At 41.7% G+C, this 47,724-nt stretch carries 42 protein-coding genes and 1 pseudogene (1 of these 43 running past the window's edge); 15 read left to right on the top strand and 28 right to left on the bottom strand.

Going from position 1 to position 47,724, the window contains the following annotated elements:
* Positions 1 to 7: 7 nt before the first annotated feature.
* Positions 8 to 55: pseudogene (locus B6K83_RS18705) on the top strand (hypothetical protein); the annotation flags it as partial.
* Positions 56 to 67: 12 nt separating this feature from the next.
* On the opposite strand, the gene B6K83_RS08645 reads toward B6K83_RS18705, so the two are convergent.
* The 6 genes from B6K83_RS08645 to B6K83_RS08620 form a co-directional block, all read right to left on the bottom strand.
* Positions 68 to 610 carry an SIR2 family protein gene (locus B6K83_RS08645; RefSeq protein ID WP_085284518.1) on the bottom strand — a complete coding sequence of 181 codons (543 nt, stop codon included), beginning with the start codon at positions 608 to 610 and terminating at the stop codon, positions 68 to 70.
* Positions 611 to 744: 134 nt separating this feature from the next.
* The gene (locus tag B6K83_RS08640) at positions 745 to 1,701 is read right to left on the bottom strand and encodes a tyrosine-type recombinase/integrase (protein ID WP_085284517.1); all 957 of its coding nucleotides are present in this window, start codon (positions 1,699 to 1,701) and stop codon (positions 745 to 747) included.
* A complete protein-coding gene (locus B6K83_RS08635) occupies positions 1,682 to 2,170 on the bottom strand; it encodes a hypothetical protein (protein ID WP_085284516.1) in 489 nt (162 codons plus the stop codon). The genes B6K83_RS08640 and B6K83_RS08635 overlap by 20 nt, the downstream gene beginning before the upstream one ends.
* A complete protein-coding gene (gene istB / locus B6K83_RS08630) occupies positions 2,167 to 2,919 on the bottom strand; it encodes an IS21-like element helper ATPase IstB (RefSeq protein WP_085284515.1) in 753 nt (250 codons plus the stop codon). Before istB ends, B6K83_RS08635 begins: the two co-directional genes overlap by 4 nt.
* Complete coding sequence (gene istA / locus B6K83_RS08625; protein WP_085284514.1) at positions 2,909 to 4,528, bottom strand: IS21 family transposase; 1,620 nt, start codon at positions 4,526 to 4,528, stop codon at positions 2,909 to 2,911. Before istA ends, istB begins: the two co-directional genes overlap by 11 nt.
* Positions 4,529 to 4,690: 162 nt before the next feature.
* Entirely contained in the window at positions 4,691 to 4,948 is a 258-nt protein-coding gene (locus tag B6K83_RS08620; RefSeq protein ID WP_198951671.1) for a hypothetical protein, read from the bottom strand.
* Between the two features lie 106 nt (positions 4,949 to 5,054).
* On the opposite strand from B6K83_RS08620, the gene B6K83_RS08615 reads away from it, so the two are divergent.
* Positions 5,055 to 5,867, top strand: a complete 813-nt coding sequence (locus B6K83_RS08615; protein WP_085284513.1) for a hypothetical protein — start codon at positions 5,055 to 5,057, stop codon at positions 5,865 to 5,867.
* A gap of 308 nt (positions 5,868 to 6,175) precedes the next feature.
* Here B6K83_RS08615 and B6K83_RS08610 read toward each other — a convergent pair whose 3' ends face one another.
* From B6K83_RS08610 to B6K83_RS08595, 4 genes are all read right to left on the bottom strand, one after another.
* On the bottom strand, positions 6,176 to 6,409 hold the full coding sequence (locus B6K83_RS08610; protein ID WP_085284512.1) for a hypothetical protein: 234 nt from the start codon (positions 6,407 to 6,409) through the stop codon (positions 6,176 to 6,178).
* Between the two features lie 55 nt (positions 6,410 to 6,464).
* The gene (locus tag B6K83_RS08605; RefSeq protein ID WP_085284511.1) at positions 6,465 to 6,815 is read right to left on the bottom strand and encodes a helix-turn-helix transcriptional regulator; all 351 of its coding nucleotides are present in this window, start codon (positions 6,813 to 6,815) and stop codon (positions 6,465 to 6,467) included.
* Positions 6,816 to 7,010: 195 nt separating this feature from the next.
* The gene (locus tag B6K83_RS08600; RefSeq protein WP_158088330.1) at positions 7,011 to 8,426 is read right to left on the bottom strand and encodes a UvrD-helicase domain-containing protein; all 1,416 of its coding nucleotides are present in this window, start codon (positions 8,424 to 8,426) and stop codon (positions 7,011 to 7,013) included.
* 9 nt (positions 8,427 to 8,435) lie between these two features.
* Entirely contained in the window at positions 8,436 to 10,145 is a 1,710-nt protein-coding gene (locus tag B6K83_RS08595) for an ATP-dependent nuclease (protein ID WP_085284509.1), read from the bottom strand.
* Positions 10,146 to 10,342: 197 nt separating this feature from the next.
* Here B6K83_RS08595 and B6K83_RS08590 point away from each other — a divergent pair, with 197 nt between their 5' ends.
* Both B6K83_RS08590 and B6K83_RS08585 read left to right on the top strand, forming a co-directional pair.
* Positions 10,343 to 10,567 carry a hypothetical protein gene (locus tag B6K83_RS08590; protein ID WP_085284508.1) on the top strand — a complete coding sequence of 75 codons (225 nt, stop codon included), beginning with the start codon at positions 10,343 to 10,345 and terminating at the stop codon, positions 10,565 to 10,567.
* A gap of 73 nt (positions 10,568 to 10,640) precedes the next feature.
* Entirely contained in the window at positions 10,641 to 11,243 is a 603-nt protein-coding gene (locus tag B6K83_RS08585) for a 3'-5' exonuclease (protein WP_085284507.1), read from the top strand.
* A gap of 147 nt (positions 11,244 to 11,390) precedes the next feature.
* Here the strand turns inward: B6K83_RS08585 and B6K83_RS08580 are convergent, their stop codons facing one another.
* From B6K83_RS08580 to ampD, 9 genes are all read right to left on the bottom strand, one after another.
* The gene (locus B6K83_RS08580) at positions 11,391 to 12,269 is read right to left on the bottom strand and encodes a hypothetical protein (protein WP_085284506.1); all 879 of its coding nucleotides are present in this window, start codon (positions 12,267 to 12,269) and stop codon (positions 11,391 to 11,393) included.
* A gap of 230 nt (positions 12,270 to 12,499) precedes the next feature.
* A complete protein-coding gene (locus tag B6K83_RS08575; protein WP_092251255.1) occupies positions 12,500 to 12,991 on the bottom strand; it encodes a hypothetical protein in 492 nt (163 codons plus the stop codon).
* Complete coding sequence (locus B6K83_RS08570; RefSeq protein ID WP_085284504.1) at positions 12,988 to 17,793, bottom strand: RHS repeat domain-containing protein; 4,806 nt, start codon at positions 17,791 to 17,793, stop codon at positions 12,988 to 12,990. The genes B6K83_RS08575 and B6K83_RS08570 overlap by 4 nt, the downstream gene beginning before the upstream one ends.
* A gap of 516 nt (positions 17,794 to 18,309) precedes the next feature.
* The gene (gene lpdA / locus B6K83_RS08565) at positions 18,310 to 19,740 is read right to left on the bottom strand and encodes a dihydrolipoyl dehydrogenase (protein WP_085284503.1); all 1,431 of its coding nucleotides are present in this window, start codon (positions 19,738 to 19,740) and stop codon (positions 18,310 to 18,312) included.
* A 245-nt stretch (positions 19,741 to 19,985) separates the two neighbouring features.
* On the bottom strand, positions 19,986 to 21,674 hold the full coding sequence (gene aceF / locus B6K83_RS08560) for a dihydrolipoyllysine-residue acetyltransferase (RefSeq protein WP_085284502.1): 1,689 nt from the start codon (positions 21,672 to 21,674) through the stop codon (positions 19,986 to 19,988).
* A gap of 25 nt (positions 21,675 to 21,699) precedes the next feature.
* The gene (aceE, locus tag B6K83_RS08555; RefSeq protein WP_085284501.1) at positions 21,700 to 24,375 is read right to left on the bottom strand and encodes a pyruvate dehydrogenase (acetyl-transferring), homodimeric type; all 2,676 of its coding nucleotides are present in this window, start codon (positions 24,373 to 24,375) and stop codon (positions 21,700 to 21,702) included.
* 142 nt (positions 24,376 to 24,517) lie between these two features.
* On the bottom strand, positions 24,518 to 25,288 hold the full coding sequence (gene pdhR, locus B6K83_RS08550; RefSeq protein WP_092251263.1) for a pyruvate dehydrogenase complex transcriptional repressor PdhR: 771 nt from the start codon (positions 25,286 to 25,288) through the stop codon (positions 24,518 to 24,520).
* Between the two features lie 291 nt (positions 25,289 to 25,579).
* Complete coding sequence (gene ampE / locus B6K83_RS08545) at positions 25,580 to 26,458, bottom strand: beta-lactamase regulator AmpE (protein WP_085284499.1); 879 nt, start codon at positions 26,456 to 26,458, stop codon at positions 25,580 to 25,582.
* Between the two features lie 130 nt (positions 26,459 to 26,588).
* A complete protein-coding gene (gene ampD / locus B6K83_RS08540; protein WP_085284498.1) occupies positions 26,589 to 27,176 on the bottom strand; it encodes a 1,6-anhydro-N-acetylmuramyl-L-alanine amidase AmpD in 588 nt (195 codons plus the stop codon).
* A gap of 145 nt (positions 27,177 to 27,321) precedes the next feature.
* Here ampD and B6K83_RS08535 point away from each other — a divergent pair, with 145 nt between their 5' ends.
* The 10 genes from B6K83_RS08535 (at position 27,322) to yacG (ending at position 36,070) form a co-directional block, all read left to right on the top strand.
* Complete coding sequence (locus B6K83_RS08535; RefSeq protein ID WP_085284497.1) at positions 27,322 to 27,843, top strand: retropepsin-like aspartic protease family protein; 522 nt, start codon at positions 27,322 to 27,324, stop codon at positions 27,841 to 27,843.
* The gene (nadC, locus tag B6K83_RS08530; protein WP_085284496.1) at positions 27,844 to 28,731 is read left to right on the top strand and encodes a carboxylating nicotinate-nucleotide diphosphorylase; all 888 of its coding nucleotides are present in this window, start codon (positions 27,844 to 27,846) and stop codon (positions 28,729 to 28,731) included.
* A 326-nt stretch (positions 28,732 to 29,057) separates the two neighbouring features.
* Positions 29,058 to 29,498, top strand: a complete 441-nt coding sequence (locus tag B6K83_RS08525; protein WP_085284495.1) for a pilin — start codon at positions 29,058 to 29,060, stop codon at positions 29,496 to 29,498.
* A 69-nt stretch (positions 29,499 to 29,567) separates the two neighbouring features.
* Entirely contained in the window at positions 29,568 to 29,978 is a 411-nt protein-coding gene (locus B6K83_RS18650) for a pilin (RefSeq protein WP_085284494.1), read from the top strand.
* A gap of 73 nt (positions 29,979 to 30,051) precedes the next feature.
* Entirely contained in the window at positions 30,052 to 31,755 is a 1,704-nt protein-coding gene (gene pilB / locus B6K83_RS08515; RefSeq protein ID WP_085284493.1) for a type IV-A pilus assembly ATPase PilB, read from the top strand.
* Between the two features lie 157 nt (positions 31,756 to 31,912).
* Positions 31,913 to 33,163: a type II secretion system F family protein gene (locus B6K83_RS08510; protein WP_085284492.1), complete on the top strand. Its 1,251-nt coding sequence runs from the start codon at positions 31,913 to 31,915 to the stop codon at positions 33,161 to 33,163.
* A 142-nt stretch (positions 33,164 to 33,305) separates the two neighbouring features.
* Complete coding sequence (locus tag B6K83_RS08505) at positions 33,306 to 34,190, top strand: prepilin peptidase (RefSeq protein ID WP_233143868.1); 885 nt, start codon at positions 33,306 to 33,308, stop codon at positions 34,188 to 34,190.
* 50 nt (positions 34,191 to 34,240) lie between these two features.
* A complete protein-coding gene (gene coaE, locus B6K83_RS08500; RefSeq protein WP_085284491.1) occupies positions 34,241 to 34,852 on the top strand; it encodes a dephospho-CoA kinase in 612 nt (203 codons plus the stop codon).
* Between the two features lie 93 nt (positions 34,853 to 34,945).
* Positions 34,946 to 35,692: a cell division protein ZapD gene (zapD, locus tag B6K83_RS08495; protein WP_085284490.1), complete on the top strand. Its 747-nt coding sequence runs from the start codon at positions 34,946 to 34,948 to the stop codon at positions 35,690 to 35,692.
* 141 nt (positions 35,693 to 35,833) lie between these two features.
* Positions 35,834 to 36,070 carry a DNA gyrase inhibitor YacG gene (gene yacG / locus B6K83_RS08490; protein ID WP_085284489.1) on the top strand — a complete coding sequence of 79 codons (237 nt, stop codon included), beginning with the start codon at positions 35,834 to 35,836 and terminating at the stop codon, positions 36,068 to 36,070.
* A 19-nt stretch (positions 36,071 to 36,089) separates the two neighbouring features.
* On the opposite strand, the gene mutT is transcribed toward yacG, so the two are convergent.
* From mutT to B6K83_RS08475, 3 genes are all read right to left on the bottom strand, one after another.
* Positions 36,090 to 36,488 carry an 8-oxo-dGTP diphosphatase MutT gene (gene mutT / locus B6K83_RS08485; protein WP_085284488.1) on the bottom strand — a complete coding sequence of 133 codons (399 nt, stop codon included), beginning with the start codon at positions 36,486 to 36,488 and terminating at the stop codon, positions 36,090 to 36,092.
* 249 nt (positions 36,489 to 36,737) lie between these two features.
* Positions 36,738 to 39,413 (bottom strand): preprotein translocase subunit SecA, encoded by a 2,676-nt coding sequence (gene secA / locus B6K83_RS08480; RefSeq protein ID WP_085284487.1) that lies wholly within the window; start codon positions 39,411 to 39,413, stop codon positions 36,738 to 36,740.
* A gap of 125 nt (positions 39,414 to 39,538) precedes the next feature.
* On the bottom strand, positions 39,539 to 40,387 hold the full coding sequence (locus tag B6K83_RS08475) for a M23 family metallopeptidase (RefSeq protein WP_233143867.1): 849 nt from the start codon (positions 40,385 to 40,387) through the stop codon (positions 39,539 to 39,541).
* Positions 40,388 to 40,465: 78 nt separating this feature from the next.
* Between B6K83_RS08475 and B6K83_RS08470 the strand changes: the two genes are divergently transcribed.
* Complete coding sequence (locus tag B6K83_RS08470; RefSeq protein ID WP_085284485.1) at positions 40,466 to 40,930, top strand: DUF721 domain-containing protein; 465 nt, start codon at positions 40,466 to 40,468, stop codon at positions 40,928 to 40,930.
* 76 nt (positions 40,931 to 41,006) lie between these two features.
* Here the strand turns inward: B6K83_RS08470 and lpxC are convergent, their stop codons facing one another.
* The 6 genes from lpxC to murC all read right to left on the bottom strand — a co-directional run.
* The gene (gene lpxC / locus B6K83_RS08465; RefSeq protein ID WP_085284484.1) at positions 41,007 to 41,924 is read right to left on the bottom strand and encodes a UDP-3-O-acyl-N-acetylglucosamine deacetylase; all 918 of its coding nucleotides are present in this window, start codon (positions 41,922 to 41,924) and stop codon (positions 41,007 to 41,009) included.
* A gap of 138 nt (positions 41,925 to 42,062) precedes the next feature.
* Positions 42,063 to 43,232: a cell division protein FtsZ gene (gene ftsZ, locus B6K83_RS08460; RefSeq protein WP_085284483.1), complete on the bottom strand. Its 1,170-nt coding sequence runs from the start codon at positions 43,230 to 43,232 to the stop codon at positions 42,063 to 42,065.
* Between the two features lie 75 nt (positions 43,233 to 43,307).
* Positions 43,308 to 44,543 carry a cell division protein FtsA gene (gene ftsA / locus B6K83_RS08455; protein ID WP_085284482.1) on the bottom strand — a complete coding sequence of 412 codons (1,236 nt, stop codon included), beginning with the start codon at positions 44,541 to 44,543 and terminating at the stop codon, positions 43,308 to 43,310.
* Between the two features lie 5 nt (positions 44,544 to 44,548).
* Positions 44,549 to 45,328, bottom strand: coding sequence for a cell division protein FtsQ/DivIB (locus B6K83_RS08450; RefSeq protein ID WP_085284481.1), 780 nt, complete (start codon positions 45,326 to 45,328; stop codon positions 44,549 to 44,551).
* Positions 45,329 to 45,331: 3 nt separating this feature from the next.
* Positions 45,332 to 46,267: a D-alanine--D-alanine ligase gene (locus B6K83_RS08445; RefSeq protein ID WP_085284480.1), complete on the bottom strand. Its 936-nt coding sequence runs from the start codon at positions 46,265 to 46,267 to the stop codon at positions 45,332 to 45,334.
* Positions 46,264 to 47,724, bottom strand: the 3' portion of a protein-coding gene (gene murC, locus B6K83_RS08440) for a UDP-N-acetylmuramate--L-alanine ligase (protein WP_085284479.1). Its footprint extends 12 nt past the window's final position; 1,461 of the gene's 1,473 nt are visible here — the last part of the coding sequence; its start codon lies off the right edge, out of view — the gene reads right to left on this strand; its stop codon occupies positions 46,264 to 46,266. Before murC ends, B6K83_RS08445 begins: the two co-directional genes overlap by 4 nt.

The following is a 47,724-nucleotide window of genomic DNA, read 5'->3' as shown; positions in this document are numbered from 1 at the left end:
AGAAAGCATGAAATTCGATGTTGAAGAATACATCAAATACTATAACTCAGTTAGGTTACATACGAGCTTAAACGATATGTCGCCAATTGAATTTGAAAGTGTAAGGAAAAAGTGTGCGGCCTAGCTTGACCAGATCAGAAGGGTGTTCAACATCTCCATGCATTTTGTAAACAATAAGATCTCTTTTAGGGCGATTGTTTAGAAGTTGTTTACAGTTATGTTTTGTATCAGGAACCTTGCCTTCATTTAAAAATGCTTGTTCGATAAGAGGATCATAGTTAGTTGTCCAAATAGAAGAAATTGGTAATCTGGCAATAACTCTATGATTTTCAGATTCCTCAGTGTCTTCTACGAACTCTTCCAATATTTTTTGACTAATTTTAGATCTAGTTCGATTTTCATTTACGTGATATTGAGCAATAGAAACTAAGTCAGTTTCTTTTTCAATGTTTAAACCTAATTCTTGGGCTATGTCGCTCAATAACTCAGACCAATTAACAAAACCTGTTGGAATAGATAATCCCGCTCCAGCAAATACTGATGCTGAACCATCATGAAGGTGCTTTACATAGTCTTTAATAAATACTTCAATTTCGTTGCTAAATTCCATCTTATTGTTATTTTTCCTAAATAGAAGTCGTATAAGTAATTTATGGATTATTTATTCAATTTCAAGAGATTACACAAAATAATATTATAGTGACCTAATTTACTAAAATTGATATTGAACGAGGTCAAAAAAATTTAATTAAACAACCCACTTCCACCTTCAGCAGAAGGATGAGTTGCTTCATAAACTTCAGATAACTTCTTACGACTAACATGTGTGTAAAGTTGCGTAGTAAGGATGCTAGCATGGCCCAGCATTTCTTGGATGTGACGAAGGTCAGCGCCATTGTCTAACATTGTTGTCGCTGTATTGTGTCGGTATAGGTGGCACGCGCCACTACGATCAAATCCGGCTAATTTCACGTACTGTGATGCCATGTCAGACAACTTACCCGGCACATAGCGTTTGCCATTGTTAGCCAGAAATAATGCTTTTCCTGAACCGATGAAAGCAAACATTGGTCTGATCTTACCAATGTAGAATGCTAGCCACTCACACCCTCGCAAACTAATTGGCACTAAACGATCCTTTTTACCTTTGCCGTGGACTCGAACCAACTTGCTGTTGAAATCAATGTCATCAATATTTAGCTTAACTAATTCACCTCGTCTGATGCCCGTAGCAAAAAAGGTTTCAAGGATAGCGCGGTCACGTAAACCTTTAACCCCGAACAGCAGAGGCTGTTCTAGAATAGTTTCTATTTCTTCTACACTATAAAGTGCCTTGGGTATCTGCTCACCTTTTGATGGGAGTTCGATATTTTCAAGCGTATTTGTTGGCAGCAACTTTTTGATGTGCATGTACTTTACGAATGTTTTAACAAACGTAAGCAAGTTTCGTTTTTGTGCAGGGCATAGCGGCTGGTCATCAAGTGGCTTGCGGTACGCATTCAAATAGGCTGCGTAGTCATCCATTAGATCCAGATCTATTTGATCGATGCGAGTAACATTGCGGCCTATACACCACAGAAAAAACTTCTTAAGACCTCCACGCTTTCCACGAACCGTATCTGAGCTTTGTCCCCTGGCAAGACAAAGCTCAAAGTAGTACTTGGCACATCGCCAAATGCGATTAGTGGTAGGTTTGTCCATGTATCAACTCTTTTGCATATGACATACCTGTTTTCACATACGTTTTTGGTTCAGGTTTATGCCAATAAACAACAGGCTTGTCGCCATTTCGGATGCGGCCTACGCGATAACCAAGAGCAGAAATGATACTGCCATTGCTATCTACAGTGGGTATTACAATGCAACCTCTAAATAATTCATGCCCAGTAGAGCGAACTAATCCAGCGCGTTGTAAGCTACCGCGAATAGCGGCTCCCTCTGGTGTTCGAGCCTTAGGGATGTTTGTGCCCATCGTGCGATCACAGAAACCGATGTTCAAATCACATTTAAATTCATCGTCAATTCGACAACTACTAGCAACAAATTGTTGAGCTAAAGAGCTTGCCTGATATCGCTGCTGGTAATATTCAAAAGCTTGTTGAATATGGAAGTCATCTAGGTTGATTTGCCCTAAAACATCAAGGTATGTATTTTCAAGAAATGTGTTCATGATGCACCTCCCTCCAGCCCCATCGCCTTGCGTATAGACTCTCCTTTTAAAACAACGTTGTGTGCCTGATGAACGATTCGATCCAATGAAGCATCCGCAATCGTCGGGTCCTGGAATGCGTCATACCACTCATTTGTAGGGTACTGAGATGTAATGAGCCAAGAACCTTTTCTATCTCGGCTTTCTATCAGTTCAAACAATAAGTTTCTTTCAACTGCATTTAACGGTGTTATACCCCAATCATCTATTACCACGATCGGAGCTTTATTTAACCGCCGTTTAAAAGCGACTAACTTTTCATTCTTGTTCGCTGCAACCAACTGCAATACCAGCTCACTGTATCGAAAATAAAGCACAGGGGTTAATTCGTATATTGCGGCTCGCGCCAGCGCACAGGCAATATAGGTTTTACCTGTGCCTGTAGCACCGGTGATAATGATATGGTTTGCATTGTCCACCCAGGTTAGCTGCGCCAATTCATTTATCGTCGCTGGCTTCAGTGAAGGGTGAAGTTCATACTTGATATCTTCGATTAGGGCATTAGGCCAACGCAGCTTTGCTTGTTTTAGCAAATAAGCAATCTTGCGTTGACGAGTTTCACTTTCCTCTTGGCAGAGTAAATCATATAGCCTGTCGAGAAATCCCATTTCTTCAAATTCAGGTGATGCCAATTGTCGATTTAAAGCTTCTTTAACACCGGATAGCTTCAGTGTCGAAATAGCATTGAATACCTTATCTCTAAGCTTCATGATGACCTCCAAAATAATCAGCGCCACGAATGTTTTGGTGGGCTACATTTATCGAAGGAAGATCATCAAAGCCGTCGGCATCGTTACGCGCAGTAATGATTAGTGCGATATCGCTAGGAGTCGTAAGGCCATGTAGATTAGCGTACTCACACGCGTCAGCGAGAACGTCCTCACCGTTTTTTGTGGAGAGTTTCATCAAAGCCATACAACGCTTGCCTATGGCACGAGATTTAGCATTAGCCGTTTTGCTATACCACTTGGCAACCAATTTTTCGACGGATTCACCAGTATTTTTAGCCCACTTCAAATTGGCATCTTTATCCATACTTTTATAGTCAGCAAGGTGCTCTGCGGGCATATGCTCAAGCAATGTTGTTGCCCCCATCGGCTCGTCCTTTACAACGTGCGTAGCAATGAGTTTGCTCTCAAAAAAGACTCGGAGCTTGGACTGATCAACCACAATATTAACGATTTCACCGCGATGTTGATAAGGCACGGAATACTCATGTTTGAAGTACTTCACATGGTAATTTGCAGGCACTTTTTGCTTTAGGTTATCCACAATCATCAAATATGGTTCTACTGGCAGTAGCTGTAGAGCCTGTTTCTCATTGCGTTCAAACAGGTCATTGCGTGAGATATCCAAGCCTTGAAATGGCAAGTTGTTTAAAACCTCAACTTGGCGAACTAAATATTGATTAATTTCTTCCAAACTGAAAAACGTATGGTCCTGCGTCATAGGCCTTAAAATACGCTGTGTAACGAATTTTACGCCTAGTTCTGCATGCGCTTTATCTTGTGGTTTCCCAACCCGACACGTATCCATGATGCAGTTATAGTGATCACCAAACGCTGCAACATTATGAGTGAGATTGGCAATCAAACCAGGCTTAGCAACAAGTGCAGTCGCATTATCCATGGAGACAACTTCCGTCACCCCTCCGAAGTAATTAAACATTCGGGTCATGCCATCAATCCAATGCAATGTTTTTTCGCCATAGGTGGCATGAGCAAAGACTTTTTTACTTGCACCCAACACAGCAACAAAGACTTTGACCCACACTTTTTTACCACCAGAATGATAATAAATTTTATGCCCCGCATAATCGATATAAACCACCTCACCAGCAGGGTGGAGTTGCTTCATCGCTAATTTTGTTCGCTTCAATGCTTTATTGACGATGCGAAAAAAATGAGATCGACTCATTGCGGTGCTTGGATCTTTCGCAACATACTCCAAATACAACACTGAAGCCGTTTTGCCTTTACCTCTTGGCTTAGTTAACTCAACCACTATGTACTCGACGTCGGGTTGGCGCTTATAGCTATTGTTTTCTGTGATAGTCGGATAAAGTTTCTGCTTGAGTTCAGTGTCAGTTAGTTGCTGAGCTTCTTCATGAGTAACCTCTGCACGTTTACATCGTTTCTTTAACCTCATCATGGTTTGATGAGATACACCTACCAACTGCCCCAACTTACGAATACTGCTCGTAGGGAATACATCTATTGCTCGTATAGCCGAGCGGGTTTGAATTACAGTAATCATTTTAAATGCCTTCATTTCGTTAAAATAAAGGCGCAGACCAGCACTGTCTTTCAGAATAAACACTGAAAAACTTGACAGATACCGGTCGTTAAACGATAGTTAACGCATCGAGAGAACTATTTCGATACCAACTGTCAAAAGCCCATGAGTTGCCGCTCCGGGCTTTTGTCGTTTCTGCGCCAGTAAAAATTTACAACTACTACCTACAAGTTACTGTTTCACTTTTTACTCCTTCTTATTAAATGCCTGCTTTGCCAAAAATGCTGCCACGTCTTTTGCAAGTGCAAATCGGTTTCGACGATTTGGCATCACCAATGTTGGCACGGGAAAAGTATTTCGATTAATAGCCTGCTTTACCGCCGCAACGCTTCGATAATTCAATGCCCGTTTTAATTGCTCCAAATTTAGAATTGGTGAGTCATAAAGCTTGAGTAAGTCTGCTTCTAACTGCTTTGCCAATTCTTGCTTTTCTTTTTCGGTCAATGTCACCTCCAGTTTGATACCAATGGTGACTTCTTAGACTAGAATTAAACTCACCATCTCGTTAGTGCTTTGTTTTTATTAATAAAACAAAGTTAAAGACAAAGGTATGGATCGATTTTTAACAACGTATGCAGAACGAAGCAGCCTAGACAAATTTATTAATGCATTTAAATCAGTTGCTTGGCTTAGTTATGTCATCAACAAAAGAAATGGTTCGACTGTGTATAGCTTTACTCAGGCACAGGGGGCAACCGATCCAAAAATTCAACAAGCGTTAAATTCGGCAAACGAAATTCGCTTTTTATACAGAAAACAGAGTGGTGAAAGGCTCCGTGTTAATTCAAAAATTGAGATGTATGAAACATTAGTGCCAGGCTCGGCAAACATACTTGAGCATCCTTTATTTTGTTTTTTGAACAACCATTACCCTGAATATTGGCTTTACAACCCGCAATCGGTAGAAGCACAGGCTAGCAAGTTTCCCCACCAGCAAAGTAAATTGCTTTTGAGGTTAAATGCTCGTTTGTCACAAAAGTTAATCTCTCCCTTAAAGCATTCAATCATTGAACAGTTAGCTGAAGGTAATGAAATAGATGGACTAGCTGCTTTGCTGTTTTTATATCTGCTATGTCAAAGACAGTACGTTCGACCATCATTTTTCTGGAAACTCGAAAAACTTATGTTCCGGATAGTCATCAAAATGTTTTGCTTTAATTTCGATGCAAAGTGGGCATTTCAATTAATAAGAGCCATTCGACTCAAGCTTGATGATATTGACGATATGGCTTCAAATATCAAAATGGAAATTAAATCCAGTAAACATAAGTGTCGCTTCAGGCATATCTTCTTTCATCGCGTTACAAAGACAGGTTATTTATCAGATCTAATTAAACGCTCAAAAAACATTTATAACGCTTAGCTTTATTAGTATGGTCCATTTTGCTCGCATCAAGTGGTCCAAAGAAAAAGCACTGAGTGTACCGTTTACAAAACAACAACTGTTCCATTAAATGAGATTGTACAATTGGAAAATCCCATGTCCCGGGACCATTCAACATTTAAAATTGGAACAATGAATGACAAATTAATGGACCACTTCATGCTTATGAAATGGACCACCATAGAAAATTTAGCTTTATTTAAAAGGGTTCTGCGTTGTTAAGATAGTCGTTGTGTGAATCAGCAGATTTGTACTGAGCTCGTAATATTTGATGGAAGATCATTCACCTAGTTTAATTGCTTGGAGTTTGGAAAAATTTCGCTCACCTGGCGCATTACTGCTTTAATTAGAAAATCTTCTGATGAGGCACTCCTTCGAAGCTCAATCTGAATTAGCCTTGTACCTGAATGACTGATCAATGCATCATCAAAGCCGCCTTCGAACAGGAGGTCATCGATTGCATCCAAAGATAAATCGTTTTCTCCAGTATCAAATGTCATCGTAACGTCGAATTCTTTCATGTATTTAATATCACCTAATTAACTTTACGCTCATTAGACTAATGGCCCCTGAAATCTATTCAACGCGAGTATGAAAATCATCAAATCTAGATTGTGCACGCAACCAAAAAGCAGCCGGCATATCTGTGACTACACAAAGACGCTGAGCTAACAATGAGGTGACCATTGCCTTTTCATTCAGGAATTCCTCAAAGTTCTGGTCTGAGAGATCTAGCTCGGCAACGATATCTTCGTCGCTAACTCCGTCTTTTATGAGCTCTGACATAAATAATTCTTTGAAATACCTTGCTGGATGCAGTGCGCTCTTATCTGTGGGGATATTTACAAAACCGTCATTGGAATAATTATCGATACAGGTAAGCCCATCAACTAGCAAATCAATATCTAGCTTCTTGTTTTTCGACATGGCTTAGCTCCTATCTCTAAAATTTACTTTGGCATCAGTATTCTATCTAACTTCTAGTGCTTCTATTGGTAGCAAATATAAACAAGTATGAGCATAGTTAATGCTGATGTTTACGTTTTAATAATTTACCACTAATTATAATATTCTAGTTGTAATACGACCTTATGGAAATTCGTTAACCCAAATTACACTGCATTATGGAAGTGTTGTAACAGAGCTTGCGACAGTGATTGTTTTAGCGCCTCTTGATAAGGCGACATACAAATTTTGACTATTCATGTTGCTAACATCGATTATCAAACTGTGATCTGCTTCCAAGCCCTTAAGCAACAAAGTACTACCTATAGCCAAGTTTGGAATACGGGTATCACCTCGTTGGCGTAGACTTTCTCTGGCTCTTTCCATACCCTCTTTGAAGCTCAAGGATGGATCACAAACAACGCTATTAATAGCACTATTTAATGCTCTGAATGCCGCACGTCGATAGATTCTAATATTATTGTCAGCTTCAACAGCATTCATTATTGCCAGAAAGTTAGCTGCTGATTTTGATCGAATAAATGCGACTATTGTAGCTTCGGTTGGGCTTGGTGCACTCCTGTTTCTGCCAGCTAATACCGTCCTTATTCTTGGAGTCCAAGTTGAAGCCCCCATTCCGGTAGCCAATGCTCCAAAAATATTGATTACGCAAGTCGCTAATTGTTCACCCTGTTCAACGTCTAGTTGCCCAGTGAAAGTAACTAAATCTCTTAAATCAACGGGTTCAACCACATCAATCCCGTTGTTTTGACTCGCATATAAATGTCTTGAGTTCGCGTTGATTGAGTCACCAATAACTAGCAAAGAATCTTGGGGGTAAGCGTTTCTAAGCTGATATTGTGCTGTACTCTTCAGACGCATATTTTCTTGATGATTTTGGTTTAGTTGAATATGCGAGACCGAATTAGGACTATGTGTTAAGTCTATATTGTTGCCGGATATCAATCTCCTTCGGCATTCCAGCACCCACTCACCCAGCTCTTGGTTTTGCGCATTGATCCAGCGCCAAGGTGTATTCAACTCGGTTAGCAGGGGGAAATGATTTAAGACCTGACCTTGCCAATTAGGAATCTGCGTGCCTCGAAAATTAAAAATTAACTGCATGGGATCCCCTAGAACTGTAGTTGGGATGCTCTGTGCTATAGAGCAAACAATATCGTGTTGTTCCTGGTTACAGTCTTGGTATTCATCAACAATAAGTCGAGAGTATGATGCTCTGATTACGTCATGCAGACTTCCAGTAGCTAAGTAACGACTCACCACATTTCTTAATTCAGGGTAATACGTTCGAGAGTTTTCAACGGGTGAGGCTATTTGACAATTGTGGCTAAAACTACTCGCGATTCTCACCGACCAGCCATCAATAGTCGACAATACATAATTCTTTGCTGGTACATTTGCCCTAGTAAGTCTCTTTCGAAGAGCAGCAACACCAGCAGTAGTATGTGTTAATACTAGATATGGCTTAACTGGGGGAATAGCCAAAGCTTCAACTATTAGTTGAGTTTTTCCACATCCCGCAGGAGCCTCGATAGCCCCAATCTCATTTTCTAATATAATATCTGCCGACACTATCAGTCCTTATTGTCGCGCCCACGTAAGAAGATTATCTAACACTTGAGTGAAAACTGGTTGAATCCATTGTTTGTTAGGCCAAAGAATTGTTTCCGCGACATTTTCCATAGGCTCAATATCTTTGTACCACCCTTTATTCTTTGCGGTTAACCCAAGACATTGACGATGAGCATCGATGGGGGCTTGAATACAGTTTGGCAGATTAAATTGATTTTGTGATGCGTTAGTAATGTGTGCATTTACCGCGTCATTTGTTTTTCTCTCAGCCGCAATATTTAATAGTTGTGGAATGAGATTAAGGTGGCAATTGTTAAATATTGCCTGCTCAGTAGCTTGGTTATCTCCCCATTCAAACATTGGTATTCCCAATTGCATTACTTCGTTGATAGACGCTTGCTGCTGGTCATTGATATCTGAGTCTTTAAATATCGCAACAGGATAACCCAATTGGTTGAAGACTTTGGCTCGCTTAAACATATGACTTCCGTCGCCATCTGCGTGCATAACACCAAGCGATTGAATACTGTGCTGCCCCTGTATTTGCTCAACGGCATCAACACCTTTTAAAAGTCCAATTTCTGTTTTCCCTTCGCAGACTATTACTTTATTACTCAAAAATGCCTCTGCGCATACTCGCAAAGTTGATTGATGCTCATCACTATCATTCATTGAATACATGAGGTGATTTATTTGAGGTTGCCCAGTTACTGAAGATTTCCTCAAAATATGTAGCTGTGACGACTTTAATTCTCGGAGAACATATGGAGAATGAGTAGTGATAAATACTTGCTGTGTTGGTTGCTGCTCTTTTGCACCGATTTCTTTTAACAAACGACTAATTCTAAATGGTTCTAAGCCGAATTCTACTTCATCAATTATCAACAATTTCGAAGTGGAAACTAGCTTTTGAAGCCCCGCTAAAAGCAATCTGGTAGAGCCGGTACCCATTTGCCTAATTGGCGTCGCATTAGCATCATGCAAGCTCACTGCGCCATGCGAGACTGAAACACTCGCCACATCTAGTAAAGCTTGAAGCTCACCTACATTTACGCCGAGCGCATTTGCTACACCTTGAACACTTGCGAGGGCATTGTTAATTCCATCCACATCTTGTTGTGCAAAGGCTTGTCTGGCATTGCGAGAAACTTCGGTAAGCACTTCACTTACATCAAATCTATCTTCTAATAGCTTGTTCAGAAGTGAGTTCCTCCCCCATGTGAAATGACGCGAAGACCCTTCTCCTAGTCGGGTAGGCGATATCTGTTCCCTATGATTCCAAGGTAGCCTTTTCTCTAATCCTTCCTGAGCAGCGCGATCTGAATATAAGCCCCAGTCAGGATCCAACCCCTTATCAACGATTATTTTAACAGTGACAACAGTTTCAGCGCCTGCTTGAGGCTCATCATAGAACTCCCGGGTGGTAAGGTTGTAGGAGCGGAGAAAATTGCCATAGCGCTCAATGCTAAGGAATTCATCACTTAAGCGCCCTAAAGTGACATATATTGCAATTGGGTTATCAACATTGGAGTTATAGAAGTCAGCGTCTGTAAAACTAATATTGCGTCTTGCGCCAAGACAAAAGTCAATTGCATCAAGGATGGAAGACTTTCCTGAGTCACCTGGGCCAATGATGCAATTGACACCTTCTGTTGGATACCAGTCTAGAGACTGAATACCTCTAAAATTACGTATAGCGATGTGACGAATAATCGACATAAAACGTCCTGATTCAAGTTTCCTTTCTAATCACAGAAACATAACGAAATCTGCATAAAAAAGCAAAAGCCCCGCAAGTTGCTCGGCTTTAAATTCAAAGGTCAAATTAGTTGACTAAGTCTAAACTTGGTCTGTCAATCAGTTGCCTCCCGAGCAATGGTCATTTACCATAAATTTGGCAATATAGGGAGTTTGAATTGAAAAACCTAAATGCGCTACCTCGCATTCGTAATAACACTTCACGATTCATGGTTTTATTTGTCCCAAGTATTGCGTTCGGCATTGCTAAGCAATCAGAATTGGCCGGTTATTGGTCAGTTGTACTTGTTGAACGACGCGATGAATATATGCAGACATTGGAAGCTGCCGGCGTTAACCAGGATATTGTGCCTTTTACTAAGTACTTAGCGTCATTACTTTAAGTGATAGGCAGTTAGTTATTAGAACTGCACGAAGTACTGATTTATTGAGGCTTAAATTATTAGGATTAATACAATGAACACTAAATATACCGAAAACACTCTTCATTCCATGATTCGCTCCCACGAATATATCGTGATTATTGACATAGAGCATACGTGTACAGAAGATGGCTCAATCCCACCTGATGAAAGAGAAATTATTGAAATTGGGGCTGTACTAGTTGAAACAAAATCACTAGCGGTGATTGATGAGTACAGCTCTTTAATTCGACCGGTAAGACACCCAAAAGTCAGTGATTTTTGTACGCAATTAACAGGAATTAAACAGCTTGAGTTAGATAACGCAGAGCCCTTTCCGCATGTATTCAAGCGTTTTGTTAATTGGCTTTCTGCGAGAAGTAACACATTAATAGCAACTTGGGGAGCCTATGATTTAGTTCAAATTAATATTGATTGCGCGTTTCATGACTTGGACGAGTTTTCCCCTACAACTGCGTTAAACCTCAAGGTAGCGTTCAAACACGCGCATAATTTGAAAAAACCAGTTGGCTTGAAAAAAGCCTTGGAAATATCCCTCCAACCTTTTTCGGGTAACCATCACAGAGGACTTAATGACGCTAAAAATACAGCAAAGCTTTTACCCTTCATTTTTCCAAAACTTACAACATTAAATTAAGATAGTTTGTGAATTTTATTGGTTAATGGCAATGCTGTCATTTACCCGCAACTACAATATTATTAAAGGAGATTTAGGCTCACGTACCTTACTGCAACAACGCACGCTACAGCAAGATACTGTTGCGATGACTTTGAATCATCAAACTCAGGTTGGATATTCCCTAAATACCCAACGCAAATTATCTTGGCTAGCAGGCATTAGTTCTGTTTTATTAAGCGACAGCAATCTTTGTCCGGCACTTCGAACGATAGACTCTGGTAAAAAATCACCGTACACAAACTCGGGTATATGATTTTCTAACTGCTGATAAACGGTGTAAGCATTATCAACGGGAATAAAGCAAATCTGGCATTCATTTCCCTTGGTGCTGATAAACACTCGAAACTCATGACCACGCATCATCCCTAGATTCAGCCGCTCATATTCTGTTAGGTTTTCGATAAATTGGTGAATAGAGCACACTTTGATATTTCTCAATGCCGTTTTTGATTCATCATAAAGAACTTCCCAATCATCCACTTGATAAACTGATTTGGGACATAATTGCTGGTCTTTGTTGAAAGTAGCCAGAAATGTTTGCCAATTGGGCAATAAGGGTTTGAATGATTGGCTCTTAACCAAGCAAGCAGCTTGAAGTGGCGGCAAATCTCTTAATTGATATGGCAGACGCTTAACTGAATAAAGCAGATGATTAGGATTTGCCAACAGTGACATATGCTGCACTATTGATATGACTTCGTACTCTCTTGATGGATTCCCCATGTTCATTTCACTGTCGTCAAATAAATCAAAATGGTCATTTTGATATTCAACCAGAAATGCCAGATAACTATCACGGCCGGCACCAGGTCTCCCCTCTAAAGCAAAGGCATAAATGTTTCGTATGGAGTCTTCCATATCAACAGCATCGCGAATGATTTGAATTATTGCGTCTTTGGAACCGTAGGAGGTACGAGGAAGTTTTTGCCTTACGACTGTTGCATTGGTGTTAGCTAACACCAACTCGATTGCTGGTATGTTCATATTTTTTCCTTAGCACATTGGCATTCAGCCAAAGCATTATTAAGTAAAATTGTGTTGCGCCATCAGTACTCTGAAAAGCACTTGTTCAAAATATCAACATTTACCAACTGGGGCAATATTAAATTTACTCCCTTACGTTTTCGAGTTATTAAAAAGCCTCGCGAGTTTTGCGAGGCTTTGGATTTAAAATGACAATAGAGCTAAAATCTTAAAAGGTAGTCTGAAATGTCTCATTCATTGTCTTCTGGCAATGCTTTCGTTTTAAGCCCCATAAATACACCAATTCCACCAATAAAAATCAATACTATTGCAAACCAATATATAGAATTTGTATATTCGCCGTGATTAGACTTTTTCTCTTCAAAGTTTGTCACTTCTTTACCATTAATCGTTACCTGATATATAGCAGGTGTAGAGTTTATGTCTGTGTTTTCAACTAACATTTCTATAATAGGCTGCTCATTTCGACTTAATAACTCTTTGACTTCATCGTAGTTACCATAATGCCGATAATAAGAATAGATTCTTAGGTCATCACTAATTTTAAAGTCTATTTTCCACCCCTTAACTTCTATGTCAGATGCCGTTCCCATAATTTTATTTGTATTTTCTATTTCTGGAAAAGAGCTATTGCTATATCCCCATGACAATAAAAATATGCCTAACAATATTATTAGAACCCCGGATATTAAATAAACGTATTTTGTTATTAAAAGTCTCACTGGTCTTCTCTTCTAACTTCTTGAGCTGTAATGACAATTGCCGCCTCAGCAACTTCACTTACCACGTTTTTACCTACAACTCCAACCGTACTAACCGTACCTATCGCTGCTGTTGCTCCGCCTTCGAAAGCTTTACCTGCTACTTTCGCTCCATCAACATCTACAGGATTACCTTGAGCAATGTCACCCGCAGCGTCAGCCGATGCTTGAGTCACACCTGCTGATGTTGCTCCAGCGGTAACGGTTTTAGCTGTTTCTTTTGCAAGTTGCTTAGTTGTTGCTGGAGCCAATTGCTTTATAAGGCCAGTAGCAACTTTACTACCTGCTCCTCCACTAACAACACCAATTAACGCGCCAACACCACCTGCGATTAAAGCTTCTTCCTTTGAAAAGCCCATATCTCTCGCTTGATTATATGCCGTATATGCCCCAATAGCTCCTGTGATTATGTTTAAGAATTCACCATCAGGGTCGGTATACTTATAAGGGTTATTGTTAACGTAAGCATACCTATTAAAGCCTTGTACAGGGTTGCCTCTCTGTAAATGTCCAGCATAATCCACCGGATCATTCGAATAAAAACGCCCGATGACTGGATCATAGTATCGTGCCTGCATATAAACTAAACCGGTATCACTGTCTTTGATATGACCGGTGTAACCTGCTTGATCGTTATTGGCTTCTGCGTTATCAATCGTTATACCAAAAGGGGAATAGCGTTCTCTCCATAATATTCCACCTGCAGCATTCGTGCCCGATACTGGGCTACCTAAACTATCATGATGCACGTAGGTTGGCACATCATTTACCACTCTAGCCACCGTCCTACTGCCTGCGTTGATATAATCAGTGCGCTTATTTGAGCTTACATTATCTATATGGATTAACTTACCGGCAAGGTTGTAAACATTATAAATAGTTTTACCCGCGATGGTCGCTTTGACGCGTTTCAAGTTGCCATCATATCTATAGCTACCTGATGTACTACCATACATGGAAACAGGTTGGTCGGCATAGTCATAATTAAAATTTAAATTACCCGCAGTTATCGTGTTACCACGATTATCATAGGCAAAATCCCTTGTACCTGTGTTACCCCCTAAACCACCCGTATCAATAGCACCAATTAACCTATTATCAGCGTCATAACTTAATGAAACTTTGCGTGAACCTAAATCTTTGGTGAGGATATTACCTAGGCTATCATAACTAAATTCGCCGCTCCCCCATGGCCCCGAAGCCGATGTAATTCGCTCTAAAGCGTCATAAGTCATCATGCGGTTATTGTTGCCTAAAGCAGTATCTGTAATCGAGGTGGTAAGTTTGCGCTGATCATAGTTATAACTCATATCTAGAGCTTTAATGTTGCCTTTACTGGTGAGTAAGCGAGAGGGCAATAGACGTTCATTCAACCATTGTTGGAAAACATGTCCATTGCCGTAACTTAAACGGCTAACTTGACCACTAGCATGATACTGAATATTACTGGCATAATAACTTCCACCATAGTTCGCTTGACGAGGTCGACCTAAACCATCCGGGTTATAGTTAATCGTTTTACCACTTGGATAGACCATTGATGACAGTTGTCCTGCACTGTTGTAACCATACGCTAGCACATATTGACGACCATCAACTTTAAGCTGCTCTGACGTAGGAAAATTTAGCGAGTTGTAGCTATAAATCCATTCAATGCCATCACGGTTAACAGTTAATACATTACCATTGGCATCATAAGTCTTAGTGATATCGTGGGTCAGGCTGTGAGAAAAGTCGCGCTTAATTATGCGGCCAACATCATCCCTTAACAATGAGACTTTTGCATTACCACTTGGGGATACACAAGCGCTACCACTAATAGCCCCTTTTTGATAGGCAATTAACCACCCTGATGCATCATATTGATATAGCGTATCTCCTACATCTGGCTCACTGATTCGACACAAACGATGCTTACTATCGTAATAATAACTGCGGGTTAGGCTAATACCTGTGCCACTATCGCGATCATCAATATCGTTACTAGCGCTATTTAATTCTATAGGTATATCAATACCTGGCGGTTTAATTTTTTTATCACCTTCGTTGGTTGGTATTACTGGGGTGATTACAGCTCCCCCTCCAGAACCACCACCTATATCGTCCCCAGGAGTATTACCAGAGCCGCCACTACCTTGGCTGCCCCATTGCTTTATCGACGTTATTTCACCCCAAACATTTTTATTGATATTGGTAAATATACCTAACGGCGAGTACAGTGATTTAACATCTTTATAATTAGCACCATCGTAACCATAATGATAATAATCCGTTTTATTACCCGCAGGATCAGTTTCTGTGCGTCGATGGCCGCTATGATAGCTAGTTAATGTTGTGGCATACGGGGCAACTGTTTCCCGTTTTCTAGTAATCCGATTTAAACTGTCATATTCTGAGGCAATACCAGCAGTAGATGTTGAGCTCACAGATGGAAACGATGAGAAAACTTCTCTTCCGGCACTGTCATAGTCATAGTTAATAAATGTGGTTTTATTCGTTAAGGTATCTTTAGTCGCAACGAGAATAGGCCGAAACATAGCATCATAAGTTATAGTAGATTCGGCGTTACCTTTAGTAATGGTATGTATTGGGCTGCTACTAAAGTTATAGCTATGATTTACACTGGCCCAACTATCAGGTAAGTCGGCGGTTATTAGTCTACCCATACTATCGCGAGAGTAACTTACGGTATTTCCTAAAGCGTCTGTTATAGAGCTAATACGGCCAAAGTCATCAACATATTGATAAACGGAGTTGCCATCAGCTCGCGTCACTTTTTGTGGTGTACCTCGTTTATATAAAAGTGCCTGTATTTCGCGCCCATTGGCATCCGTTGCCGATGCAAAAGTGCCATCATTGTGGTAACTATAGGTTGCAAAGAGTGCTCCGTTACGCTGTTCAGCTATTTTATGCCCTAAAGTATTATATGTATTCTCTTGCGTTACTCGACTATTAATCGTCTGTTTTGTTGGCAGCCCTAATATCCATTTATTTTTTTTATGGCTATATTCGGTTAGCGTAACTCTTGCTAAAGTCGAGATATTTGATTTTACCGACTGCATTATAGGCTTAGCATAGGAATAATTTGACGAGCTATGGTTGGTATTAAAACCAAATTCTTGCGTATAAGTGTCGCCATCTTGTGTGATCACAATCTTGGTTGTGTGAATCGGATTTTTTGCATCGCCTGGGCCTGGTGCTTGAATAATTGGCGAATTACCAACGGGGATTTCTTTTAGGTATGTATACTGCTCAGCTTTCTTAATTGCCCCTGTTGCAGTTGAGCGAATTTCTTTTTTCACAAGCCTACCACCTAAAGGCTCATTCACCCATGCATGATAGTATGTATGGTGACCTTCAGGTGTAGACACTTTTGTCCAGTTTGTGCGATCTGCAGATGAGCTCTCTGATGGACCTTTATCGCTTTCGTACTGATAGCGCCACGTAGCTGGTGTCATTGATGGACCCGTAACGCTTTTTTCAACCACTGCCATTGTCGATGTTGTTACATCATCATCTAAAGGTATATCAGAGCCGCCTATGCCGCCTGGCGGTTTTTCTGGTTCTGAGTCAGGGCAGTTTTCTAACCTTCTAGCTTGTTTTGCGTATATTTGTCTATGTTCGGTATCTTTTAAAACAAAGGTACCTGTTGCACCATAAGGGTGAGTTAATGAAACGGTACGCGACCACTTAGGGCAACGAGATCTACCACTAGGAGCTGGAGTCCCAGTCATTAAATCTAAGTTAAATGACCAATAGTTGCCATCAGGCTGTGTCACTTTAGCTAACACTTGGCCATTCAGTGCTTGCCCCGCAAAGGGCATCCAATCTGTGCGAATAAAGCTATTTACTCGGTAATCATAATGCCAAACTTTACCCGCAACCGCCGCAGTACGAATGAGTTTACTATCTCCCGTATAACCTAGGTTAATTCGTCGCTCATCTTTAGCATAAATAGAAGTTAGTCTATTGAGAGAATCATATTGGTATTTAACCCAATTACCGTTTACATCACTTACTTGACTAGCCGCTAGAATATAAACATTCCTTTCAAGCGGATTAGCGCCAACAAAACCCATTTTCGGCGAGTCTAGAACATAAGCGTGGTCAAATCGATAGACATCACCATTGGGGGCATGACCAATCAAGCCTTCTCCGCCATCAGAGGCTATTGTACACGTGAAGTACCAGTTTTTAACCGTTACTTTTTTTGCTGTACTTGGCCAAATAGCGACACCATTATTGTCGATGATTTGTTGGCTGGCTTGCCCTGGAACCTCTAATTGTATACCGTTTGAATAACCTGTGGTTGTTACAGTGGTATGACTGCCAATTCTGCCATAGTTGTAGGCGCTTAATATTTCTTTGCTTGGTTTGCTACACCTTGCCCCGATCCAAGGCCTAACATCTAAAGAGATCACTTTTATACGAGGAACTGATAATGTCCAGTCACCGAACTCAGCATCAATACCATCTTTATAAGTAAAACCCGAAGTGCGCTTTCTTGATAAAGTTACGGGTAAATGGGAATTACCAGGCAAGCTAATGTCGGTTTGATTAAAAACTAAGGTGCCTGTGTGCGGATCAATTGCATCGCCTAAAAAGTCATCGCCAAAAATTTCAAGGCGTTGCTCAGCATTTTGTTTCTTTTCCCATTCAACAATGGGTTCTACTTCTTCAACGGCTAAAGATAGAAATGAAAATATAGATAGAATTATTGTAAATATGCATTTTATTTGCAGCGTTATAAAAATATGGTTCATACATCATCCTTAATATGACTTATTATTTATCCTTAAATAACTGTGTTTAACGAATAGACCAAAAAACTAAAAAAATAAAGTTTAAAAAGCAGAAAAAAACGAGCCTTCAAAGCCCTGCATTAAGCTATTGAATTTAAATATAATATTTAGATTTAAAAGGCGATAGTGTTTAATTTTAAATAAGATCCAATTAAAGATTACTGTGAAAAATAATAAATAGTAGGCTAAGGAAGGTGACGTCTTTGGAGTAGGTCATTAAGTACATTTTTAAAAGGCATTGTTCTCACGAGACTGATCAAACAAATGCGTCTTTCAAATATCGATGAAATTGACATATACAGTGACCAACCAAATAGATCGTAAGCTATGATAGCTCTTAATTTGCTCCTATTTACTTAAATATGCGAGCACGAAAATAGCGTAATAAAAAACGCCAGTCAGTTTAAACTGACTGGCGTTAAGAATACCTACTAGCTTTTCAATTAAGCTAATTTTACGCTTTAGCGTAAAGGGGATTTACTTTTTCTTTTTAACCGCTTTGGCATTCGGTAAATCTGTCACTGAGCCTTCAAATATCTCAGCGGCAACACCGATTGACTCGTTTAAGGTTGGGTGTGCATGAATGGTTAAGGCTACATCTTCTGCATCAGCGCCCATTTCAACCGCTAAACAAATTTCACCTAGCATTTCGCCGGCATTAATACCAACAATTGCACCACCTAAGACACGACCGGTTTCTTTTTCAAAGATCATCTTAGTTTTACCTTCAGTACGTGCAGAAGCAATTGCACGACCTGAAGCAGCCCAAGGAAAGTTAGCCACTTCAATGTTTAAACCTTGCTCTTTGGCTTCACGCTCAGTCACACCTACCCACGCCATTTCTGGGTCGGTATATGCAATTGACGGAATACAGCGCGGGTCAAACACATGCTTTTTACCGGCAATAACTTCTGCTGCTACATGAGCTTCATGGACCGCTTTATGTGCCAACATAGGTTGCCCTACCACGTCACCAATAGCGAAAATGTGATTTACATTGGTGCGAAGCTCGTTCGTTACATTGATAAAGCCACGCTCATCAACGTTAACGCCCGCTTTATCTGCTGCTACTAAGTGACCGTTTGGCTTACGACCAACCGCCACTAAAATTTTATCGTAACGCACTTGGCCTTCAGGAGCATTTTTACCTTCAAAAGTCACATACAAACCATCATCTTTGGCATCAACGGCAACTACTTTGGTAGACAACATAATGTTGAACTTTTTCTTGTTGTAGTTAGTGTAAACTTTAACAATGTCTTTATCGGCAGCAGGCACTAATTGATCAGCAAACTCAACAACAGAAACGTTAGAGCCTAATGCTTTATAAACCGTACCCATTTCAAGGCCGATAATACCACCACCAAGTACTAACATTTCTTCTGGTACGTCTTTTAGCTCTAACGCGCCAGTCGAGTCAATAACACGTGGATCATCTTTAGGAATAAAAGGTAAGTCAACCACAGATGAGCCAGCCGCAATAATGGCATTGTCGAAAGTGATGGTGCTTTTACCGTCTTCGCCTTCAACTTCGATGGTTTTATCTGAAGTGAATTTACCGTAGCCAAATACCGTTTTAACTTTACGCGCTTTAGCCATACCGCCTAAACCACCAGTTAATTGACCAATAACGCTTTCTTTCCAGTCACGAATTTTGTCTAAATCAATTTTAGGCGCACCAAAAGTAACCCCGTGCGATGCCATCGCTGCCGCGTCATCAATAACTTTAGCGACGTGTAAAAGTGCTTTTGACGGGATACAACCCACATTCAAACAAACACCACCTAGCGTTTTACGACTTTCTACTAACACTACGTCTAAGCCTAAATCTGCTGCGCGAAATGCTGCTGAATAGCCACCAGGACCCGCACCTAAAACTACTACTTGAGTTTTAATATCGTTACTCATGCTAACCTCAAAAATTGATGTATTTGTTGCTGACTAAGCCAGCCTATATTTGCGATGTCAATATTAACGCACTGACGCTATATTATTTTTCGCATTTCATTATCTTTTTCTTGCCGGCAATTTTACTTAAACGGCACAAAGATCGCTATCTTTAATCGGTAATAATTTGGAAAACTTGCTAAGTATCAACATTTATCCGCTTATTACAACAGCGCTTGCTGATCAGCAAGCGCTGCGACAGAACACTATAAAATTAGTTTTCTGATATCACTCATTACGCTAGCTAAGTGCACGGTAAACCGAGCAGCAATAGCACCATCAATTACCCTATGGTCGTATGACATAGATAATGGCAACATTAAGCGTGGCTGAAAGTCTTTACCATCCCATTTAGGTTTCATTTCGGACTTAGACACCCCTAAAATGGCCACTTCTGGGGCATTAACGATTGGCGTAAACGCGGTTCCGCCAATACCACCAAGGCTTGAAATGGTAAAACAGCCGCCTTGCATATCGGCCGCTTTGAGCTTACCTTCACGGGCTTTAATGCTAATTTCTAACAACTCGCGAGATAGCTGATGAATACCTTTTTGGTCAACATCACGCACCACTGGTACCACTAAACCGTTCGGCGTATCAACCGCCACACCAATATGGCAATATTTCTTCAGGATCAGACTTTCGCCATCTTCACTTAAGCTCGAGTTAAACACTGGGAAAGCGCGTAAGGCATCTGCTGCCGCTTTTAAGATAAACACTAACGGTGTGATTTTAAAGCCCAGCTTTTGCTTTTCACAAATAACATTTTGCTCTTTACGAAACGCTTCCACGTCAGTGATATCAGCTTCATCAAACTGAGTAACATGAGGAATAGTCACCCAATTGCGATGTAAAAAAGGCCCAGAAATTTTCTGAATGCGGGTCAGCGCTTTGGTTTCAATTTCACCAAATTTGGCAAAATCAATTTGCTTCGCACTCACCACTTGCAAACCACCCTCACCTGCAGCAACTGAACTACCTGCATTGGCTTTAGGGCGTGACAATTCATATTTAACGTAAGACTGAACGTCTTCTTTTAAAATGCGTCCTTTACGACCACTGCCTTTAACAAGACTTAGGTCGACACCAAATTCACGCGCTAGTCGTCGAATAGACGGCGAAGTATAAATAGCGCCGGCTTTGGTTAAGCCCATTTGCGGGTGATGTGGCACAGGTGCCGGTTTTTTCTCGCCAGCGGCTTGCGCTGCTTTTGGCGCTGCTGCTGTGGGTGCAGGCGTTGGCGTCTCAGCTGGCTTTTCTTCTGCAACCGGCGCACCAGACGAAATTTCAAGCTTGATCACCAGCGAACCTTGTTTGACTTTATCGCCGGTGCTGATCAGCACTTCTTTAACTGTACCAGCATGCGATGAAGGAACGTCCATAGTGGCTTTGTCAGTTTCTAAGGTGATTAAGCCATCTTCCGCTTCAATTTCATCACCAACCGCAACGAGCACATCAATGACGTCAACTTCACCATCCTCACCAATATCCGGTACAGTCACGTCAATCACTTCGCTACTGCCAGTAGCAGCCGGCTCTGCTGGTGCTTCTTTGACAGTTTCAGTTTCAGTCTCAGTTTCTACTTCCGCTTCTGGAGCAGACTGCGCAGGTGCTTCAGCACTCGCTTCGCTGGCAGTGTCTTGTTCACTGCTGGCGTTGCTGCTTTTCATTTGTGCAATTAAATCACCTTCTTTGATTTTATCACCTACTTGTACTGCCAAACTGACCAGCTCACCAGCAAACGGCGCTGGAATATCCATTGACGCTTTATCTGTTTCAACAGTCACTATGCCATCGTCAGACTCTATAGAGTCACCAACAGCAACTAATATTTCGATAACTTCAACTTCATCGCCACCAACATCAGGGACTAGAATTTTTTCAATATCAGACATGTTTTAATTCCTTATCTAGTCTTAGTTACGCGTAAAGTGGGTTAATTTTATCAGCATTGATGTTAAAGCGTTTTATCGCTTCAGTAACCACTTCATGCTTAATATCGCCACGGTTTGCTAATTCATACAAAGCCGCAACAACAATGTAGTTTTGATCAACTTCAAAATGTTGACGCAGGTTATCGCGACTATCGCTGCGACCAAAACCATCAGTGCCTAATACTCGATACTCGGTATTAATGTAGGCTCGTACTTGATCAGAATAGTTTTTAATGTAGTCGGTTGCCGCAACAGCTGGACCTTTATCTGCCGTGATCACCTTAGTGATATGAGGCGTTTTTTGCTCGCTTTCTGGGTGTAACATATTCCAACGCGTTACTGCTTGGCCATCACGCGCTAACTCATTAAATGAGGTAACCGAGTAAACATCACTTGAGATGCCATAATCCGCCGATAGAATTTGTGCCGCTTGACGCACTTTTTGTAAAATTGTCCCTGAGCCCATTAATTGTACGTTGGCCTTGGCTTTTTTCGCTTCCACACGTTCAAGCTGATAAATACCTTTAATAATTTCATCTTCGATGGTTTTATTATCGGGTAATGCTGGGTGCTGATAGTTTTCATTCATTAGCGTTAAATAGAAGAAGATATTCTCATTTTCTTCGTACATGCGACGTAAACCTTCACGAATGATAACGGCAATTTCATAACCATAAGTTGGGTCATAGGTAATACAATTTGGGATCACGCCCGCTTGTACATGAGAATGACCATCTTGGTGTTGTAAGCCTTCACCATTAAGCGTCGTCCTACCTGCCGTTGCGCCTAACAAGAAACCACGAGCTTGGCTATCACCCGCTGCCCAGGCTAAGTCACCAACACGCTGAAAACCAAACATTGAATAATAAATATAAAATGGAATCGTGGTGGCATTACAAGTTGAATAGGAAGTACCTGAGGCCACCCAAGAGGCCATAGCGCCTAACTCGTTAATGCCTTCTTGTAATACTTGACCTTTTTTATCTTCACGGTAATAAGCCACTTGGTCAGCATCTTGCGGCACATATTTTTGCCCTTCACTGGCATAAATACCCACTTGACGGAATAAGCCTTCCATACCGAAAGTACGTGCTTCGTCTGGAATAATAGGCACGATACGCTTACCAATTTTTTTATCTTTTAATAAGCTATTCAGTACACGAACAAAGGTCATGGTTGAAGACACTTCGCGCTCACCTGAGCCCTTTAATATTGGCTCAAATATTTTCAATGCCGGTATTTCAAGCTCTTCTTCTGCTTGCTCTCGGCGCGCAGGCAACGAGCCACCTAAAGCAGTACGACGCTCCATCATGTACTTGTATTCGGCACTGTCTTCGGGAAATTTATAATAGGGTAGGTCGGCAATTTGCTCATCGCTAACCGGAATATTAAAACGATCACGGTAATATTTAACCGAATCTACATCCATTTTCTTAACGTTATGGGCAATGTTTAACGCTTCGCCTGACGCGCCTAAACCAAAGCCTTTAACGGTTTTGGCTAAGATAACCGTGGGTCTATCTTTGGTTTCTTGTGCTTTTTTATAAGCCGCATAAACTTTAACAGGGTCATGGCCACCACGGTTTAAGCGCCAAATGTCATCATCTGACATATTAGCCACTAATGCTGCCGTTTCTGGGTACTTGTTAAAAAAGTTCTCGCGGGTATATTTGCCGCCTTTGGCTTTACAGTTTTGATATTCGCCATCAACCGTTTCATTCATTAACTGAATTAACTTACCTGAAGTATCGCGCGCGATTAATGCATCCCAGTATGAACCCCAAATCACTTTCACAACTTCCCAGCCGGCACCGCGGAATGTACCTTCAAGCTCTTGAATTATTTTACCATTACCGCGCACTGGGCCATCTAAGCGCTGTAAGTTACAGTTAATGATAAAGGTCAGGTTATCTAAGCCTTCACGCGAGGCTAAACCTATTGCACCTAATGATTCTGGCTCATCAGTTTCACCATCGCCTAAGAAGCAATAGACGCGCTGATCTGAACAGTCTTTAATACCACGATCGGTTAAATATTTTAAAAATCGTGCCGTGTATATGGCTTGTAGTGGTCCTAAGCCCATTGAAACCGTGGGGAATTGCCAAAAGTCTGGCATTAAATGTGGGTGTGGATAAGAAGACAAACCTTTACCATCGCACTCTTGGCGGAAGTTATTCATTTGCTCTTCGGTTAAGCGCCCTTCCATAAATGCTCGAGCATAAATACCCGGAGAAATATGACCTTGAGCAAAAATAAAGTCACCACCATCTTTTTCAGAGGCGGCTTTAAAGAAGTGATTAAAGCCAATATCATATAAAGTTGAAGACGAAGCGAAACTACCAATATGGCCACCTAAGTCTAGGTTTTTACGCGAGGCGCGTAATACCAACACCAAGGCATTCCAACGAATTGCTGCACGAATACGCGCTTCAATGGTTTGATCGCCTGGCATATGCGGCTCTAACCCTGGAGGAATAGTATTTACATAAGCCGTTTTAGCATCAAAAGGTAAGTGAGTACCACTGCGACGTGCTCTGTCGATTAACTTTTCTAATAGAAAATGTGCACGCTCTGGACCTTCATTTTCTAAAACAGACTCCAATGACTCTAACCACTCTTGGGTTTCCATGGTATCAATATCTTGATTTGGGAGCTCAGACATAATTACTTAGTCTCCAATTGTTAAGTAAATTTAATTGCTTTAAAGATAGCTGCTTTTAAACAGATATCCTCAACGCTTGGTAATTTTTCTGCTGTGAATATAATTAAAATAACGAATCGCGTACTAGGTTCAACTCACTATTTTAATTATTATCACCTGTAGTGCGTTTCATGCGGCGCATAGAACGCTCCATACGGCTATGTTCTTGCGACATTTTTAACAGTATTTCTTCAATAAAAGCTAAGTGACGGTGACTAGCTCCCCAGGCAATTTGTGGCTTACCACTGATAATGGCGCTCATTAAACGGGTACGATAGTCAGAAATCTGACTGAACACATCAGGACGTTTGGCCAAAATTGTTAGGTTTTTTTCAATGTTGTCAACAATCAACGGTGCCATACTGCGCACTAAGTGCAAAATAACCGCATTATGGCTAGCGGCGCAAATCGCTAAAGAAAACTCAAAAACCGCTTCGGCCTCAAGGCGATAATCGGCTTCTAATTGCACATTGCCAATGTCGTCATGTTTACGTTGAATTTCGTCAAAATCCGCTTGCGTACCTCGCATAGCAGCATAATATGCCGACATGCCTTCAATGCCATGACGAAACTCTAATAAATCAAACTGTGACTCATTATTGTTAGCTAAAAGTGCAAAGAGAGGATCTGACAAACCGCCTAAAAGCTGATCATTCACATAAGTGCCACCACCTTGACGGCGAGTGACTAAATTTTTTGCTTCTAGTTTTTGAATAGCTTCGCGTAGTGAGGGACGAGAAACGTCAAATTGTTTTGCTAACTCGCGTTCGGCAGGGAGCTTTTGACCGGGCTTTAAACTCCCTTCAAGAATCATTGACTCAAGCTGCGCCAGAATTACATCTGATAACTTCGCTTGTTTAACCGACTTTTGGATACGCGCAATTGACATCTAAAAACCTTATTGAGTCAGCATGAGTTGGCTACTTATTTTAGCAACTTTTTCCTAGCTCGCATGGTAAATTGGTCTGACCAATTAATTTTAAGTGCGAATAATGTAACAAATGCCTTTCAGCTTGTAAACCTTAACGGGTGTTGACGGTTAGTTTTTAGACAATCAGTTAACTAAGATCAAGGGAGGGATATAAGCTACAAGCTATTAGTAAAAAGGTGCCGTGTTTAATTGGGGTTTTAACTGACAGCTTAAAACTTTAAACTAAAGGCTTAACTAGGGTAAGGTTCCGGTTAATGTCATGACCGCAATCACGGCTAAAAACAGTAACAAGGTACGTTTTGCTAACTTAACCAGTAAGCAAGGCTCTGCGGTGCAATCATCAGCGTCGACCATATAATCTTCAGACATTTGCGCCACCGCGATCAGCACTTTGCTTGGCTGTTTTTCAAACTCAAAAAAGTTGTCTAGCCAAACCGGCATGGCCTTTGAAAAATGCCCAACAAACATATAACCAAGTGCCACTAACCGTACTGGCAACCAGTCTACCCAAAACTGTAACTGCTGTAGCGCTTGTGCGCTTTGCTCAGCACTATCAGTTGCCCCCTCAATATCTTGTTCTGTCTCGGCCTTTGCTGCATCTACTTGATTTGCTTGTTCATTGACTGTCGTTAATAACCGATAAAATAATGCCCCGGCAGCGCCAAATAAAACAAAAAACAACATCACGGCAATAAAGTAGCGATAGTTTAACCACACTAAGGTTTGACCAAAGCCCATATCGGCAATATTTTTATCTTGTTGGAGCTGCAAGCGCTGCATATCACAGCTGGTTAACTCACCTTTAAAGGCCGCCACTAAATAGCTTTTATAGCTATCGCGTGTTTTCATGCAGCCAAAGCAGACAATTAAGATCAAGGTTGAAGCAATCAAATGCAATAACGCATTATCAACTTGCGCCAACAAAAAGTAGCAACCCAAAACAGGTAAAAAAACAACCACATAACTTAACAGCGCAGAGTTTCGATAATCAGCCAATACTTTAGTCTGCTTAATTGCCTTAGTATAACGCTGATAAAACGTACTAAACTGCCAAGCACTAGACGATAAATGCCGCTCTGCTACCAGTGCAATTAACAAACTTATTAAGCTCATTTTTAGTTTTCCCTTTTTTAAGTTTAACGCCGTCAGCTATCAGTAAAAAACCTAGCCACTCGCCATGAATGCTTTATTCCTTACTGACCGCTTAAAACTTATAGCTTTCTTTTACGAATAGCTGCTTTCTTTACTGACCGCTTGCTAGCATTGCCTTATAACGTTGCCAATCAAAAGCGACGCCAGGGTCGGTTTTTCGCCCAGGTGCTATGTCACTATGACCAACAATATGGTGTTTAAGCTTAGGGTAAACCCCAATCAATGCCGCGCTTAAACAACTCAGTTGCTGATATTGTGCTGTAGTATATGGAATATCATCAGTACCTTCCAGCTCAATGCCAATGGAAAAATCATTACACTTTTCACGACCTTGATATTGCGATACACCGGCATGCCATGCTTTATCATTAAACGAAACATATTGCACTATATGGCCATCGCGCTGAATTAAACAATGCGCCGAAACACGCATTTGATAAATATCAGCAAAGTATGGGTCTAGGCTGGGATCTAACCGACCCAGAAAAAAGTTGGTGATATGCGCGCCACCAAACTTTCCCGGTGGCAAGGAAATATTATGCACTACCAACAAGCTAATTTCGTCATTTTCATCTCTAGGCTGACAATGACTACTTCGCTGAATTTCAACGTTTTGTAGCCAACCGTCTTTAATCGTTAGTTTAGCGCTATTTTTTTGTTCTTTATGCAAAAGTGCCATACCTTAGCTCACATTTAACCAATAACTCTTTAGTTTATCACGCACTAAACCGGTATTAGTCCGCTATGATTTACCGTTACGTCATTAAATAGTAAAGTGCCTATAAGAACAAGTTAGCACTAAGATAATTGAACATTGGAATATAATGACTGAACATGACCCCAGTAGCAATTTAGGTAAAAGTTTTATTTGGCTCGCTTGGATTATCGCAATCGCCTTATTGGTTTTTGTTTTTCAAGACTTGTTAGAGCAACAATACAATCCAAACCAAGAGCCAAAGCTGTCGTTACAAGCCAATGGCAAAGCCGAGGTTATATTGCAACAAAATCGCCACGGCCATTATGTAACTAATGGCGCTATTAACGGCAGCCAAGTCACATTTTTACTCGATACCGGCGCCACGCAAGTGTCAATTCCGGGCCATATTGCAAAAGACTTAGGCTTACGCGCGGGCGCGACCATGCGCGTACAAACCGCGAACGGCAGTATTAATGTTTATCAAACCCAATTAAACGAGTTACGCATTGGCAATATCTACCTGTATAATGTTGCCGCACATATCAACCCGAGTATGGCCAGCGATGAAATTCTATTGGGCATGAGCGCACTAAAAAGAGTAGAATTTAGCCAAACCGGAAAACAACTTATTTTACGAGAGCAACTTTAGATGTTACCAGTATCATTATTAAGCGACATTACCAAAACCGTCAGTTGGGCATTATGCGAAGACTTAGGCGCTAATAGTCACCAGGAACTTGCCAACTGTAGTGACATCACTGCCGAGCTGATTCCAGCAGAAAACCAAGCCGTAGCCAACGTTATTAGTCGTGACGAGTGTGTAATTTGTGGCGTGGCTTGGGTAAACGAAGTATTTAAGCAGCTTGACTCGATTTACCAAACCTCAACTAAAATCACCTGGTTTGTCAATGACGGTGAGCACGTTAAAGCCAATACAACATTATTTGAATTATCGGGTAATGCTCGAGTGTTATTAACTGGTGAGCGCACCGCATTGAATTTTTTACAAAGTCTTTCTGGCACAGCAACGATTACAAGCTCATACGTTAAACACCTTGCCGGCACGAATACAAAATTACTCGATACCCGTAAAACCTTGCCAGGGCTGCGCAGTGCGCAAAAATATGCCGTTACTTGTGGCGGCGGTGTTAATCATAGAGTTGGCCTTTTTGATGCATTTTTAATTAAAGAGAACCATATTGCTGCCTGTGGTGGTATCACACAAGCTATCAGTACCGCCCGTATCAACCACCCAGATAAAACCGTAGAAGTTGAGGTGGAAAGCATTGACGAGCTCACACAAGCCCTCAATGCTGGTGCGGATATTATTATGCTAGATAACTTTACTACTGAGATGATCGAACAAGCGGTGACACTGCGTGAACAAGTCTCTGCCGGGAAAACAAAGTTAGAAGTCTCTGGTAATATGACCCTAAACACGTTAACGGATTATGCTAAATCAGGCGTTGATTTTATCTCAGTGGGTGCGCTAACCAAACATGTGCAAGCGGTTGACCTTTCAATGCGCTTTGTCTAAGCCGCCAAGCGTTAAACCCACATCAGCTAACTTAATCAGCACTCAACTACTTGGCAAGCATTATAAATTTGCTGCTATGTAGTTGAGTCGATTAACACCAGTCATTAACCACAATTAGCCAATAAAAATCTGCTACAAGACCTACGACAGTTGACACCTAGCCATAAACGCACAACAACCACATAATTGTAAAATTTTTGTTAAATTCTATTAAATCTGACAGTTAAGTGAAAAAATTGCAAAAAAAGCGTTACATTATTTTACATTTGGTGATTTTTGTCGCAGTATCACCTTAGCCCCCGTAATAATCTATGGAATGACAAACGATGAAAAACTTAAATACACTAAAAAAAGCACAAGGTTTTACTTTAATTGAATTGATGATCGTAGTTGCGATTATCGGTATTTTAGCCGCGGTAGCATTGCCGGCTTATCAAACATACTCTGATCGCGCCAGGTTTTCTGAAGTAGTCTTAGCTGCAACACCTGCTAAAACAGCGGTTGAGTTGTGTGTACAAACATCTGCAATTGCTAATTGTGGTGCATTAGATGATGGCACTGGCGGTACAACTAACGGTTGGGCTGAATCTGATATGGTAACATCTGTCGTGATTTCAGGAACAGCTGCGGCACCTGTGATCACTGTAACACCAGTAGCTGCGGGAAATATTGCAGCTACTGATACTTACCAATTAACTGGCGCAGTCGCAGGTGGCACTGTAGACTGGACTCAAGGTGGTGGTTGTAAAGCGTCTGGTTTATGTTAATTAAGATATTATAACTAGTAAAAAAAGCTCCTTTGGAGCTTTTTTACTTTCCAATTTTGGAACAAAAATATGGCTAAAATACGCGGATTTACATTAATAGAGTTATTGATTGTTGTTGCAATAATTGGGCTCCTCGCTGCCATAGCTGTTCCCTCTTATCAAAATTATTCAGATAGAGCAAGGTTTGCTACTATAATTTCGGCATCTGTTCCAGCGCGGAAAAAAATCGATTTGTGTATTCAAACATCTTCGCTTAATAATTGCAGTAAATCAAAGGTAGATTTAGGTTGGTCAAAAGCGACATTAGTCGATAAAGTAACTATTAGTGGGGGTGCAAAAGAAATTACGATTACTGTTACTCCTGAACCGCTAGGTGGCATTAAAGCGACTGATACATATATACTTGTAGGTTCTGAAACAAATGGAACCGTCAAGTGGAGTGATACCACTGGAGGATGCAAAGCCTCTGGTTTATGCTAGTTTAAGTAGTTTTCTTTCACAAAACCTAATTTTAAAAATGATTTAGATAAATAGTCGAGTTGTATTAATATATATGAAAGGACTTCATCAACAATCTAGCCTGCTTTCAGCCTTAACCAAACGTAATGTCGTTGAAGCTAGCGTGGCGGATAACATTAGCGCTGACTTTATCCAACAAAAAAAGCCCTTTTTGCGTTTTTTGGTGGAAGATAAAAACATCAACGCCGAAGATATCGCCAGCACCCTAGCACGCAGCTTTGGCTACCCGCTACTTGACTTAAAAAACTTTGATACCTCATTAGTGCCGGACGGCGTGCGCAATGAAAAGCTGATCCGTAAACATAATGCCTTACCGTTATATTTACGTGGTAAAGTGTTATTTGTTGCCATGTCGGACCCCACCAACCTTGATGCCTTAGAAGAAATTCAATTTAACACTGGCTTCTCCACTGAGTTAGTAATGGTTAATGAGGTCGCTCTCGCTGCTGCAATAGATAAAGTTTTAGAAGAAGACAGTGATGCGCTAGAAATTTCCGATATCGATGCCGAAGAACTCGCCGGTATTGACGTACAAGAAGATCGTCAAGAAGACGACAATGTTGGCGCTGATAAAGAAGATGCGCCGATTGTTGTTTATATTAATAAAATATTACTCGACGCTATTCGCAAAGGCGCCTCTGATTTGCACTTTGAACCTTATGAAAAGTCCTATCGTATTCGTTTTCGTATCGACGGCATATTAACTGAGGTTGCCAAACCGCCAGTTGCCTTAGCGTCGCGTATGGCAGCGCGCTTAAAAGTAATGTCGAAATTAGATATTGCCGAACGCCGCGTACCACAAGATGGCCGCATCAAGCTGGCGCTTTCCAAGAAAAAGTCTATCGACTTTCGGGTCAGCACCTTACCCACCATGTGGGGTGAAAAAGTGGTGATGCGTATTCTGGACTCTTCAAGTGCCATGCTAGGTATTGATATGCTAGGTTACGCCCCAGAGCAAAAGCAAATTTATATGGAAGCCTTAGCGCAGCCCCAAGGCATGATATTAGTCACCGGCCCCACCGGCTCGGGTAAAACGGTTTCGCTTTACACCGGCTTAAATATACTAAATACCCAAGAGCGCAATATCTCCACTGCTGAAGATCCGGTTGAGATTAACCTTGAAGGTATTAATCAGGTGCAAATTAACACCCGCTCTGGCTTAACATTTCCCAGTGCCTTGCGCTCATTTTTACGCCAAGATCCTGATATTGTAATGGTGGGTGAAATCCGCGACTTAGAAACCGCAGAAATCGCCATTAAAGCCGCACAAACCGGTCATTTAGTATTATCAACTTTACATACCAACTCGGCGCCTGAAACCCTAACCCGACTATTAAACATGGGCGTGCCTTCCTACAACGTAGCAAGCTCAGTCAGCATCATTATTGCGCAACGTTTAGCACGGCGCTTATGCTTGCAATGTAAAACCGAAGAGCATATTCCGGAAAGTGAGCTGCTCGCGCAAGGCTTTTTACCTGAACAAATAAAGGATATCACCCTGTATCAACCTGTGGGTTGTGATTTATGTACTGGCGGCTATAAAGGCCGAGTGGGTATTTATGAAGTGGTGAGAATAAGTGACAAAACTGCTAATTTAATTATGTCAGGAGCAAACTCGTTAGATATCGCCGCACAGTGTCAACGTGAAGGCTACAATAATTTACGGCAATCAGGCTTAGAAAAAGCCGCGTTAGGTGTCACTAGCTTAGCAGAAATTAATCGTGTTACCAATGCCTAGCCGACAGCTAACCATTATACCTTAGTGTCGGTACGCTATTTATTAGACTCTTTTAGTTTGGTGAAAAAAGCTAAATGCGCTAAATTGCATATTAAGCATCATGATTAAAAATCTCGTACATACTCAAGATACTAACAATAAAAATTAGGTTAAACATATGGCTGAGTTATCCAAAGGTAAAGATAAACCCACTAAAGTCAAAGCACTTGATGTTTATAAGTGGCAAGGCTTAAACCGTAAGGGTAAAAAAGTTAGTGGTGAGCTTAATGCTGCAAGTATTTTAGAGCTAAAAGCACAACTGCGTAAGCAAGGGATAACGCCCGGCAAAATCAGCAAAAAAGCAAAACCTTTATTTGGTCTAGGTGGCGATAAAAAAATATTACCGGTTGATATTGCCGTGGTTACGCGGCAAATAGCCACTATGCTTGGCGCTGGTGTGCCTTTAGTGCAAACCATAGAAATGATTGGCGCAGGCCACAACAATGCCAATATGCAGAAACTGCTGGCAAACATTGGCAATAAACTACAATCAGGTATTCCGCTGTCAGATTGTTTGCGTGAACATCCTCAATACTTTGATGATTTATATTGTGACTTGGTTAACTCAGGCGAGCAATCAGGTGCGTTAGAAACCATTTACGACCGCGTCGCCACCTATAAAGAAAAAGCCGAAGCATTAAAAGCGAAAATTAAAAAGGCCATGACCTACCCGATTTCGGTGTTAGTCATTGCCTTTATTGTTACCTCGGTATTATTAATTTTTGTGGTGCCGGTTTTTAAAGATATATTTGATAGCTTTGGCGCTGAGCTGCCCGGCTTTACCTTGCTAGTATTGGCAATTTCTGAGTTTATGCAAAGTTATTGGTATTTTGGCTTGGCAGGCATTTTTATTATTGGCTATCTGTTTAAAAAAGCGCACTTAAATAGCCAAAAATTTCGCGATAATGTTGATAAGAAAATATTAAAGCTGCCGGTTATTGGTGATGTGTTAAAAAAAGCAGCTGTGGCCCGTTACGCAAGAACACTATCAACCACCTTTGCTGCGGGTGTACCTTTACCCGATGCCTTGGAGTCAGCCGCTGGCGCCTCAGGTAATGCGGTATTTCGTGATGCCATTTTAGATATTCGCGCCGAAGTTACCTCGGGCATGCAAATGAATTTAGCCATGCGCAATTGTGATATTTTTCCAGATATGGTGATCCAAATGGTGGCCATAGGTGAAGAGTCGGGTGCGGTTGATGACATGTTAGGTAAGGTAGCCACGGTTTATGAGCAGGAAGTGGATAACGCGGTTGATAACTTAACCACCTTACTCGAGCCGATGATTATGGCGGTGCTAGGTGTAGTAATTGGCGGCTTAATTATCGCTATGTACTTACCAATATTCCAAATTGGTATGGTGGTTTAGGCACTGGTTTAGCTATCAGCTATCAGCTATCAGCTATCAGCTATCAGCTATCAGCTATCAGCTTTATGTTATCCGTTTTACGTTGGTAAGTGCCAACAAGAAATACTAATAATTTCTCTAATTTCTCTATAAGGTAGATGGTTTGACTGATTTAATCGCGCTATTAACGCATGCGCCGCTGGTTTTCTTCGGCTTAGTGTTTATTTTTTCGCTAATGATAGGTAGCTTTTTAAATGTAGTTATTTATCGTTTACCTAAGATACTGGAACAAGGTTGGAAGCGTGATTGTCGTGAGTTTTTAGCCGATGAACTCGCTAACCCCACGCAAGCTGATAAAGCAGCGGTAATGACGTTATCAACGCCAGCTTCAAGTTGCCCAAACTGCCAACATAAAATTCGCTTTTATGAAAATATTCCACTACTAAGTTGGCTATTTTTACGCGGCAAATGCAGCCAATGTCAGACTAAAATATCGTATCGTTATCCATTAGTTGAATTGGCAACGGGCTTATTGAGTTTGGTTATTGCCGCTCACTATGGCGTAAGCTTAACCACGCTATTTTTACTGTGCTTAACTTGGGGTTTAATCTGTTTAACGCTAATTGATTACGACCACATGCTGCTGCCAGATCAAATTACCTTGCCTCTGTTATGGCTAGGTTTACTCGTCAATATTAACGGTGCATTGATCCCGTTAAGTGATGCCGTTATCGGTGCCGTGGTTGGTTATTTAAGCTTATACAGTGTTTTTTGGCTATTTAAGCTCGTTACCGGTAAAGAAGGCATGGGCCATGGTGACTTTAAGCTAGTGGCGGTGTTTGGCGCTTGGCTTGGCTGGCAATTACTGCCGCTATTAATTTTAATGGCATCATTGGTCGGCGCGATTATTGGCATCAGCTTAATGGTGTTTAGTCATCATCAGCGAGAACAAGCGATTCCATTTGGCCCCTATTTAGCCATTTCAGGCTGGATCACTTTACTTTGGGGTAACACCATATGGTCTTGGTACTTAAGTTTTTTAAGCTAGTCAATTCTTGGGTAAATAAAAACTCCCGCGTAACAAGTAGTTAAATTATTATGTCAAAATTTATTGTTGGCCTAACCGGCGGTATTGGCAGTGGCAAAACCACAGTAACCAATATATTTGCCGAATTAGGTATTGATATTATTGATGCTGATGTTGCAGCGCGTATTGTTGTAGCGCCAGGTAGTCCTGCGCTTAGCGCTATCAGCGAGCATTTTGGAGCCGACTACCTTGACGCACAAGGTCAACTGAACCGAGCTAAACTGCGCAGCCGTGTTTTTAGTGCTGCTGATGATAAAGCCTGGTTAAATGCGTTACTACACCCTCTGATCAGGCAAGAGTTGTTAGCACAATTAGCAAAAGCCAGCAGCGTTTATAGTGTATTAGTCGCGCCGTTGCTACTGGAAAACAAGCTACACAAGCTTGTTGATCGTGTGTTAGTAATTAATATCGATCAGGAAAGTCAAATTGTCCGTACCCTTGCTCGTGATCCAAGTTCAAGCGCTGAAATTAAGCGTATCATTGCCAGTCAAATGCCAAGCGAACAACGGTTAAGTTTTGCCGATGATGTTATCAACAATCAAGGCGTGAGCATGGCTAAACTTCGACAACAAGTGATCGATTTAGATCAAAAATACCGAGTTATGGCCAATAACCCCGTATAAATGGCACTAGTTGATAAAATAATTCGCCATTTTGCCAAGCTATGGGTACTATGAAGACATCACTGTCTAATTTTTAAATAAAGCTCGCAAGCTATGACCGCTATACTGTATGAACATCCCCTCAATGAGCGTATTCGCAACTATTTGAAAATTGAGCAACTTTTTGTCCAAGCCACGGACAGCTTGCAATACCCGCTTAGCACCAGTCATAGTGTATTCTTTAATGCCTTATTTGCCATATTAGACACCCTAGAGCGCAATGATATTCGTGGCGACTTGATCAAAGATCTCGAAAAGCTTGAGCAAAACCTAGTGCTGTGGTCACAAGCCCCAGAAGTTGACAAGCAAGTACTGGAAAGTAATTTAAAAACTGCGGTAGCATTAAGTAGCAAAATTAAAACGCCAACGCCGCAGTGGCTGCAATTAAAAGCAGATAAGTTTTTAACCGGTTTAAAGCAACGTTTTGCCATTCAAGGGGGCAGCTCTCATTTTGACCTGCCCCAGCTTCAGTATTGGTTACACCAAACCGACACTAATATTAAAGCGCAATGTCAACATTGGTTAGCCTTACTTGCACAAATTAGTGCGGCGCTGTCCTTAATACTCAAGTTCATGCGTCAGCGCGCTGAGTTCAAAGCTATTGCCACAGATAGTGGCTTTTATCAAGATAGCGGCGAAGGCTTAGTGTTGCTGCGCATTAAAGTTGCTGGTGATTTAGCTTGTTATCCGACGGTCAGTGGTAACCGCTTTCGTTATTCCATCCGCTTTGTCAGCCCGTGTCAGGAAACAGGACGTAAGTATGTCAAAGAAGCGATGAACTTCCAATTAGCCCAATGCTAACATTAACAATAGCGTTAAGTTTAACGCTATCAGTGCTCAATTAAGACAAACCACAGCTAGCTAGAGCTTAAATTACAGCTAGCTGCTTCACGGAATATTTCTTATAATAACGTTATTATAATTTCGTTAAAAAGGTTTATGATGACATTAAAAGTAGCTTGTCCTACCTGTAAAAAAGAAGTGATTTGGCAAGCAGAAAGTCAACACCGGCCATTTTGCAGCAAACGCTGCCAGTTAATTGATATTGGCGATTGGGCTGATGAAAACCACAAAATCAGCCAACCTATACAAGGCGCTACAGAGCTAAATGAAGAAATGCTCGATGCCATAGAAGAGCAATTCTTACAACATAATAAATTTTTTGTTGAGCCTGAATAACGGCGCTAAACTGCCCAAATTAACAATAAAGTTCTGCTAGCTTGGTGATGATTGCTTGATTAGCCGTAGGGAAGGTTAACTGACTCAGTGCGGCTAACTTCACCCAAGCCGATTGCTGCCCTTCTAAAGCTTTTGCTTCACCGCTAAAGTGCTCAACAATAAACACCTCTAAGCGTACCTTTTTATCACCATAGTCGTGGTTTATTTGCATTAAAGGCATACAAGTTAAGATCTCTATCGCCACTTCTTCTTTTAGTTCTCGCGCCAGTGCTTGGTGCACAGTTTCATCTTGCTCAACCTTACCGCCTGGAAACTCCCACTTGCCGCCCTGATGACTGTCAGCAAGGCGTTTAGTTAAAAAAACCTTATCATCTTGTTTGATCACCCCTACCGCCACATGCACAGTTTTTGTTGCCATCTACTCAACCTTATTTTTAGTTTATTTTCCCAAGTGAACTGCCCAACGCTTTGCCATGGCGACCGGTACTGACAGGGCTTTTCGCCACAGCTGTATCGCTGCTAGTCATGCATATCAGGGCAAAGGCAGCGAGCCATCAATGTCGCTGGTCAGGTTTCGTTATACCTTAAGCTTGGTGTTTAAGTACACCCTGAACATAAAAATGCCAGTCATTGACTGGCATTGTTAATAATACATTAGCGACGTGACTTAAGTTAATTTACCATGACACTGCTTGTATTTTTTACCTGAGCCACACGGGCATGGTTCGTTGCGACCAACACGCGGCATAGCAGCAGGCTCAGGATCAGATGATGCATGTTTAAATTCTTTCGGCGCTTCATCTGACTTTCTATGTTGCTCTTCAACTGCTTCAACATCAGATTCTGCGCGTATTTGTACTTTACTTAAAATACCAATCACGTCATATTTCAAGTTTTCAAGTAGCTCAGAGAATAGCTCAAACGACTCGCGCTTAAACTCTTGCTTAGGGTTCTTTTGCGCATAGCCACGCAAATGAATACCTTGACGCAAGTGATCCATAGCCGCCAAATGCTCCTTCCAATGCGAGTCTAAGCTTTGTAACATCACCGCTTTCTCAAATTGACGTAATACATCAGCGCCAACCATTGCTTCTTTCTCGGCATAATTAGTGTCTACGGCAGCAAGAATTTTTTCGCGTAAGGTTTCTTCATGCAAGTTAGTGTCTTCTTCTAGCCATTTCGCAATCGGTAACTCGATATTAAGCTCGCCTTTCATGCGCTCTTCTAGACCACTAACATCCCACATTTCTTCTAATGATTGTGGTGGAATATGCTGACTGATTATACCATTAACCACGTCGATACGAATCGCTTTAATGACATCAGCAATATCGGCTTCATCCATTAATTCGTTGCGTTGCTCGTAAATAACCTTACGCTGGTCATTAGAAACATCATCAAATTCAAGCAATTGTTTACGAATATCAAAGTTTCGCCCTTCAACTTTCCGTTGTGCGTTTTCAATGCTTTTCGTTACCCAAGGGTGTTCTATGGCTTCGCCACGCTCCATGCCTAATTTACGCATCATGTTGCTGATGCGCTCAGAGGCAAAAATGCGCATTAAGCCATCTTCCATCGATAAGTAAAAACGGGTTGAACCTGCGTCACCTTGGCGGCCAGAACGACCACGCAATTGGTTATCAATACGACGCGATTCATGACGCTCAGTGGCCACTATGTGCAAGCCGCCAGCGGCGAGTACCTTATCGTGCTCTTCTTGCCATTGTGCGGTGAGCTTTTTAACCTGTTCTTCACTGGGATTATCTAGCTTGGCTAACATGGCACCTAAATTACCACCTAAGACGATATCGGTACCACGACCGGCCATATTGGTGGCTATGGTTACCGCGCCAATTTTACCGGCATCAGCAACAATCTCGGCTTCTTGTTGGTGAAACTTCGCATTTAAGACTTTGTGCTTTATTTTTTCTTTCTTTAACAGCGCCGATAAGAACTCAGAGGTTTCAATACTGATAGTACCCACTAATACCGGTTGACCACGTTTGACGCAGTCTTTGATATCTTCAAGAATGGCTTCAAACTTTTCTTCCGCTGTTAGAAAAATCAGATCCGGTAAATCTTTACGTATCATTGGCTGATTGGTAGGTATTACGACGGTTTCAAGGCCATATATATGGTTGAACTCAAACGCTTCAGTATCAGCAGTACCTGTCATACCCGACAGCTTGCTATAGATACGAAAAAAGTTTTGAAAGGTAATAGAGGCTAACGTTTGGTTCTCATTTTGAATGTTAACGCCTTCTTTCGCTTCAATGGCTTGATGCAAACCTTCGGACCAACGACGCCCTTCCATTGTACGGCCGGTATGTTCATCAACAATTACGATTTCACCGTCTTTAACGATATAGTCGACATCTTTTTGGAACAATTTGTGGGCGCGTAATGCCGCCATAACATGATGCAATAAAGTGATGTTAGTGGCGGAAAACAAAGAGTCGCCTTGCTGCATCAAGCCTTTTTCGATCATGATCTCTTCAATATGCACCTGTCCAAGCTCGGTCAGATAAATTTGCTTCGCTTTTTCATCTATGGTGAAATCGCCAGTGCTTTCTTCGCCTTCTTTATCTTCTTCATCTTGTTGCACTAACGACGGCACAACTTGGTTAATTTTACGGTATAGCTCAGAACTGTCTTCTGCTTGACCTGAGATAATTAACGGTGTTCGGGCTTCATCAATTAAAATTGAGTCAACTTCATCAATAACGGCAAAGTGCAGTGGTTTTTGTACCCGCTCTTCAGGCGAAAACGCCATGTTATCGCGCAGGTAGTCAAAACCAAATTCGTTATTGGTACCATAGGTTATATCGGCATTGTATGCGGCTTGTTTATCATCCGGCGTCATACTGGCAATATTACAACCAACCGTCATTCCTAAAAACTCAAATAATGGTCGACTCCAATCTGCATCACGGGTCGCTAAGTAATCATTTACTGTGATGATATGCACACCTTTATTGGTTAATGCATTTAAATACGCAGGTAAGGTGGCGGTAAGGGTTTTACCTTCACCGGTACGCATTTCGGCAATTTTGCCAGAATTCAATACCATGCCACCTATCATTTGTACGTCAAAGTGACGCATACCAAAAACACGCTTACTGGCTTCGCGCACTACGGCAAAGGCTTCTGGGATCAGTTGTTCTAATACTTCACCTTGCTCGACGCGTTCTTTAAATTCAGTTGTTTTTGCTTTTAGTTCTTCATCACTGAGGGCTTCAAAAACCGGTTCTAGAGCATTTATTTTACTTACTTCTTTACGCATTTGTTTGAGTAATCGATCGTTTCGACTACCAAACAGTTTTGTCATTAACTTTACAAACATCGTGTTAAACCATATTGAGAAGAAAATCTTCCGCTGAAAATAAAATGTTCGGTGACACCGAACACATAACTTGTTTAGTATTGTAATCGCAGCTGTATTTTACACAACAGAAATTCTAGAAAAAGCTAATTTTTTGCTTTTCGATAGACATACTTTTTTGGATCTATTTGGACATTATTTCGTAATATCTCATAATGAACATGTGGCCCTGTCGATCGCCCCGTGCTGCCCATTTTCGCTATGACTTGTCCTTTGTTAACCACATCACCCACCGCTACTTTTATCGTTTTATTATGACCGTAGCGTGTTTTATAGCCGCCACCATGGTTAATTTCAATCAGTTGCCCATAACCGTAGCGTTCACCTGCCCAGCTCACCACACCTGATGCCGTTGCAATAATGTCAGCGTTTTCACTGCCGGCAAAATCAACGCCCTTATGTAAAGCCGGCTTACCACTAAAGGGGTCTTTACGAACACCAAAGTAAGACGATAACCAACCTTTAGTAATTGGGCGACCAGATAAATATCGGCTATTTTCTATATGGTGTCCTAACGTGACAGATTCAAGCAATTGTAATTGTTTTTCTTCATGTTGCAGCGACGTTTCTAGTGCATCAATTGCTGTGAGTAACTCGGTCAAACTTTTTGGCTTTTCGTTATAACTCTGCATAGGGCCACCACTGGGCGGCATTTGCTGAAAATTAAATTCTTGCTCCGGAATACTCGCTTCTTCTGCCAAGCGATCGCCTAGTGCGTTTAATCGTAACACTTGGCTTTGTAATTCTGCCAATTTCATAGTGACAGCCGTCACTTGACTATTGAGTTTAGGTTGTTCAAATTCGTTTAAGTGAGACACTTGATAGGCAGGGCTTGCAGGCACTTCATCTGCTGAAACCAATAAATGAACGATAAAACCTGAAATCAATGCAAATGCGGTTAATGCCGATAACCAATGGAGCTTATTTAGCTTCATGGTAAATCTAACGTTCTTTCCGCGGTATAGTAATGTTAAACTCATAATTCTTTCATCGTTTAGTTCAGGAGCTGACTCATGGCACGAAAATCCAGAATCCCCACAGACATGTCAGCGCTGTTTCATTCAACGTCTGGCACTTTGTCACAAATAGCGACAAAAACCAACTTTTTAACACAATTGTCCGACATTGTACGACAAATTTGTCCTGACCTGCCAGTCGAGGCATGGAAAATAGCCAACTTTAAAGCTAATGCCATTGTCATTGAAGTTAATTCGGCGGTCTGGGGACAGCGACTCCAGTTCGAACGCATGAATATTTGTCGTGAACTCAGCGCGCTGACCCATAACGAATTTAATCAAATAGAAATTAAACTCAGCCCAGTACGAAGCCGCTTACCTGAGCAAAAGCGCACCACGACAGAGGCAAAATCAAATATCTCTGCGAAAACCGCAGAGCAACTGATGCAAGTAGCCAAAGGCGCACCTGAGAGCTTACGAAAAAAGCTAGAAAAACTCGCCGCCCACGGTTTGAAAAAGTAATGTTTCATAAGGTTAAATTTGAGCGCTAAAAAAACCAGTGCACTGACTGGTTTTTTATTTAACAATGCTAGAGAAATTAAAACGGTAACGGATTAAGTTCTTGAAATTGAATGGGTGATTCAACCGTATCTTCATAAGTTACCCATTCCCAACAGTCCACTTGCTTAAATACTTCTCGCAATAACATGTTATTTAATGCGTGCCCTGATTTAAAGGCGTTTAATTCCCCTAAAATACTGACACCACCCATATATAAATCACCGATCGCATCGAGGATTTTATGCTTAACAAACTCGTCATCATAGCGTAAGTCGTCTTTGTTCAGCATGCGAAACTCATCTAGCACTATGGCATTCTCTAAACTGCCACCTAAGGCTAAATTGTGAGAACGCAAAAACTCAATATCTTTCATAAAGCCGAAGGTGCGGGCACGGCTTATTTCTTTGATAAATGAATTACTGGATAAGTCCATACTCATGCTTTGACAAGTATTAACAATCACAGGGTGTTGAAACTCAATGGCAAAGTTGACCCGAAAACCTTCATGGGGTTTAAGCTCGGCCCACTTGTCACCTTCTTCGACCCGAATCGCTTTAGTGATGCGTAAAAAACGCTTCGCCACGTTTAAGGTTTCAATGCCAACTGACTGGATTAAATAAACAAAAGGTAATGAACTGCCATCCATAATTGGAACTTCAGGTGAGTCAACCTCAACAATAAGGTTATCAATACCTAAACCTGCCACAGCAGCAAGCAAGTGTTCGACGGTGGAAATCTGAACTCCTTGCTCGTTCACTAAACACGTACACAAGGTTGTTTCGCCGACCGCTTCTGGCGTTGCTGGAATATCAACAACCGGCTCTAGGTCAACCCGGCGAAAAATAATACCGGTGTTAGCAGGCGCAGGACGGAGAGTGATCTGCACCTTTTCACCTTTATGTAACCCTACACCTATGGCAGAGATACTATCTTTTATCGTACGTTGTTTAATCATAAATAGCCTTCTTAAGCTTTTATTTTTGCGCTATTAAGCCACAGCCGGAAATAATCGGTGGCGTAATATAACAAAAAAGCCTAATAAAATCAAAAAACCTAATTTTATAATCTTATTTAATCAAGTTTTAGGCCAAAATTAATCGGCCTGTTTGCGCAAAAATGCCGGTATATCTAAGTAATCATCTAGCTCTGTCGCGGCAACTTTATGAGTTTTAGCCTGGGTATTTGCATCAGGCATGGTCACGGCACTGGTTGCCACTTCTGGTTGTGCGCTAGCAACATAATCTCCACCAACCACTTGCGGCTCAGCAATAGGCGCTGGATTTACTAAGGTAATATCTGGCTTACGCTCTGCCCCAATACCGGTCGCAACAACAGTAACGCGCAGATCTTCGGTCATTTCTGGGTCAATGACTGCACCGACCACTACCGTGGCATTTTCCGATGAAAAGGCTTTAACGGCATTACCAACAGTTTCAAACTCATCAATGCTAATATCCATACCGGCTGTGATATTCACTAGAATACCACGCGCACCTGCGAGGTCGACATCTTCTAATAATGGGCTGGAAATTGCCGCTTCGGCCGCTTCTTCAGCACGATCTGGCCCTGAGGCGATCCCTGAGCCCATCATGGCAGTCCCCATTTCTGACATAACGGTTCTCACATCAGCAAAATCGACGTTAATTAAACCCGGTCGTGTGATCAGCTCGGCAATACCCTGGACCGCACCTAATAAAACATTATTGGCGGCTTTAAAGGCATCAAGCAAACTTGTCCCTGGACCTAATACTTTCAGCAGTTTTTCATTAGGAATGGTAATTAACGAATCGACGTTTTTCGCCAAAAACTCTATCCCTTGATCGGCATAGTTCATGCGTTTTTTGCCTTCAAACGGAAACGGCTTAGTTACGACCGCAACGGTTAATATGCCCATTTCTTTGGCAATTTCAGCTACCACGGGTGCCGCACCTGTACCTGTACCACCGCCCATACCAGCGGCAATAAAGACCATGTCGGCACCTTGTAGGGTTTCTTTGATGGTTTCTCTGTCTTCTTCAGCACTACGACGCCCAATTTCTGGGTTAGCGCCAGCACCAAGACCTTTAGTGACATCATGACCTAGTTGTAATGTCACATTGGCAGCCGAATTGCGTAGTGCTTGTGAGTCGGTGTTGGCCGTTATAAATTCAACACCTTCTATGGTTTGTAATACCATATGCTCAACAGCGTTACCGCCACCACCACCAACACCTATCACTTTGATAACTGCTTCTGCGTTATGATCTTCCATTAATTCAAACATTTTTTTATCTCCGATTTTAAACGTTTTGTTCCACCAAAACTCTTTACCCTTTTAAATAGTCAACCAACTGACAATCTAAAATTCACCTTTAAACCAAGCGAGTATTCTCGAGCCGATACTAGCGACTGACTCACTTTTCTTTTGCTCATGACTTTGTTGTTGATTTGCTTGCATGCCATAGTGCAATAGACCAACAACGGTCGCATAACTGGGATCGTTAACATACTCTTTCAAGCCACAAACGTCTGCTGGCTGCGCAAGACGCGCTGGCATTTGAAAGACTTCTTCAGCAAATTCCACTACCCCTTCCATTTTTGCCGTGCCACCGGTCAAGACATAACCAGCCGCAATTTGATCTTCTAAACCGCTTTCGCGCAGTTCTTCTTGGATGAGCTCAAATAATTCTTGGTATCTCGGCTCAACCACTTCTGCAAGTGTGTGACGTGACATAGAGCGTGCTGGTCGACCGCCAACACTGGGCACTTCGATGTTTTCTTCCATACTGACCATTTGACGTAACGCACAGGCGTATTGCACTTTAATATCTTCTGCATGACTTAATGGCGTACGGAAAATTTTCGCGATATCACTGGTCACTTGATTACCGGCTACCGGTATCACCGCGGTATGTCGTAACGCGCCACCAGTAAACACGGCGATATCCATAGTGCCTGCGCCCATATCAACCACGCAAATACCTAGCTCTTTTTCATCATCGGTTAATATGGCGTAGCTCGATGCCAAGGCAGAAAAAATTAATTGATCCGCTTTTAAGTCGCAACGCTCTACACATTTAACAATATTTTTTGCCATATCATTAGCACAAGTTACTATGTGCACTTTGGCTTCCATGCGCACCCCTGACATACCAATTGGGCTTTTAATGCCATCTTGGCAATCAATACTGTACTCTTGTGGCAACACATGCAGCATTCTGCGCTCTGCAGAAATCGGCACTGAACGTGCGGTATGGATGACATTATCAACATCATCCTGCATAACTTCTTTGTCATTAATTGGCACCATGCCATTTTCATTTTGACAGCTGATATGCTTACCCGAAATACCAAGATAAACCGAGGTAATATGACAATCTGCCATAAGCTCTGCTTCGTTAATGGCTCGCTGAATGGACTGAATAACTAAATTCAGATCATTAACGCCACCTTTATCCATGCCTCGTGACGGCTGATTGCCAACCCCAACGATACTAAGCTGGTTATCAGGCGTGATCTCGCCAACTGCTACTGAAATTTTTGAAGTTCCAATATCTAAGCCAACAACTAAGTTTCTTTCCGCTAATTTTGACATTCAGGTTAAACTCTTTCTTTATTGTCCGCGGTTTTCCAACCAACGGCTAAACCGGTATCGTATCTCAGATCAACATAATCAACTTGTTGATCCTGTTTTTTATGTAATTTAATTTCTGGATAAACGTCCATAAAGCGTTGTAAGCGCTCTACCCGATTATCCCGCCCTAAATTAAGACTAACGCCGTCGTTTAGTAGCAATTGCCATGCAAATCGCTCGGTTAGTACAAGCTCATGAATAGCAAGGGCACTAAAGCCCAATAGCTTATTGAAATTTATATAATTTTCCAGTGCTATTTGCTCACTACCTTCTGGACCAAAAAATGCTGGCAGCTTTTCCGTTAAACGTTTGCTATCGGCCTGAAACGCTTTGCCATTTTTATTCAGTAAAAAGTCACCATTCCAATGAGCAATCGGTGTTTGGTCCACCACATAAATCTTTAGCTCGTCTGGCCACTTTTTACGCACAGATACTGAATATACCCAAGGTAATTTCGCCACTTTTTGCTGTACGTCGTTAACATCTAAATGGAAAAAATTTCCTAAGTTTACTTTTTCGATTGCCTGCTCAATATCTACACGTGTGGTGTAAGGCATTTCTCCTGCGATGCTAATCGAGGTTACCGGTGCCGACTCTTCTGCACTTAAACGTTTGTTCAAAAATATGCTAAACGATAATATGCCAACAATAACTGCAACAAAAAACGCGACACCTAGCCAAAATGACCAATGTAGTTTTTCACTTTCCTGTGCTAGAGAAAGCTGTTTTGCTGTTGCCGTTGTCATCACTTACTCGCTACCCTCAACACTGATGGCCACTATTTTAGTGACTAACTCGCTAAAGCTTAAGCCATACACTTTAGCCGCTTTAGGCACTAACGAGGTTTCTGTCATGCCGGGAACCGTATTGACCTCTAACAGTTGCCACTGCCCTTGATTATTGCGCATCACATCAACTCGGCCCCAACCTTTTGCGCCGGTGGCATTAAAGGCTTTTAACGCAATATTTTGTAACTCGGCTTCATCAGCGGCCGATAAACCACATGGACAATGATATTGCGTGCTATTTGACTGGTATTTTGCGTCATAGTCATAAAAGTCGTGCGGCGTTTGCATGTGTATCGCGGGCAGTGGTGTTTGCCCTAAGATGGCCACCGTATACTCTGGACCTTGTATCCAGGCTTCAACCAATACTTGTTGATCATAATGAAACGCCGCCATCAAAGCTTGGTGCAATTCTTGCGCATTATTGGCCTTTGACATCCCTATGCTAGAGCCTTCATTGGCGGGCTTTACCATCACCACATTGCCAAGCTTTTCTAAGACCTTAGCAGCATCGGCAATTTGGTATTCTGCCTTGTTAACAATGGCAAACGCTGCGGTAGGCAAACCGAGTGCTTGGAACACTTGCTTACTGCGTATTTTATCCATCGACAAGGCCGAGCCTAAAACATCTGAGCCAGTATAAGGAATATTCATGTATTGCAAGGCGCCTTGCACACAGCCGTCTTCACCGCCACGACCATGCAAGGCTATAAAGACTCGATCGATATCCAACTTAGCTAAATCACTTAAACAATAATCTTTGGTGTCAATAAGTTGTACGTTAAAGCCTGCACTTGCTAAGCCTTTTGCGATCGCTTGACCAGAATTAAGCGATACCGCCCGTTCTGCCGACGTTCCCCCATACAAAACGGCTAATTTTTGCTGCAATAATGGCTTCATGGCTGCACCACCGTTAAGTTTTCATTGTGCATTAATTGCTGGGCAATAGCGCCGATATTGCCAGCACCTTGGGTGATAACCATATCGCCATCACGCAATTGTGCAGCCATCAGCTCCGCTAACTTGTCACTGTCACTGACATAGATTGGCTCTATTTGACCGCGTAAGCGAATACTGCGTGCTAGGCTTTTGCTATCTGCATTGGCAATAGCCGCTTCACCTGCGGCGTAAACATCAAGTAAAAATAAACTATCAACCTCAGAGAGTACTTCGACAAAGTCTTCATAAAGATCTTTAGTACGGGAATAGCGATGAGGCTGAAATACCATGATTAGTCGCTTGTTTGGCCAACCATTGCGCATGGCATCAATAGTGGCTTTAACTTCTGTTGGGTGATGGCCGTAATCATCGACTAACAACATACTGCCTTTATCTGTGCTGAGTGTGGCTAATTTTTCAAAGCGTCGACCAATACCCGCAAAATTTTTCAAGGCATCTTGAATAGCGTTATCAGCCACTCCTTCATCAATCGCAACCGCAACACCGGCTAGCGCATTTAACACGTTATGCTTGCCGGGTAAGTTAACGCTAATGGCCAGCGGCGAGCTGCCTTCGCGTTCAACCACAAATGAACTCATGCCTGCTGCTTGTTGATATTGCGTGGCTCGAATATCCGCATCTTCGGTAAAACCATAGGTGATAACTTGTCGTCCAATACGCGGCAATATTTCTCGCACGATAGGGTTGTCTAGACAAACAACGGCTAACCCATAAAAGGGTAAATTGTGCAAAAACTCAATATAGGTATCTTTGAGCTTTTCAATATCGCCTTGATAAGTATCCATATGATCTTCATCAATATTAGTGATGACAGAAACCATAGGCTGCAAATGCAAAAACGACGCATCACTTTCATCGGCTTCTGCGATTAGGTAACGACTACTACCTAAACGCGCATTAGCACCTGCGCTATTTAATAAGCCACCAATAACAAACGTGGGATCTAAATTTGCTTGGGCAAAGATACTGGCAATTAAGCTAGTGGTGGTGGTTTTGCCATGCGTACCGGCAACGGCAATACCATGACGAAAACGCATTAATTCGGCTAACATTTCGGCGCGGCGCACTACAGGAATTCGCATCTCAGTTGCGGCAATTAGCTCTGGGTTATCGACATTAATCGCAGTTGAAACCACAATAACGCTAGCATTAATAACATTGTCTTTATGGTGACCAAGGGTAATTTTTGCGCCCAGTTTTCTCAGCCTTTTCACCACTTGGTTCTCACCAATGTCGGAGCCAGTAATATGGTAACCTTCATTGAGTAGCACCTCAGCAATACCGCCCATACCCGCGCCACCAATACCAACAAAATGGATAGTCTTAACGCGGCGCATTTCTGGCACGCTATGATTGGCACTTGTTAAGCGCGCTGTGCTATTGCTTGTTTTACTCAT

The organism is Colwellia chukchiensis, from assembly GCF_002104455.1.
In the GTDB taxonomy this organism is placed as follows: domain Bacteria; phylum Pseudomonadota; class Gammaproteobacteria; order Enterobacterales; family Alteromonadaceae; genus Cognaticolwellia; species Cognaticolwellia chukchiensis.
This window is presented reverse-complemented; position numbering and strand designations above follow the sequence as displayed.

Coding starts and splice junctions, on each gene's coding strand:
- B6K83_RS08645 (WP_085284518.1), bottom strand. CDS start 610: ATGGAATTTAGCAACGAAATTGAAGTATTTATTAAAGACTATGTAAAG.
- B6K83_RS08640 (WP_085284517.1), bottom strand. CDS start 1,701: ATGGACAAACCTACCACTAATCGCATTTGGCGATGTGCCAAGTACTAC.
- B6K83_RS08635 (WP_085284516.1), bottom strand. CDS start 2,170: ATGAACACATTTCTTGAAAATACATACCTTGATGTTTTAGGGCAAATC.
- istB (WP_085284515.1), bottom strand. CDS start 2,919: ATGAAGCTTAGAGATAAGGTATTCAATGCTATTTCGACACTGAAGCTA.
- B6K83_RS08615 (WP_085284513.1), top strand. CDS start 5,055: ATGGATCGATTTTTAACAACGTATGCAGAACGAAGCAGCCTAGACAAA.
- B6K83_RS08610 (WP_085284512.1), bottom strand. CDS start 6,409: ATGAAAGAATTCGACGTTACGATGACATTTGATACTGGAGAAAACGAT.
- B6K83_RS08605 (WP_085284511.1), bottom strand. CDS start 6,815: ATGTCGAAAAACAAGAAGCTAGATATTGATTTGCTAGTTGATGGGCTT.
- B6K83_RS08595 (WP_085284509.1), bottom strand. CDS start 10,145: ATGTCGATTATTCGTCACATCGCTATACGTAATTTTAGAGGTATTCAG.
- B6K83_RS08585 (WP_085284507.1), top strand. CDS start 10,641: ATGAACACTAAATATACCGAAAACACTCTTCATTCCATGATTCGCTCC.
- B6K83_RS08580 (WP_085284506.1), bottom strand. CDS start 12,269: ATGAACATACCAGCAATCGAGTTGGTGTTAGCTAACACCAATGCAACA.
- B6K83_RS08570 (WP_085284504.1), bottom strand. CDS start 17,793: ATGAACCATATTTTTATAACGCTGCAAATAAAATGCATATTTACAATA.
- lpdA (WP_085284503.1), bottom strand. CDS start 19,740: ATGAGTAACGATATTAAAACTCAAGTAGTAGTTTTAGGTGCGGGTCCT.
- aceF (WP_085284502.1), bottom strand. CDS start 21,674: ATGTCTGATATTGAAAAAATTCTAGTCCCTGATGTTGGTGGCGATGAA.
- aceE (WP_085284501.1), bottom strand. CDS start 24,375: ATGTCTGAGCTCCCAAATCAAGATATTGATACCATGGAAACCCAAGAG.
- ampE (WP_085284499.1), bottom strand. CDS start 26,458: ATGAGCTTAATAAGTTTGTTAATTGCACTGGTAGCAGAGCGGCATTTA.
- ampD (WP_085284498.1), bottom strand. CDS start 27,176: ATGGCACTTTTGCATAAAGAACAAAAAAATAGCGCTAAACTAACGATT.
- B6K83_RS08535 (WP_085284497.1), top strand. CDS start 27,322: ATGACTGAACATGACCCCAGTAGCAATTTAGGTAAAAGTTTTATTTGG.
- nadC (WP_085284496.1), top strand. CDS start 27,844: ATGTTACCAGTATCATTATTAAGCGACATTACCAAAACCGTCAGTTGG.
- B6K83_RS08525 (WP_085284495.1), top strand. CDS start 29,058: ATGAAAAACTTAAATACACTAAAAAAAGCACAAGGTTTTACTTTAATT.
- B6K83_RS18650 (WP_085284494.1), top strand. CDS start 29,568: ATGGCTAAAATACGCGGATTTACATTAATAGAGTTATTGATTGTTGTT.
- pilB (WP_085284493.1), top strand. CDS start 30,052: ATGAAAGGACTTCATCAACAATCTAGCCTGCTTTCAGCCTTAACCAAA.
- B6K83_RS08510 (WP_085284492.1), top strand. CDS start 31,913: ATGGCTGAGTTATCCAAAGGTAAAGATAAACCCACTAAAGTCAAAGCA.
- coaE (WP_085284491.1), top strand. CDS start 34,241: ATGTCAAAATTTATTGTTGGCCTAACCGGCGGTATTGGCAGTGGCAAA.
- zapD (WP_085284490.1), top strand. CDS start 34,946: ATGACCGCTATACTGTATGAACATCCCCTCAATGAGCGTATTCGCAAC.
- yacG (WP_085284489.1), top strand. CDS start 35,834: ATGACATTAAAAGTAGCTTGTCCTACCTGTAAAAAAGAAGTGATTTGG.
- mutT (WP_085284488.1), bottom strand. CDS start 36,488: ATGGCAACAAAAACTGTGCATGTGGCGGTAGGGGTGATCAAACAAGAT.
- secA (WP_085284487.1), bottom strand. CDS start 39,413: ATGTTTGTAAAGTTAATGACAAAACTGTTTGGTAGTCGAAACGATCGA.
- B6K83_RS08475 (WP_233143867.1), bottom strand. CDS start 40,387: ATGAAGCTAAATAAGCTCCATTGGTTATCGGCATTAACCGCATTTGCA.
- B6K83_RS08470 (WP_085284485.1), top strand. CDS start 40,466: ATGGCACGAAAATCCAGAATCCCCACAGACATGTCAGCGCTGTTTCAT.
- lpxC (WP_085284484.1), bottom strand. CDS start 41,924: ATGATTAAACAACGTACGATAAAAGATAGTATCTCTGCCATAGGTGTA.
- ftsZ (WP_085284483.1), bottom strand. CDS start 43,232: ATGTTTGAATTAATGGAAGATCATAACGCAGAAGCAGTTATCAAAGTG.
- ftsA (WP_085284482.1), bottom strand. CDS start 44,543: ATGTCAAAATTAGCGGAAAGAAACTTAGTTGTTGGCTTAGATATTGGA.
- B6K83_RS08450 (WP_085284481.1), bottom strand. CDS start 45,328: ATGACAACGGCAACAGCAAAACAGCTTTCTCTAGCACAGGAAAGTGAA.
- B6K83_RS08445 (WP_085284480.1), bottom strand. CDS start 46,267: ATGAAGCCATTATTGCAGCAAAAATTAGCCGTTTTGTATGGGGGAACG.